Annotated in this window: 44 protein-coding genes and 1 pseudogene (1 of these 45 running past the window's edge); 26 read left to right on the top strand and 19 right to left on the bottom strand. The window is 66.2% G+C overall.

Annotated features, from left to right (window positions below; genetic code table 11):
- Positions 1–111: pseudogene (locus D7T59_RS12705) on the top strand (IS110 family transposase); the annotation flags it as partial.
- Positions 112–345: 234 nt separating this feature from the next.
- Here the strand turns inward: D7T59_RS12705 and D7T59_RS12710 are convergent.
- Together D7T59_RS12710 and D7T59_RS12715 are read right to left on the bottom strand one after the other, a co-directional pair.
- A complete protein-coding gene (locus D7T59_RS12710) occupies positions 346–894 on the bottom strand; it encodes a WG repeat-containing protein (RefSeq protein ID WP_180852576.1) in 549 nt (182 codons plus the stop codon).
- Positions 891–2,615 (bottom strand): alkaline phosphatase, encoded by a 1,725-nt coding sequence (locus D7T59_RS12715; protein ID WP_180852577.1) that lies wholly within the window; start codon positions 2,613–2,615, stop codon positions 891–893. Before D7T59_RS12715 ends, D7T59_RS12710 begins: the two co-directional genes overlap by 4 nt.
- Positions 2,616–2,768: 153 nt before the next feature.
- Here D7T59_RS12715 and D7T59_RS12720 point away from each other — a divergent pair, with 153 nt between their 5' ends.
- Positions 2,769–4,103, top strand: a complete 1,335-nt coding sequence (locus tag D7T59_RS12720; protein ID WP_142806487.1) for a dicarboxylate/amino acid:cation symporter — start codon at positions 2,769–2,771, stop codon at positions 4,101–4,103.
- Positions 4,104–4,328: 225 nt separating this feature from the next.
- On the opposite strand, the gene D7T59_RS12725 is transcribed toward D7T59_RS12720, so the two are convergent.
- Both D7T59_RS12725 and D7T59_RS12730 read right to left on the bottom strand, forming a co-directional pair.
- Positions 4,329–5,102 (bottom strand): C40 family peptidase, encoded by a 774-nt coding sequence (locus D7T59_RS12725; RefSeq protein WP_180852578.1) that lies wholly within the window; start codon positions 5,100–5,102, stop codon positions 4,329–4,331.
- Between the two features lie 131 nt (positions 5,103–5,233).
- A complete protein-coding gene (locus tag D7T59_RS12730; protein ID WP_180852579.1) occupies positions 5,234–5,773 on the bottom strand; it encodes a C40 family peptidase in 540 nt (179 codons plus the stop codon).
- A gap of 111 nt (positions 5,774–5,884) precedes the next feature.
- Between D7T59_RS12730 and D7T59_RS12735 the strand changes: the two genes are divergently transcribed.
- The 7 genes from D7T59_RS12735 to D7T59_RS12765 all read left to right on the top strand — a co-directional run bounded on the left by D7T59_RS12735 (position 5,885) and on the right by D7T59_RS12765 (position 12,502).
- Entirely contained in the window at positions 5,885–6,367 is a 483-nt protein-coding gene (locus D7T59_RS12735) for an FKBP-type peptidyl-prolyl cis-trans isomerase (protein WP_099554997.1), read from the top strand.
- A gap of 99 nt (positions 6,368–6,466) precedes the next feature.
- A complete protein-coding gene (locus D7T59_RS12740) occupies positions 6,467–7,711 on the top strand; it encodes a DUF418 domain-containing protein (protein ID WP_180852580.1) in 1,245 nt (414 codons plus the stop codon).
- 3 nt (positions 7,712–7,714) lie between these two features.
- Complete coding sequence (locus D7T59_RS12745) at positions 7,715–8,965, top strand: NAD(P)/FAD-dependent oxidoreductase (protein ID WP_164137221.1); 1,251 nt, start codon at positions 7,715–7,717, stop codon at positions 8,963–8,965.
- Entirely contained in the window at positions 8,962–10,320 is a 1,359-nt protein-coding gene (gorA, locus tag D7T59_RS12750) for a glutathione-disulfide reductase (RefSeq protein WP_180852581.1), read from the top strand. Before D7T59_RS12745 ends, gorA begins: the two co-directional genes overlap by 4 nt.
- A 158-nt stretch (positions 10,321–10,478) precedes the next feature.
- Entirely contained in the window at positions 10,479–11,399 is a 921-nt protein-coding gene (locus D7T59_RS12755) for a DMT family transporter (RefSeq protein WP_180852582.1), read from the top strand.
- Positions 11,306–11,734, top strand: coding sequence for an MGMT family protein (locus tag D7T59_RS12760; RefSeq protein ID WP_407070871.1), 429 nt, complete (start codon positions 11,306–11,308; stop codon positions 11,732–11,734). Before D7T59_RS12755 ends, D7T59_RS12760 begins: the two co-directional genes overlap by 94 nt.
- Positions 11,735–11,827: 93 nt before the next feature.
- A complete protein-coding gene (locus D7T59_RS12765; RefSeq protein ID WP_032128229.1) occupies positions 11,828–12,502 on the top strand; it encodes a rhomboid family intramembrane serine protease in 675 nt (224 codons plus the stop codon).
- Positions 12,503–12,672: 170 nt separating this feature from the next.
- Here D7T59_RS12765 and D7T59_RS12770 read toward each other — a convergent pair whose 3' ends face one another.
- From D7T59_RS12770 to D7T59_RS12800, 7 genes are all read right to left on the bottom strand, one after another.
- Positions 12,673–14,256: a phytoene desaturase family protein gene (locus D7T59_RS12770; RefSeq protein ID WP_180852583.1), complete on the bottom strand. Its 1,584-nt coding sequence runs from the start codon at positions 14,254–14,256 to the stop codon at positions 12,673–12,675.
- Between the two features lie 77 nt (positions 14,257–14,333).
- Positions 14,334–14,828 carry a VOC family protein gene (locus D7T59_RS12775; RefSeq protein ID WP_180852584.1) on the bottom strand — a complete coding sequence of 165 codons (495 nt, stop codon included), beginning with the start codon at positions 14,826–14,828 and terminating at the stop codon, positions 14,334–14,336.
- 126 nt (positions 14,829–14,954) lie between these two features.
- Positions 14,955–16,964: a M13 family metallopeptidase gene (locus tag D7T59_RS12780; RefSeq protein WP_164137225.1), complete on the bottom strand. Its 2,010-nt coding sequence runs from the start codon at positions 16,962–16,964 to the stop codon at positions 14,955–14,957.
- Between the two features lie 425 nt (positions 16,965–17,389).
- Positions 17,390–19,492, bottom strand: a complete 2,103-nt coding sequence (locus D7T59_RS12785; protein ID WP_164137226.1) for a M13 family metallopeptidase — start codon at positions 19,490–19,492, stop codon at positions 17,390–17,392.
- Positions 19,493–19,657: 165 nt separating this feature from the next.
- A complete protein-coding gene (locus D7T59_RS12790) occupies positions 19,658–21,691 on the bottom strand; it encodes an alpha/beta hydrolase family protein (protein ID WP_180852585.1) in 2,034 nt (677 codons plus the stop codon).
- Between the two features lie 97 nt (positions 21,692–21,788).
- Positions 21,789–24,737, bottom strand: a complete 2,949-nt coding sequence (locus D7T59_RS12795; RefSeq protein ID WP_180852586.1) for a TonB-dependent receptor plug domain-containing protein — start codon at positions 24,735–24,737, stop codon at positions 21,789–21,791.
- A gap of 382 nt (positions 24,738–25,119) precedes the next feature.
- Complete coding sequence (locus D7T59_RS12800; RefSeq protein WP_164137228.1) at positions 25,120–27,927, bottom strand: TonB-dependent receptor domain-containing protein; 2,808 nt, start codon at positions 27,925–27,927, stop codon at positions 25,120–25,122.
- A gap of 214 nt (positions 27,928–28,141) precedes the next feature.
- Between D7T59_RS12800 and apbC the strand changes: the two genes are divergently transcribed.
- Positions 28,142–28,996 carry an iron-sulfur cluster carrier protein ApbC gene (gene apbC / locus D7T59_RS12805; protein WP_005414099.1) on the top strand — a complete coding sequence of 285 codons (855 nt, stop codon included), beginning with the start codon at positions 28,142–28,144 and terminating at the stop codon, positions 28,994–28,996.
- Positions 28,997–29,068: 72 nt separating this feature from the next.
- Here apbC and D7T59_RS12810 read toward each other — a convergent pair whose 3' ends face one another.
- Complete coding sequence (locus D7T59_RS12810; protein ID WP_180852587.1) at positions 29,069–32,134, bottom strand: TonB-dependent receptor; 3,066 nt, start codon at positions 32,132–32,134, stop codon at positions 29,069–29,071.
- A 421-nt stretch (positions 32,135–32,555) separates the two neighbouring features.
- Between D7T59_RS12810 and dcd the strand changes: the two genes are divergently transcribed.
- The gene (gene dcd, locus D7T59_RS12815; RefSeq protein ID WP_005410499.1) at positions 32,556–33,128 is read left to right on the top strand and encodes a dCTP deaminase; all 573 of its coding nucleotides are present in this window, start codon (positions 32,556–32,558) and stop codon (positions 33,126–33,128) included.
- A 95-nt stretch (positions 33,129–33,223) separates the two neighbouring features.
- Here the strand turns inward: dcd and D7T59_RS12820 are convergent, their stop codons facing one another.
- Genes D7T59_RS12820 through D7T59_RS12830 form a run of 3 tightly spaced genes read right to left on the bottom strand, consistent with a single transcriptional unit; the run spans position 33,224 to position 34,497 of the window.
- Positions 33,224–33,391 carry a LiaI-LiaF-like domain-containing protein gene (locus D7T59_RS12820; protein ID WP_005410498.1) on the bottom strand — a complete coding sequence of 56 codons (168 nt, stop codon included), beginning with the start codon at positions 33,389–33,391 and terminating at the stop codon, positions 33,224–33,226.
- 15 nt (positions 33,392–33,406) lie between these two features.
- Positions 33,407–33,829, bottom strand: a complete 423-nt coding sequence (locus D7T59_RS12825; protein ID WP_164137230.1) for an HIT domain-containing protein — start codon at positions 33,827–33,829, stop codon at positions 33,407–33,409.
- Positions 33,826–34,497 (bottom strand): dienelactone hydrolase family protein, encoded by a 672-nt coding sequence (locus D7T59_RS12830; protein WP_180852588.1) that lies wholly within the window; start codon positions 34,495–34,497, stop codon positions 33,826–33,828. Before D7T59_RS12830 ends, D7T59_RS12825 begins: the two co-directional genes overlap by 4 nt.
- A 204-nt stretch (positions 34,498–34,701) precedes the next feature.
- Between D7T59_RS12830 and rimO the strand changes: the two genes are divergently transcribed.
- Together rimO and D7T59_RS12840 are read left to right on the top strand one after the other, a co-directional pair.
- Positions 34,702–36,063: a 30S ribosomal protein S12 methylthiotransferase RimO gene (rimO, locus tag D7T59_RS12835; protein ID WP_164137232.1), complete on the top strand. Its 1,362-nt coding sequence runs from the start codon at positions 34,702–34,704 to the stop codon at positions 36,061–36,063.
- A complete protein-coding gene (locus tag D7T59_RS12840) occupies positions 36,063–36,902 on the top strand; it encodes a DUF3025 domain-containing protein (protein ID WP_164137260.1) in 840 nt (279 codons plus the stop codon). Before rimO ends, D7T59_RS12840 begins: the two co-directional genes overlap by 1 nt.
- A gap of 102 nt (positions 36,903–37,004) precedes the next feature.
- Here the strand turns inward: D7T59_RS12840 and greB are convergent, their stop codons facing one another.
- Together greB and D7T59_RS12850 are read right to left on the bottom strand one after the other, a co-directional pair.
- A complete protein-coding gene (gene greB / locus D7T59_RS12845) occupies positions 37,005–37,511 on the bottom strand; it encodes a transcription elongation factor GreB (RefSeq protein ID WP_164137233.1) in 507 nt (168 codons plus the stop codon).
- An 89-nt stretch (positions 37,512–37,600) separates the two neighbouring features.
- Positions 37,601–39,106: a helicase HerA-like domain-containing protein gene (locus D7T59_RS12850; protein ID WP_099554939.1), complete on the bottom strand. Its 1,506-nt coding sequence runs from the start codon at positions 39,104–39,106 to the stop codon at positions 37,601–37,603.
- Positions 39,107–39,228: 122 nt separating this feature from the next.
- On the opposite strand from D7T59_RS12850, the gene D7T59_RS12855 reads away from it, so the two are divergent.
- Positions 39,229–40,833, top strand: a complete 1,605-nt coding sequence (locus D7T59_RS12855) for a transglycosylase SLT domain-containing protein (RefSeq protein WP_106548845.1) — start codon at positions 39,229–39,231, stop codon at positions 40,831–40,833.
- Positions 40,834–40,857: 24 nt separating this feature from the next.
- The gene (locus tag D7T59_RS12860) at positions 40,858–41,205 is read left to right on the top strand and encodes a ribonuclease E inhibitor RraB (RefSeq protein ID WP_180852589.1); all 348 of its coding nucleotides are present in this window, start codon (positions 40,858–40,860) and stop codon (positions 41,203–41,205) included.
- A 112-nt stretch (positions 41,206–41,317) separates the two neighbouring features.
- On the opposite strand, the gene asd is transcribed toward D7T59_RS12860, so the two are convergent.
- Together asd and D7T59_RS12870 are read right to left on the bottom strand one after the other, a co-directional pair.
- On the bottom strand, positions 41,318–42,160 hold the full coding sequence (gene asd, locus D7T59_RS12865; protein ID WP_180852590.1) for an archaetidylserine decarboxylase: 843 nt from the start codon (positions 42,158–42,160) through the stop codon (positions 41,318–41,320).
- Positions 42,157–42,807, bottom strand: a complete 651-nt coding sequence (locus D7T59_RS12870) for an SCO family protein (protein WP_180852591.1) — start codon at positions 42,805–42,807, stop codon at positions 42,157–42,159. Before D7T59_RS12870 ends, asd begins: the two co-directional genes overlap by 4 nt.
- A 122-nt stretch (positions 42,808–42,929) precedes the next feature.
- Between D7T59_RS12870 and prmB the strand changes: the two genes are divergently transcribed.
- The 11 genes from prmB to D7T59_RS12925 form a co-directional block, all read left to right on the top strand.
- Complete coding sequence (prmB, locus tag D7T59_RS12875) at positions 42,930–43,859, top strand: 50S ribosomal protein L3 N(5)-glutamine methyltransferase (protein ID WP_164137239.1); 930 nt, start codon at positions 42,930–42,932, stop codon at positions 43,857–43,859.
- On the top strand, positions 43,856–44,959 hold the full coding sequence (gene aroC, locus D7T59_RS12880; RefSeq protein WP_164137240.1) for a chorismate synthase: 1,104 nt from the start codon (positions 43,856–43,858) through the stop codon (positions 44,957–44,959). The genes prmB and aroC overlap by 4 nt, the downstream gene beginning before the upstream one ends.
- Positions 44,952–45,989, top strand: a complete 1,038-nt coding sequence (locus tag D7T59_RS12885) for a 2-hydroxyacid dehydrogenase (RefSeq protein ID WP_180852592.1) — start codon at positions 44,952–44,954, stop codon at positions 45,987–45,989. Before aroC ends, D7T59_RS12885 begins: the two co-directional genes overlap by 8 nt.
- 93 nt (positions 45,990–46,082) lie before the next feature.
- Entirely contained in the window at positions 46,083–47,111 is a 1,029-nt protein-coding gene (locus D7T59_RS12890) for an aspartate-semialdehyde dehydrogenase (RefSeq protein ID WP_180852593.1), read from the top strand.
- Positions 47,112–47,240: 129 nt separating this feature from the next.
- Positions 47,241–49,283: a motility hub landmark protein FimV gene (locus D7T59_RS12895; protein WP_180852594.1), complete on the top strand. Its 2,043-nt coding sequence runs from the start codon at positions 47,241–47,243 to the stop codon at positions 49,281–49,283.
- Between the two features lie 26 nt (positions 49,284–49,309).
- Positions 49,310–49,672 (top strand): VOC family protein, encoded by a 363-nt coding sequence (locus tag D7T59_RS12900; protein WP_180852595.1) that lies wholly within the window; start codon positions 49,310–49,312, stop codon positions 49,670–49,672.
- Between the two features lie 32 nt (positions 49,673–49,704).
- Positions 49,705–50,475 carry a tRNA pseudouridine(38-40) synthase TruA gene (gene truA, locus D7T59_RS12905; RefSeq protein ID WP_180852596.1) on the top strand — a complete coding sequence of 257 codons (771 nt, stop codon included), beginning with the start codon at positions 49,705–49,707 and terminating at the stop codon, positions 50,473–50,475.
- On the top strand, positions 50,472–51,128 hold the full coding sequence (locus D7T59_RS12910) for a phosphoribosylanthranilate isomerase (protein WP_049451991.1): 657 nt from the start codon (positions 50,472–50,474) through the stop codon (positions 51,126–51,128). Before truA ends, D7T59_RS12910 begins: the two co-directional genes overlap by 4 nt.
- Positions 51,129–51,296: 168 nt before the next feature.
- Positions 51,297–51,968 (top strand): DUF1449 family protein, encoded by a 672-nt coding sequence (locus D7T59_RS12915; protein ID WP_180852597.1) that lies wholly within the window; start codon positions 51,297–51,299, stop codon positions 51,966–51,968.
- A complete protein-coding gene (locus D7T59_RS12920) occupies positions 51,968–53,986 on the top strand; it encodes a hypothetical protein (protein ID WP_180852598.1) in 2,019 nt (672 codons plus the stop codon). Before D7T59_RS12915 ends, D7T59_RS12920 begins: the two co-directional genes overlap by 1 nt.
- 84 nt (positions 53,987–54,070) lie before the next feature.
- On the top strand, positions 54,071–57,671 hold the 5' portion of the coding sequence (locus tag D7T59_RS12925) for a DNA repair ATPase (RefSeq protein WP_180852599.1). Its footprint extends 1,799 nt past the window's final position; only the first 3,601 of its 5,400 coding nucleotides appear in the window; the start codon lies at positions 54,071–54,073; its stop codon lies beyond the right edge, outside the window.

Genomic DNA, 57,671 nt, shown 5'->3' on the forward strand with positions numbered 1-57,671 from the left:
AAGGCCAAGGGTAAAGCGAGCAAGGTGGCACTGGTGGCGGTCATGCGGAAAATGCTGGTGATCCTCAATGCCCGCAAGCGGGACGCCGAGGTGGCCCTCGGCAGCCCCTGACAAGACAGTTGCTACTGGCCACCAGCCAACTGTCGAAGGCGGGGCACTGTGGGTTTGCGGGGTGTGAGCCGCATGGATGCGGCGACCAAGCCCCCATGGATGGGTTTACGGCGTCCCCGCAAACCGACAGTGCCCCGCCATCCCACGGAATGCACGCTGTTGCTGTTGCTTCGGCCGTTGCCGTTGCCGTTGCCGTTGCGTCTGCAGGTGCAGGGCGCAGCCCTGCCGAAAACCCTACTTCACCCGACGGCCCGAGCGGTCGATGCGGAACCGCTCTCCACCTTCCATCGGCGTGTGGCCATCGGCATCCGGCGTGCCGCGACGGCAGCCGTTGCAGACCTCGGCCACGCCGTCGCGGAACGGCCAGGCGAAATCGAAGGTGCCCGGCACCACCTGGCGGAACTTCAGGTCGAAGTAGGCCACGCGGTTGCCTACGCGGGCGCGCAGCAGGCCTTCTTCCGGTGTCTCCGGGCCGTTGTCCCAGGTCAGCACCGGCAGGCTGCGGCCCTTGCGGTCGACGTAGTGGAAGCCCTGCTCGGCATACACCACGGCCAGGCCGTGGTCATCAAAGTTCAGGTCTTTCAGCGTGTCCGGCTGGATCTTCGGCCGGTGGTCGACCACTTCGCAGTTGGGCAGCGGCCATAACCCGTGTTCGTCGGTCAGCAGCTTGCACGCCGGTGCCTGCGCCAGCGCGCTGGAACTGGCCAGCACGCCGAGCAGGGCCAGCGACCGCGCGAAGCGGCCGCTGGCAGGGGCAGGGCGGCGGGCCTGCCTCATGATCACTTGGCCTCGGCCTCGGCCTCGGCCTCGGCCTTGCGCTCGAACGCGGTAGGCGCCGGCAGCTGCACCGGCACGCCCTTGTCGTCGCAGGTGCCGGCCTGGCACAGGCGCTCGCGCAGGGCCGGGGTAGCCTGCACGATCATGTGGTAGATCGCGTTCTGTTCCAGCGTGCCGCGGATCGCCTTGCTGCCTGGGCCGCGTGCCCAGATGCCGACGTCTTCGCCGCCGTGCGACTCGGACTTCATCGGCACCAGCGCCTCCTGCATGTAGTCGGGGTGCTCGGTGTCGACCTCGCGCAGGTTCGGGCGGCCGTTGGCCGGTTCGAAGCTGCTGGGGTTGTGCGGGTAGCGCTTCGGGCCGGCCGGCTGCTGGTTGCTGCTGCCGGTGTGGCCCGGGCCGTTGGCGTAGGTCAGGGTGGTGTAGGGCTGGCCGCTGCCGTCCAGCGCATAGTCGAGCTTGCCGGCGCCGTCTTCGCCGCCCTTGTCCTTCACCTTGCCCAGGATCGGGTTGCCACGCGCCGGGTAGCCGACGAAGTTCAGCGTGTGCGAGTGGTCGGCGGTGACGATGATCAGCGTGTCATCGGCCGAGGTCAGCTCGTTGGCCACGCGTACCGCGTCGGACAGCGCCACGGTCTCGGTCAGTGCACGGTAGGCGTTGCCACTGTGATTGGCATGGTCGATGCGCGCGCCTTCGATCATCAGCACGTAGCCTTCCTGGTGCTTCGACAGATTCTTGATCGCTGCAGCGGTCAGCTCGGCCAGGCTCGGCTCGCCGCCCGGATCCTGCGGACGCTCGTACTCGTAGCGCATGTGGTCCGGCTCGAACAGGCCAAGGATGGCAGGCGCGTTGGCGGCGGCCGCCAGCTGCTTGCTGTTCCACACGTAGGCACCCTGCGGGTGCGCCTGCTGCCATTCCTGTACCAGGCTGCGGCCATCGAGGCGCTGGCCGACCTTGTCGTCGTATTCCGGATCGCGCTCTTCCACCGTGGTGAACTCACCACGGCCGCCGCCAAGGGCAACCAGCGGGCCACGCCCATAGCGCGAGGTCGACAGCAGCTGCTGGGCGATGTCCTTGCAGCCTGCGGCCTTGGCCGCGTCGGTCAGGTCGGTGTCGTTTTCCCAGTTGCGCTCGGGCGAGTGCGCGTAGGTGGCGGCCGGGGTGGCATGGGTCAGGCGCGCGGTGGATACCACGCCGGTAGCCAGGCCGGCGCTGTCGGCCAGCTGCAGCCAGGTCAGCAGGCCCTTGGACAGGCTGTCGGCGCAGTCGGTGCGGCTGCCGGCACTGACGCCGATCGCACCCATGTGGGTCTTCACGCCAGTGGTGATGGCGGTCATGGTGCCGGCCGAATCCGGGGTCTGCGAATCGGTGTTGTAGGTCTTGCTGAACGCCGTGGCCGGGAAGCGCTCCCAGGACAGCAGGTTCTCTTCGCCCGAGCCGCCCTTCTGCTGGCCTTCGTAGATGCGCGAGGCGGCCACGGTGGTCAGGCTCATGCCGTCGCCGAGGAACAGGATGACGTTCTTGGCTTTGCCTGACATCGCGCCGTTGGCCGCGGCCTGGGCGGCGCCGCTGCGGTACCACCACTGCGGGGTCTCGCCGGCCGGGTGGGCGACGGGATCGACGGCGACCTTCAGGCCAGCCGGGGCGGACGCGGGGGCGGTGCTGGCGCAGGCGCCCAGCAGCAGGGTGGTGGCGCAGGCGGCCAACAGGGAGACGGAACGGCGCATGGACGCTGGGATCTCACAAACTGTAACGGGACGTTCATTATGCCCGCCCCTGCAAGGCACGCCGATGACACACTGATTTGCCGGCCGGGCGGTCGTTCCCCAGCCGTTGTTGGGCTATCGTGCCAGCATCCCTTCCTTCCCTCTGGATTGCCTATGAAGCTGGTCTCTGCCTGGCTGCGGATTCCATTCTGGCAGCGCGTGGTCGGTGGCTTCGTGCTCGGCGCGCTGGCCGGCTGGGCGCTCGGCCCGGCCGCCGAAACGTGGTTCGGCCCGCTTGGCGAGCTGTACGTCACCCTGATCAAGATGATCGCGGTGCCGCTGGTGTTCTTCGCGGTCATCAACGCGATCTCGTCGCTGCACGGCCAGAAGTCGGTCGCCGCGCTCAGTGGCCGCACCTTCCTGTGGTTCGTGATCACCGCCGCGCTGGCGGTGTGTGTCGGCCTGGCCGTGGGTACGGTGCTGCAGCCCGGCGCCGGTGGCCTGCAGTTGTCGATGGCCAGCAACTACGTGCCGCGCGAAGTGCCCAGCGTGGTGCAGGTGCTGCTGGACGTGGTGCCGGCCAATGTCTTCTACGCGCTGTCCGGCATCGGCACCAAGGTCAATGCCGCCGGTGAAACCGTGCTGGCCGCCGGTCGCGGCTCGATCCTGCCGGTGATCTTCTTCGCCGGCCTGGTGGGCTTTGCCATCGTCAAGCTGGGCGAGAAGGTGACCGAGGCGCGCAAACTGGTCGGCCAGATGAGCGACATCATGATCCAGGTGACCCGCTTCGTGCTGGAAGTCACCCCGATCGGTACCTTTGGCCTGATCGCTGGCCTGGTCGGCAGCTACGGGTTCGAGAAGCTGCTGCCGCTTGGGCATTTCGTGCTGGCCCTGTACGTGGCCTGCGCCCTGCACATCGTGGTGGTCTACAGTGCGCTGCTGCTGGCGCACGGCCTGAACCCGCTGAAGTTCTTCCGCGGCGCGGCGCCGGGCATGCAGGTGGCCTTCGTCAGCTCGTCCAGCTTCGCCGCGATGCCGGTGGCGCTGCGTTCGATCACCCACAACCTGGGCGTGAACAAGGACTACGGTTCGTTCGCGGTGCCGCTGGGTGCCAGCATCAAGATGGACGGCTGCGGCGCGATCTACCCGGCGCTGTGCGCGGTGTTCATCGCGCAGTACAGCGGTGTGCCGCTGACCCCGGAACAGTACGTGGTGGTGCTGATCGCCTCGGTGCTGGGCAGCTTCGGTACGGCCGGTGTTCCGGGTACCGCGGTGATCATGGCCACCGTGGTGCTGAGCGCAGCCAACCTGCCGCTGGAGACGATCGGCTACCTGTATGCCATCGACCGCATCCTGGACATGATGCGCACGATGACGAACGTGACGGGCCAGATGCTGGTGCCGGTGATCGTGGCCAAGGAAACCGGGCTGCTCGACCAGGCGGTATATGACAACCCGTCCAGCAACGTGGGCGTGGATGATCCCGATCCGACACCGCCACGCGCCTGAGGTTGCGTGGAGATGAAAGGCCCGCCCTGACCCGGCGGGCCTTTTGTTCTGCAGGTGGCTGATGCGGTGCCGAGCAGAGAGTGGCCCTGGTAGATCCACGCCATGCGTGGATGAAGGCGGTGCCGACCAAGGTCGGCAGCTACCCATCCATTGCTCGGGCCCAACAAAAAAGCCGCTGCAGGGCAGCGGCTTTCTCGTATCAGGCAGCGCGGTGGCGCCAGCGGGTCAGAGGTCGACCCGGCGGGCCTGCATGAACTTGTTGCCCCAGTAGCCGCTGAGCAGGGTGTCCACGCGCACGTCCTTGCCCGAGCTCGGTGCGTGCAGGAAGCGGCCATCACCCACGTAGATGCCGACGTGGTCGACGCGGCCCTTGCGGCCGAAGAACACCAGGTCACCGGCGGCCAGCGCGGTGCGGTCGTTGATCAGTTCGGCGTTGTCATCGTGCGCCATTTCGCGGGAGACGCGCGGCAGCTCGATACCCAGGGCCGAGCGGAACACGTAACCGACCAGGCCACTGCAGTCGAAACCGCTGTCCGGGTTGCTGCCGCCCCAACGGTACGGGGTGCCCAGCAGGGTCATCGCACGGCGCAGCAGGGACTGCACCTTGCCGTTGTCGGCCGCGGTGCCGACAACGCTGCCATTGGCAGCGCTGCTGGTGTCGTAGTTGGCGAGGAGGCGGCTGAGGTCACCGGCCACCACGGCCGAGCGGTCCATCAGCGGAATGGTGTCGTTGGCGGCCAGGTGCGGCAGCAGGGCGGCCAGGGTAGCGCTGGCGGCGGCGTCGACGCGGCTGCGCTGCGGAGCGGCAGCCTCGGCCTTGACGGCCGGTCGGGCGGCGCTCTCGGCCACCGGGGCCGGTATCACATCGGAACGGTTCGGAGCAGTCTGCGACCAGGCCGGGAGGCTGGTCAGACACAGTGCCAGGCCAAGCAACAACGGGCGGGCACTGCGTGAAGATACGGAAGTCTGGCCTTCGCTTTTCAGGTCGTCAGTCGTCACGCGTCGGTCACAGGAAAAAAACGATGGGGCATCATGCCCTGTAAAAGCGCGGATAAGTTAAAAATTCCGTTAGTAATTCGTTAGTTTCAAGGTGACGATCGTCACAGTTTTGAACATATCGCCTGTTCATCTTAGCGAAGGACACGTTTCGCGCCGGTGTAGTGGTCCTTCCAGTAGGGACCGCTGAGCGAGTCCAGCCGCACGGTGCCACCGGTGCTTGGCGCGTGCACGAAACGCCCTTCACCTACATAAATGCCGACGTGGGTGACGTTGCCGCGGCTGCCGAAGAACACCAGATCGCCGGTGGCCAGGCGTTGCGGATCGATCTTCGGGCCCTGTACCGCCGCCAGATCACGCGAAGTACGTGGCAGCTTCAGGTCCAGCATCTCGCGGTAGACATAGGCGACCAGGCCGCTGCAGTCGAAGCCCGAATCAGGGGTGTTGCCGCCATAGCGGTAGGGGGTGCCGACCAGGCTGATGGCGCGCATCAGCACCGAGTTGGCCGCCTCCGGGTTGTCCGGCACGGTCTTCGGCCAGTTCGCCGTTGGCGGGGGCGGCGCAGGGCGGGTGGCCTTGCCACCGCCGCAGGCGGTCATCAGCAGGGGCAGGGCCAGCATCAGGGCCGGGGCGAGAAGCCGGCGCAGGCCGGACGAAACTGGCGTGATGTGCATGATCTCCGGATAATGCGCCACCTTGGATTGGCCGTCATGATGGCGGCGTCCCCGCCGGGCGACAACCCGCCCCAACCCGCCTGCCTCCGGCAGATCCAGACAGAGTTGCGCATGAAGATCGAAAAAGACCGCGTTGTCCGCTTCCACTACACCGTTTCCGAAGTCGGCCAGGAGCCGATCGAATCGTCCAAGGACCGCGGCGAGCCGCTGGCGATCCTGATCGGCCACGGCAACATCATCCCGGGCCTGGAAAACGCCATGATGGACAAGGAAGCCGGCGCGACCTTCAGCGTCGATGTCAATGCTGCCGACGCCTACGGCGAGCGCCGTGAGGGCCTGTCCCAGCGCGTGCCGAAGAAGCACTTCGGCAACACCAAGCTGGCTCCAGGCCAGCAGGTCGTGCTGCAGACCAACTTCGGCCCGCGTGCGGTGACCGTGCAGAAGGTCGGCATGAGCGTCGTCGACGTTGACCTGAACCACCCGATGGCTGGCAAGGACCTGCACTTCGACGTGGAAATCGTCGATGTGCGCGAAGCCGGCCAGGAAGAGATCGACCACGGCCACGTCCACGGCGACGGTGGTCACCACCACTGATCGCAGCGCGATCGTGATGGCAGCAACGGCCCGCTTCGGCGGGCCGTTGCGTTTCTGGAACACGGCGCGGCCATCCATGGCGCGCAGGGCGGCGGCATAATGGCGGACCTGCCCGACGGATGCCCCGTGAACGCCGCTTCTCCTTCCCTGCAGCCGATGGCCTCCGGCGAACGCATCGCCGTGCTGGACGTGCTGCGCGGTGCCGCGCTGCTGGGCATCCTGCTGATGAACATCGAGGCCTTCAGCGGGCCGCTGGACCTGGCGTTCACTGCCATCGACGTGCATTGGCATGGCATTGACTACTGGGCCGATGCCTTTGTCTATGTGTTCGTACAGGGCAAGTTCTTCACCCTGTTCTCGCTGTTGTTCGGCGCCGGCTTTGCGGTGATGGCGCAACGCGCCGAGCTGGCTGGGCGTGATTTCACCCCGTTCTACCTGCGTCGCAGTGCCGGTCTGCTGCTGATCGGCCTGTGCCATGCAGTGCTGGTCTGGTCCGGCGACATCCTGGTGATGTATGCACTGATATCGCTGCCGCTGCTGGCCTGCCGGGAGGCGCCGCGCAGCTGGCTGCCGTGGATGGGCGCGACGGTCTACCTCGGCGGCGTGGCGATGATGCTGCTGGTCGGCGCGATGGTGTCGATGGCCTCGGCGGACGAGGTGCGGGGGATGCTCACCGAGGCGCAGCAGAGCATCGATCTGCAGCGCCAGGTGTACGGGCACGGCAGCTGGATGCAGGCCACCGTGCAGCGACTGAATGAGTTTGGCACGTCGATGGGGGCGCTGCTGATCACCGGTCCGGAGGTGCTCGGCATGTTCCTGATCGGCAGCTGGTTTGCCGGCAGCGGCGCGCTGGCCACGCCGGAGCGCTTCCCGCGGCTGTACGCGGTGCTGCGCTGGGTGGCACTGCCCCTCGGCCTGCTGGTCACGCTGCTGGGTGTTGTGTGGAAGCCATATCTGGCGCCGGGTGCCTACGATCTGCCGGTGACGGCGGCGATGGCGCTGCTGACGATCGGCGGACTGCCGATGTGCCTGGGCTACCTGGCCTGGATCGTGCACTGGCGCGCGCGGCTGGGCTGGCTGGCGCCGGTCGGGCGCATGGCGTTGACCCATTACCTGGGCCAATCCCTGCTGTGCACCTGGCTGTTCTACCACTACGGCCTGGGCGCGTTCGAAATGATGCCACGCAGCGTGCAGCTGTTGTTTGCGCTGCTGCTGTTCGCCGTGCAGGTGGGCATCTCGCACGTCTGGCTGCGCTACTTCCGCTTTGGGCCGATGGAATGGCTGTGGCGTGCGATGACCTATCGGCAGTGGCCGCCGATGCGGCGCGGAGCCGGGCAGGGCTGATCGATGCTGGGCGCGCGCGAGGATGTGATCGTGGTGGGCGCCGGTGCCATCGGTCTGGCCACCGCGCTCGCACTGCGCGCGCAGGGCCGGCAGGTGCGCGTGATCGATCGTGGCCGCATTGGTGCGGCAACCTCGCACGGCAACTGCGGCACCGTCACCCCCAGCCATGCACCTCCACTGGCTGCGCCTGGCGTGCCACTGCGCGCATTGCGCTGGATGCTCGATCCGCGTGCGCCGCTGTATGTGCGCACCCGCCTGGATCCGGCGCTGTGGCGCTGGCTGCTTCAGTTCGGTGCGCGCTGCAACGCGCGTGACTGGCTGCAATCCACGCGGGCACGCGGCGCATTGCTGAACGACTCGCGGCTGCGCCTGGCCGATTGGGTGCAGGCGCATGCACTGGAATGCGAGTTCGATACGCGCGGGCTGGACTATGTGTTCGGCGATGCGCGCAACTTCGATCACTACGCGGCCGAGTGTGAAGCACTGAACAGGCAGGGTATTGCCACGGCCTGCATCGACGGGGCCGGCTACGCACGCGCCAATCCGGCCTTCCACGACCGTCTGGCCGGCGCGATCCACTTTCCCGGCGATGCGCAGCTGCGGCCGGACCGCTACACCGCGGAGCTGGCACGTGTGCTGCGCGCGCAGGGCGTGGTGATCGACGAGCAGAAGGACGTGCAGCGCTTCAGCGACGATGCACAGGGGGTACGCGTGCAGGTCGGCGGGCAGACCCTGCGGGCACGTGAGCTGGTGCTGGCCACCGGGCCGTGGTCGTGCGACTGGGCACGGCAACTGGATCTGCGCGTGCCGATCCAGCCCGGCAAAGGCTACTCGCTGACCTGGTCACGACCGGCGCAGGTGCCACAGCGTCCGGTGGTGCTGAAAGACCATTCCGTGTTCGTGATCGCCTGGCGCGACGCGCTGCGCCTGGGCGGCACCATGGAATTCGCCGGTGCCGATCCTCAGCTGCGCACGGCCCGCCTGCAGGCTTTGCAGCAGGCCGCCGACCACTACCTGCGCGCGCCACGCGGTGCGCAGCTGCAGGAGCAATGGTGCGGGTGGCGCCCCATGAGCGTGGACGACGTGCCGTTGATCGGCCGCGCACCCGCGCATCCTCACGTCTGGCTTGCAGCGGGGCATGGCATGCTCGGCATCAGCATGAGCGCCGGCACCGGCCAGCTGATCGCCGATCTCGTCTGCGGCCGCACCCCAGCGATCGATCCTGCCCCTTACCGACCCGAGCGATTCCGATGAGCACTGCACCCTATGATTACGACCTGATCGTCCTTGGCGGTGGCTCCGCCGGCCTGGCCGGCGCGATCCGCGCGGCGCAGCATGGCAAGCGCGTGGCGATGCTGGAGCCCGGCGAACTGGGCGGCACCTGTGTCAACGTTGGCTGCGTGCCGAAGAAGGCGATGTGGCTGGCCGCCGACCTGCACGAGCGCATCGGCCTGGCCAGTGCGATGGGTTTCGATGTCGAGGCACGCCCGGCGCTGTCGTGGAAGGAACTGGTGATCCATCGCCAGGCCTATATCAGCAACATCCACGTCAGCTACCACAAGCGCCTGGATGAAACCGGCGTGGTGCGCATTCCGGCGCGTGGCCATCTGCTCGATGCGCATACGGTGGCCTGCAGCGATGGCGTGCGTTACAGCGCCGAACACATCCTGATCGCCACCGGCGCGCACCCGCTGCGCCCGGACATTCCCGGTGCCGAACTGGGCCTGGTTTCCGATGACTTCTTCGATCTGCGCGCGGCACCGGCCGAGGTCGCGATCATCGGCGGTGGCTACATTGCAGTGGAACTGGCCGGCCTGCTGCAGGCGCTGGGCAGCAGGGTGAACCTGCTGGTGCGCGGAAAGCGCTTGCTGGAACGCTTCGACTACGAGCTGACCGACCAGCTGGCCGAGAACCTGAAACAGCAGGGCGTGCGCATCCATTTCGACTACCGCCTGCGCGAACTGCAGCGCGATGGCGAACGCGTGCGTGCGTTCGGCCACGACGGCCCGCTCGACAGCGTGTTCGATGCAGTCTTCTTCGCTACCGGTCGTCGCGGCAACAGTCGTGACCTGGGCCTGGAAGCGCTGGGCATCGGGATCGGCGAGCATCAACAGGTGGAGGTGGACGAATGGCAGACCACCAGCGTGCCGAGCGTGCATGCGGTCGGTGACATCGCCGGCAAGGTCGGCCTGACGCCGGTGGCGGTGGCTGCATCGCGGCGCCTGATGGATCGCCTGTTCGGCGGCCGCCCGCACTCGAAGATGGACTACGGGAACGTAGCCAGCGTGGTGTTCTCGCATCCCCCGCTGGGCGCGGTGGGCATGAGCGAGGAAGAAGCGCGCGCACGTTTCGATCAGGTGAGCGTGTACCACAGCCGTTTCCGCCCGATGCTGCAGGCGCTGGCCAGCGGTACCCAGCGCAGCCTGTTCAAGATGGTCTGCGTGGGCCCGGAAGAGCGGGTGGTGGGCATCCATCTGCTGGGTGAAGCGGCCGACGAGATCCTGCAGGGTTTCGCGGTGGCAGTGAAGATGGGCGCGACCAAGGCCCAGTTCGACGATACCGTGGCGATCCACCCGACCTCGGCCGAGGAAGTGGTGCTGATGCGTTGAGCCGGGCTGTTGTAGAGCCGAGCCATGCTCGGCTGCTTTTCGCCAGACATGGTGCAGCCGAGCGCGGGCTCGGCTCTACAGGGGATCGGACGCCTCCATGCGACAATGGCCGCCCCCACGCTTTCCCCAGCCGCTCCGAGCGGCCCGCCGTCGTCCTGATGTCCAATCCCGCTTCCCGTATCGCCACCGCTTCCCCACGCATCGCGCTGGGGGGCATCGGCCTGGCCGCGATCGGCGCCATCGCCGCCTCCGGCAAGGCCATCATCGTCAAGCTGGGCCTGCGCCATGGCGTCGATGCCACCACGCTGCTGGCGCTGCGCATGCTGATGGCACTGCCGCTGTTCGCGTTGATGGCACTGTGGGCCGCACGCCGGGCCGGGCCGCTGTCCTGGGCCGACCGCGCCCGCGTGCTGTGGCTGGGCTTCACCGGCTACTACCTGTCGAGCCTGCTGGACTTCCAGGGCCTGCAGTACATCAGCGTCACGCTGGAGCGGTTGATCCTGTACTTGAACCCGACCCTGGTGCTGCTGATCAACGTGTTGCTGGCGCGGCAGCGCCCCGGCCGCTGGCAGATCGGCGCGCTGGTGCTGAGCTATCTGGGCGTGCTGCTGGCCTTCGGCCATGACCTGCAGCGCGAGGGTGGGCAGATCATCGTCGGCAGCCTGCTGGTACTGGGCAGTGCGCTCAGCTACGCGCTGTACCTGTTCGGCAGCGGCCAGGTGGTGGCGCGCATCGGTGCGGTGCGGCTGACCGCCTACGCCAGCTGCGTGGCCAGCGTACTGGTGCTGCTGCATTTCGCGGTGACCCATCCGCTGCCGTTGCTGTGGCAGGCACCGGCGCCGGTGCAATGGCTGTCGCTGGTCAATGCCACCGTGTGCACGGTGTTGCCGGTGCTGGCGATCATGCTGGCGGTGCAGCGCGTGGGTTCGTCGCTGGCCGCGCAGGTCGGTATGCTGGGCCCTGTTTCCACCATCGTGATGAGCCTATGGCTGCTCGACGAACCGATGGGGCCGGCGCAGATCGCCGGCACCGTGCTGGTGCTGATCGGCGTTCTGCTGGTAACCCGCCTGCGGCGCTGACGCCTGAGCAGGCGCGCGCGCGCATCCTGGCGGTGATCCGCGCGATCCCGGCGGGGCAGGTGATGGGCTATGGCCAGGTGGCGATGCGCGCCGGCCTGCCCGGGCGTGCGCGCCTGACCGCGCGCATCCTGGGCCAGAACGACGACCCGGACCTGCCCTGGCATCGCGTGCTGCGCTCGGATGGGCGCATTGCCATGGAGGAAGGTTCGGCTGGTTGGCGCGAGCAGTCACAGCGGTTGCGCGCGGAGGGCGTGGTGGTGGAGAACGGCCGGGTGCGGATGACGGCGGCTGATCCGGCGGCAGCACTGGATGCCGCTGTGTGGGGTCCGGGCTGAGCACCGCTGGCGACTGAACAGGCCGCGCCTGCGGGTCGCCAACAAGACACGATGCTGCGGCTATGATGGAGGCCGTTCCATGCCGGTGCTCCCATGTTCCCGCGACTGCCTACCGTCACCAAGGCCCTGCTGATCGCCAACGCGATCCTGTTCCTGCTGCAGCAGCCGTTCCTGCTCGGCATGCAGACCTTCGAGCCGTTCATGCTGCAACCGTTGCAGCAGGGCTTCGATGCGTTCTCGCCGGGCGGTAACTTCCAGCCATGGCAGCTGCTGACCTATGGCTTCCTGCACGGCAGTTTCGGCCACCTGTTCTTCAACATGCTGGCCGTCTTCATGTTCGGCGCGCCGCTGGAGCAGACCTGGGGCGAGAAGCGCTTCCTGCTCTATTACCTGGTGTGCGTGGCCGGTGCCGGTGTCTGCCAGCTGCTGGTGGGTACGCTGCTGGAAAACCCGGCCACGGTGCTGGGCGCCTCAGGCGGCGTGTTCGGCCTGCTGCTGGCCTACGGCATGCTGTTCCCGAACCAGCGGGTGATGCTGCTGTTCCCGCCGATCCCGATGAAGGCACGCACCTTCGTGATCCTGTTCGGCGTGGGCGAGCTGGTGCTGGGCATGACCGGCTGGCAGCCGGGCGTGGCCCACTTCGCACACCTGGGGGGCATGCTGTTCGGCTGGCTGCTGATCCGCTACTGGCGCGGGCAATCGCCGTTCAACAAGCGTCGCCCGCCCGGCCCGCCGAAGCGCCCGAACCACCTGCGCAGCGTCAAATGATCCGAAGGATCATTTGACGCGGTAGGTGCCGACCGCTGGTCGGCACACCTTGTCCCACGCGGGTAGGTGCCAACCTTGGTTGGCACACTTTGAATCGGATCATCTGACCCGGTAGATGCCAACCTTGGTTGGCGCCCGCTCTGCCACTGTGTGCCAACCAGGGTTGGCACCTACCCATCCTGCAACACCACCTGCGCGGCATTGTGCCCGGGCGCACCGGTGACGCCACCACCGGGATGGGTGCCCGACCCACACAGGTACAACCCGGGCAGGGCACCGCGATAGCCGGCCTGGCCAACCATCGGCCGTGCCGAGAACAATTGGTTGGCGCTCAGTGCGCCGTGGAAGATGTCGCCGCCGACCAGGCCGAAGGTGCGCTCCAGATCAAGCGGCGACAGCACCTGCCGACCGAGGACGCTGTCAGCGAAGCCGGGCGCATAGCGTTCGACCGTGGCGATCATCAGGTCAGCCACGGTGTCCCGATGATCATCCCAATGGCGGCCCTCAGGCAGAACCGGCGCCACGTGCTGGCAGAACAGGCTGGCCACATGCTGGCCAGGCGGCGCCAGCGAATCGTCCAGCGTGCTGGGAATCAGCATCTCCACGATCGGTTCGCGTGACCAGCCATCGCGGCGGGCATCCAGCCAGGCGCGATCCATGTAGTCCAGGCTGGGGGCCATGATGATGCCGGCGCTGAGGTGCTCGCCGGGGCCGGGCAGGGCGCGGAACTCCGGCAGCCGTGACAGCGCCACGTTCATCCGGAAGGTGCCGGAACCGCAGCGCCAGTTCGTCATGCGCTCGCGCGTGGCCGCCGGTACCTGCCCCGGCTCCAGCAACTGTTCGTACAGCAGCTTCGGATTGACGTTGGCGACTACGGCGCGTGCGCGCAGGGTTTCGCCGTTGGCCAGTTCCACGCCCACCGCGCGGCCCTGTTCGGTCAGTACCCGTTGCACGCCGGCATCCACGCGCAGTTCGGCCCCGCCCTCGCGCGCCGCGCTGGCGATGGCCTGGCTTATCGCGCCCATGCCACCAATCGCATGGCCCCACGCACCTTTCACACCATTGCACTGGCCGAACACGTGGTGCAGCAGTACGTATGCGCTGCCCGGAGTGTATGGACTGGCGTAGTTGCCGACGATGCCGTCGAAGCCGAACAGCGCCTTGATGGGGTCGCTCTCGAACCAGCGGTCCAGGTACTCCGCGGCCGACAGCGTGAACAGGTCCAGCAGCTCCTGCCGCAGTGGCGCATCCAGCGCCGCCAGTTCGCGGCCGAGCTTCCCCATCTGCCACAGTGCGGGCAGCGCACGCCAACCACCCGCCACGCCCAGGTCCGGTGGCGCACGCAGGGCCCACGCGCGCAGCACGTCGGCGAAGATCTCCAGGCGTGCTTCGTACGCCGGCAGCGCCTGCGCATCGCGCTCGGAGAATTTCGCGACATCGGCCTGGGTGCGGCCGGGTGCCGACAACAGGTAGCGGTCGTCGGGCAATGGCAGGAAGTTGTTGGCCGGGCGCGCCACGATGCGCAACCCGTGCGCGTGCAGCTGCAGGTCGTCGATCACCTTCGGTTGCAGCAGCGACACCGTGTACGACGCCACCGAGTTGCGGAAGCCGGGATGGAACTCCTCGGTGACCGCCGCTCCGCCGAGCACGCCGCGGCGTTCAAGGACCATCACCTTCTTTCCGGCCTTCGCCAGATAGGCCGCGCAGACCAGGCCGTTGTGGCCACCACCGATGATGATCGCATCCCAGGACATCAGCACCTCTGAAAAAAGGGGACGGAGGGGATTAAGTCGCAATTGGCGCGGGGCCAGCGGCGATGGGGAGAAGCGACTTAATCCCCTCCGTCCCCTTTTTGGATTGCGGCCTGGATGGTGGCGATGTCGATCTTCTTCATCGGCATCATCGCGTTGAATACGCGCTTGGCCAGTGCCTTGTCCTGGCTGGTCACCGCTTCGATGAGCATGCGCGGGCTGATCTGCCAGGAGATGCCCCAGCGGTCCTTGCACCAGCCGCATTGGCTCTCCTGGCCACCGTTGCCGACGATCGCATTCCACAGGCGGTCGGTCTCGGCCTGGTCCTCGGTCTGGATCTGGAAGGAAAACGCTTCGCTGTGCTTGAACGTGGTGCCGCCGTTGAGGCCGACGCAGGGGATGCCGCAGACCGTGAATTCAACGGTCAGTACGTTGCCTTCCTTGCCGTCCGGATAGTCACCGGGGGCGTGATGCACGGCGGTCACCGCGCTGTCGGGCAGGATACTGGCGTAGAAGGTGGCGGCCTCGAGCGCGCCGTTGTCATACCAGACACAGATCGTGTTCTTGTGTGCCATGTCGGGGCTCCACGTTGGACGAAGCCGCAGCGATAGCATGCGCGGTGTTAATCCGGGATCGTGCTGCACCTGCAAAAAAGGAGGGCGCCCGAAGGCGCCCTCTGCGTTACCCGTGTGGCAGCTGGATCAGCGCCAGACCTTGATCTGCTCGGCTTCGCTGCGCTGCATCGGCTGGCCGGCCTTGCAGCTGAAGGTGGCACCGAAGGCCGGCAGGTTCGCCAGCGTGCCGTTGCTGCGCCACAGGCCCGGCGCGCGGATGTCGGCGGTCAGGCGGCGCACCGCCTCGTTCGGCGACAGCTGCTGCGCCCACAGCGCCGACCAGGCGCGGAAGAAGCCCTGCTGCTGTGCCTGCTTGGCCTTCGGCTCCTGCGCGGTGTACGCGGCCCAGGCCAGTTCCAGGCCAGCGATGTCGGCCAGGTTTTCTTCCTGGGTGAGCGTGCCGTTGACCTTGGCGCCCTTCACACCCGGGAAGTCGTAGGCGCTGTATTGCGCGGCCACGCGGTTGCCGAGCAGGGTCCAGGCGGTCTTGTCGGCTGGAGTCCACCAGCTGCGCAGCTCGCCCTTGGCGTCGACCAGTGCACCCTTGGCATCGATCGCGCGGGTCAGCTCATGGCCGACCAGGCCACCGAAGCTGCCGAACTTGTCGGCGGCGTCGGCCTTGGCGTTGAACACCGGGCCCTGCAGGATCGCGGCGGTGACGATCAGGCGGTTCTGCGCCAGGTCGTAGGCCAGCGACGGCTGCTGCGGCAGCACGTCCCAGCGACGGTCGGCGTTGCCCTTGCCGATGCGTTTCATTTCCTCGCGATGGCGCCAGGTCGAAGCGATCAGCATGTTGCCGCCGAAGGAACCACGGCCCATCGGCTGCACGCTGTAGTCGAGGTCGCGCAGCGGGGTGCCGATCTCGATCTTCAGTGCGGCCAGCTTGGCCTGCGCTTCGGTCTTGGCCTCGGCGCTCATCCAGCTGCTGTTCTTGACCGCTTCGATCTGCACTTCGCGCACCTTGTCGACGATCCACGCCGCCTGGCGACGATCTTCGGCGGACAGGTAACGGGCGGCGTATTCGCGGCCGACCATCGGGCCGGCGGCCACGTTGATCGCGTCCAGCACGTCTTCCCAGCGCTGCGGCGGCAGGGTTTCGCCGCGCAGCACGCGGCCGCGGAATTCGAACTCGGCGTCGCGGTATGCCTTGGACAGGTACGGCGCCATCGAGTCGCCCACGCGCCAGCGCAGGTAGGCCTTCCACTGGTCCGGCTTGAGCTTGGTGACCATGCCGTCGAGCTGCTTGAACAGGCCCGGGTCGGCCAGCGAGACCAGGTCGTCGTCCACGCCCTGTGCCTTCAGGAAGGCATCCAGCTGCAGGTTGCGGTAGCGGCTGTTGAGCTCCTTGGTGGAGATCGGTGCGTAGTTGTTGAACGGGTTGTTGATGCCGGCCAGCGACTGCGCGTTGCGCGCCAGCTCGGTTTCCAGCGCGATCACCGATTGCGACTCGGCATCCAGCTTGGCGGCCGGGGTACCGGTCAGCGCCAGGATCTGCTTGACGTAGTTGCGGTAGCGGCCCATCAGGGCCACGGTATCGGCATCGGTGCGGGTATAGAACGCCGGGTCCGGCAGGCCCATGCCGCCCTGCATGAAGTAGCCGATGTGGCGGTCCAGCGCCTTCAGATCGACGTCGGGGCCGAAGTTGAAGGCGACCGGGATGCCCACCTGGTGCAACGCCGCGATCGAGGCCGGAACGTCCTTGGCCTTCTTGATCGCGTTGATGCGGGTCAGCAGCGGGGCGATCGGATTGGAACCGTCGGCTTCCACGGCGGCTTCGTCCAGGCCGCTGGCCCAGAAGTCGCCGAGCAGCTTCTGCACGTTGCCCTGCGGCGCCTTCATCGCTGCGTCGAGCAGCTCACGCTGCTGCTGGCGGCTGCGGTCGACCAGCTGGCCCAGCGCGGTGGTGGCGCCGGTCTGCGGCACCGGGTTGGCCTTCAGCCAGCCTGCGTTGGTGGCGTCATAGAAGTCGCTGCACTGGGCACTGACAGCCGGGGCGCGGGCGGCCTTCTTCTTGGCGGCGGCGAACGCATCGTGGGTCGGGACCAGGGTCGCCAGGCTGATGCCGAGGGCGATGGCAAGCGGACGGAAATTGGGCATGTGGAACGAATCCGTGATGGATTGAGGGCGCGCGCACTATAGCAAGCCGGGCATGGACGCGGGATGCACGCGTCGCGGTGCTTTCGCCGGGCATGGCCCGGCACTACCGGGGCGGGTGGCATGGACGTGGGATGCACGCGTCGCGCMGCTTTCGCCGGGCATGGCCCGGCGCTACCGGGGTGGGTGGCATGGATGCGGGATGCACGCGTCGCGGTGCTTTCGCCGGGCATGGCCCGGCGCTACCGGGGCGGGTGGCATGGACGTGGGATGCACGTGTCGCGGTGCTTTCGCCGACCAAGGTCGGCAGCTGCCGGGGAGCGCCGTGATCAGTAGTTCCACGCCATGCGTGGATGACATTCACCGCCAAAAACAAAGGCCCGGGAATTCCCGGGCCTTTGCAGGTCTGCAACAGCGTCAGCCGTGGCTTACCAGATCACCACCTGCTGGTCGCCGCTGCGGGCCATCGGCGAACCGGCCTTGCACTGGAACGCGGCCGCGAAGGTCGGCAGGTTCGACGGCGCACCCATGGCGCGGAACTGCGCCGGGGCATGCGGGTCGGTGGCCAGGCGGACCTTGGCGTTCTCCGGGGTGTACTTGGTACGCCACACGGTGGCCCAGTTGAAGAAGAAGCGCTGGTCGCGCGTGAAGCCGTCCACCTTCGCGTCTTCCTTGCCTGCGCTGGCCTTCTGCAGTGCGTCGTAGGCGGTCGCCAGACCACCCAGGTCGGCGATGTTCTCGCCCAGGGTCAGGTGGCCGTTCACCGCCTGGCCGTCGACCTTGTACTGGTCGAACTGCTTGACCAGCTTGCCGGTCAGGCCTTCGAAGTTCTTCTTGTCAGCGGCGGTCCACCAGTCTTCCATGTTGCCGGTCGGCCCGAAACGTGCGCCCTGGTCGTCGTAACCGTGGGTCATTTCGTGGCCGATCACCGCGCCGATGCCGCCGTAGTTCAGCGCGTCGTCGGCCTTCGGATCGAAGAACGGTGGCTGCAGGATGGCGGCCGGGAACACGATCTCGTTCTGCAGCGGGTTGTAGTAGGCGTTGACCGTCTGCGGGGTCATGCCCCATTCGGTCTTGTCCACCGGCTTGCCGATCTTGGACAGGTTGAACTTGTAGTTGAACTCGTTGGCCGCGCGCACGTTGCCCAGGTAGCTGTCGCGCTGGGTCTGCAGGCCCGACCAGTCACGCCACTTGTCCGGGTAGCCGATCTTCGGGGTGAAGGTTTCCCACTTGGCGATGGCCTTGGCCTTGGTCTCATCGCTCATCCAGCTCAGGCCCTGGATGCGTTCCTTCAGCGAGGCGGCCAGGTTCTTCACCAGCTCTTCCATCTTGGCCTTGGCTTCGGGCGAGAAGGCCACCTTCACGTACAGCTGGCCGAAGGCTTCACCGGCGTCGTTTTCAATGGTGCCCAGCACGCGCTTCCAGCGCGGCTTCTGTTCCTTCTGGCCGTTGAGGGTCTTGCCGTAGAACTCGTAGTTCTCCTGCACGAAGGCGTCGGCCAGGTACGGCGAGGCGCTGTCCACGGTGTGGAAGCGCAGGTAGGCACGCCACACCGACGGATCGGTGTCGCCCAGCGCCTTGCTCACTTCCTCATGGAAGGCCGGCATGGCCAGCGAGAACTTCTCCGGTGCGGCCACGCCCTGCGACTTGAAGAACTCGGTCCAGCTGAAGTTCGGGGTCAGCTTGTCGGCGTCGGCCAGGGTGACCGGGTTGTAGTACAGCTCGACGTTGCGCGACAGTTCGACGCGCGACTTGGAGGCCTTGGCCAGGCGGGTCTCGAACTTGACCACTTCCTCGGCCTGCTTGGCAGCGTCGGCAGTGGCGACGCCGGACAGCTCCAGCACCTTGGCGACGTGTGCCTGGTAGGCCTTCAGCTTGTCGGCGTTCTTGGCGTCGGTGTAGTAGGTGCTGTCCGGCAGGCCCAGGCCGCCCTGGCTGGCGTAGGCCAGGTTCACGGCCGAGTTCTTGAAGTCGGCTTCAGCGCCGAAGCCGAACAGGACATTGTCACCCTTGGCTGCGCTGGTGCGCAGGTAGTTGGCAATGGCCGCCTTGTCCTGCAGGCCATCGATCGCGGTCAGGTCGGCCTTCAGCGGCTCGATGCCCTGGGCGTTGATCTTGGCCTCGTCCATGCCGGTGGCCCACAGGTCGCCGACGATCTTTTCGATGTGGTTCGGGGTCTTCACCTGCGCCACCTGCTCGGCCAGCTGGTGCTGCACAGCCACCGAACGCTCGTCGAGGATGGTGAAGGCGCCCCAGCTGGTGCGGTCGCCCGGGATTTCATTGGCGGCCAGCCACTTGCTGTTGACGTAGTCGCCGAAGGCGCCACAGGCGTCCTTGCTGGTATCGAGGTCGCTGGGCTGGAAGGCGTTGTAGGCCGGCAGCTTGCTCTCGTCCAGGGTGTACTGGGTGGCTTCGGCGGCAGCCGGCGTGGAGGCGGTGGCGTCCTTGGCCGGGGTTTCAGTCTTGCCGCAGCCAACCAGCGCGGCCGAAACGGCCAGGGTCAGCAGCACGATCTTGGGAGTACGGGTCACTTTGATGGCCTCCAGGCCGAGTGAGTCAGGGAAGGGCCGCAGGGACGGCCGTGGGCCGAACGATACGCCGCCGGCCTGCCCTGCAAGGGTGTCGAAGGTCATGGCCGGGCGCAAGGGCCAGAACGAGCAAGGGCGCCCGCCGGGGCGCCCTTGCTCGGGCATGGATTACAGGCCGCCGCCGCCGCAGCCCTTGCCCAGATAGTCGTCGATCAACCTGAGCTGGTCGCCCATGATCGCGCGGGTCCAGGCCGGCCCGTGCGCATAGTCGGCGATGGCGTGGAACTCGACCGGCTGCCCCGAGCCCTTGGCCTTGTTCACGAACCACTCCGACTGCTCGATGGGAACCGTACGATCGCGGTCACCGTGGTAGACCATCAGCGGAATCTTCATCTCGCCCGCCTTGTCCAGCGGGTTCAGGCCGTCCACGGTCTTCGACTGCGCTTGGCGGAAGAACGGATTGGTATAGAAACGCGCCCAGATCTTCTTGATGTCCGAGACGCCGGCGCCGGCAATCGCGCACTTGTACAGGCCGTTCGGGCGGACCGAGGCCGCCAACGCTGAGTAGCCGCCATAGGAGAAGCCGAACATGGCGATGTGGCCGGGCTGGGCGATCTTCTGGTCGATCATCCACTTGGCGCCATCATCCTTGTCGTCCTGCATCTTCTGGCCCCATTCGGCGTCACCGGCCATCCAAAGCTTGCGGCTCCAGTCTGCCGAGCCGCGGAACTGCGGGCGCAGTACTGCCATGCAGCGCGATGCCATCAGCGGTACCCACATCGAACCATCGAAGTCCATGCCATCGCGGGCCCACGGACCGCCATGCGGGTGCACGACCGCCTTCCAGGGACCGGCACCGCACAGTTCGGTGTTGGGTGTGGTCAGGAACGCCGGAATATCCAGCCCATCGCGGGCTTTGTAATAGACCAGCCTGGTATCGCCCAGCGCAGCCGGATCGATCTTCGGATAGGACTTGGCCAGCAGGGTCAGCTTGCCGTTTCGCAGCAGGTGATATTCAGGCGGATTGGCCGGTCCAGAGACGGCCAGCACGAAGGTCTTCAGGTCCTTGCTGTAGTCGACGACGCGCACCGCACGGCCGGTATCGGCCTGGGTGGTCGCGCGCTGGCCCGTCGCGGGATCGACCAGGGTGACGTCGCTGGACTGGATGCCCAGGGCCTGGCGAACGCCTTGGTTGAGGCCCTTGAACACCGGATGGGTCCATTCAACTTCGTTCTCGCGAGGGCCACTGTAGGTCACGCCAAGCAGTGCGCCGAAGGGCACGCCCTCCACATCCTTGTAGCGGTTCACATGAACCGAACCCGCATTGAAGAATTTGTGTTCGAACAGCACTTCCCTCTGTTTGCGCGCAGTGATGTCGTACTCGTAGATGATGGTCTTGTCGCGGCCGACGTTGCTCTGGATGAAGGCGATGTTCGGGTCATCGGCGAAACCGACGACCTGGGTGATGTCGCGGTCCTTCACATGCGAGCGGAAATGTTCTTCCCACGCGTTGGTGGCCGGGTTGCGGAATTCGGTGGCGACGTAGGCACCGGTACCGTCCACGTCCTGGCGCAGGCGTGCACGCAGTTCGCTGTTCAGATCGGTGAGGTAACCGGCGACGCGTTCTTCAGTCTTCTGGATGCGCTGGGATGTGAAGCTGCGCAGGTTGACCTTGTAGACGTCTCCCGAGTTGCTGCCCGAACCGTTGACCACCAGGATGTGATCCGGGTCGTTGGGCAGCGTGTCCAGAACTGTGGCGTTGGAGAGTGCCTGCTCCAGTTCTTCATTGCGGCTGGTGGCACGCGGAACGCTGATTGGCTCCTTCCACTGCTTGCCCTCGGTATCGGTGATGAAGAACTTGCTGATGAATGTCTTGTTGACCCGGTCGGTGCGCAGGTCGAATGGCTGCCAGAGGGTGACTGCCAGCAGTCCGTCCTTGATGAAACTCACGCTCTGGAACTTCATGCGGCCTGCGCCGATCGTGGTAGGCGCTGCGCTGAGGTTGTCGGTCTTCCAGACCAGGATCACGCGATCTTCGCCGCGGGCTTGAAGCCCGGCGATCTGAGTACCGTCTGGAGACACGGAAAGACTTGATATGTCCGGGAAGGCGGCCAGCTGTTCGATCGTGGGGACCGTCGGCTTGGCATGGAGGTGCAGCGGCGCGGCGACGGCCAGCGCGGCCAGCAGCAGATAGTGCTTCATGCTACGTCTCACTGTATCCGAGCGATGGGAGAGTGGGCGTTGCACCCACCCCAAAATACAGCCGCCGCCCGGAAGGGCGGCGGCTGGTGGTGCAGGCTTAGAACTTCTTGCTGAGGTTCACGAAGAACGTACGGCCGAAGTAGTCGTAGCCACTGTACAGCGGGGCATTGCCGATCGTGTTGTAGATGCCGGCACCCGGGCTGATGGTCGGCGGTTCCTTGTCAGCGAAGTTGCGCACGCCGGCAGTGGCCTGCCACTTGTCGGCGGTGTACTGAACCGAGAAGTCCTGGGTGATGTAGTTCGGCACGGCCAGCTTGTACGCCGAGGTTGCGGGATCTTCCTCGTAGTAGGCATAGCTGGACATGTTGTCCACCCAGTTCAGGCCATAGCGCACACGCCATTCCTTGAACTTGTAGGTCAGGTCCAGCTGGCCGGTGAACTTCGGGTTGTTGATCCGGCCGTTGGCGTCAACCAGCGGATCGTCCTCGAACACCTTGCCGGACTGCTCCAGGAACCGCGAGACCTGCACGTTGGCGCGGAATTCGCCCGGACCGATGTCGCGAACGTAGCGGGTGGTGAAGTCCAGACCGCGCACCTTGTCGGTGGCCAGGTTGGCATAGCCGTTCTGGACGGTCAGGGTGTTGTTGGGCGAACGGCTGATCAGGCGGCACAGACCATTGTTGGCGGCGAAGTCGCCGGTGGTGCCGTTGTAGCAGGTGCTCAGGATGTAGGTGGCACCCATCTGGGCAACGCCGTTCTCCACTTCGATGTCGTAGTAATCGACGGCGAAGGACAGATCACCGAAGCCGCTGCCGAACTCCGGCTGCAACACCAGGCCGACGGTGAACGCGTCGGAGGTTTCGGCCTTCAGGTTGGCACCGACCAGGCCACCACCGATGGAGTCCACACGTACCGAGTTGGTCGCGGTGAAGCTGGTGGGCAGGCCCTGGGACGCGCAGTTGATGTAACGCGGGCTGGTCGGATTGCGCGACCCGTAGTTGTTGCAGGGATCGCTGGAAGCGTTCAGGAAGCCGCTGGTGGCGCCCAGGAACTGTTCGAACAGCGCCGGGGCACGGTACGAGGTGCCGTAGGAGGCACGCAGCGACAGCCACTTGACCGGCGTCCACAGGCCACCCAGCTTCCAGGTGGTGTCCGAACCATACGACTTGTAGTCGGTGTATCGGGCCGAGGCGTTGAAGGTCAGTTCCTCGGCAGCGGTGACGCCGGACAGCAGCGGCAGCTCGATTTCGCCGTAGGCTTCCCACACCGAATCGCTGCCGCGGGTCGGGTCGGAGCTGGTCAGGTTGTACAGGTTGCGGTTGATCGAGTGGATGCTCGGGGTATCGTCGATCTTGGCCTTGCGGTATTCGACACCGAAGGCGCCGGCGGCGGTACCGCCCGGCAGGTCGAACAACGGACCATTGACGTTCAGGTTCGCGGTCGATTCCTTGTAACTGGTGTTGCCGGTGACCGGGGTGTAGACGAAGTTCTTCCACTCGTACGGCAGTTTGCCGGCCAGCGTCTGCGCGTTGAGCATCGGTGCGGCAACGCAGCCGTTGGCCGGGTCCACGCACCTGAAGCCACCGGCGCCGTCGGACACCACGTTCAGGCTCTGTGCCAGGCGATCAGTCAGGAACGTGTTGAAGGTGTAGTCCGCATCGGAGTCGGCATGGCTGACCATGAAGTCATAGTTCCACTCCGAACCGAGCCGGCCGCGCACGCCGGCGGTGGCACGGAAGAAGTCCACCGACTGCTTGCTGCGGTCGTTGCCGAAGCCGATGAAGGTGCGGGCCGACACGTTCTTGCCATTGGACGTTTCCGTCGGCAGGGCGAAGGCCGGCAGGTTGGCCAGGTCACCGAGCAGCGGATTGCCGACCGAGTAGTCATAGGACAGCTGGCGGTAGCCGGTCTGGGTGGAGTCGCGCTTGTTGCCGAGGAACTCGTAGTAGAACTCGGCATCTCCCATCACGCCCAGATCCACGCCACCCTGGAAGAACAGAGTGTGGGTGGTGGCCGGGGACACCAGCGATTCCTTCAGCAGGCCTGGATCGAAGGTGTCGCGGTCGTAGTAGCCGACAGACTCATAGCCCGGCAGGCGGCCGGTGGTGACGGCGGGATTCGGACGCCAGCGGTTGAACCCACCAAAGGTGGCGGTGCCCAGGGTATTGATGGTCACGCCGCCGGAATCGAGCGTGAAGCACTTCGACTTGCCGGTGGTCGGATCGATGTAGTCGCCGCTACCGAAGTAGTTGCCCACGGTCATGTCGCGCAGGTTGTCGGTCGGACAGCTGGCCCAGCTGCGATCACCCACGGTCATTTCATTGCGGCGGTAGTGCTCGTATGAGCCGGAGAAGTGCGAGCGCTCGCCGGTGCTGCCGAACACGATCGAGTATCGGGTTTCGTCACCGCCACCGCTCTCGGTGGCGTTGTGCTGGAACTCGGCCTCAACACCGTCCACGTTCTTGCGGGTGATGATGTTGACAACGCCGGCCACAGCGTCCGAACCGTAGATGGACGAAGCACCGTCCTTCAGGATTTCCACGCGGTCGACCATCGCGCTGGGCAGCACGTTCAGGTCGGCCGAACCGACCGAGCCGCGCGAGCCTGCCGGTGCAACGCGGCGGCCGTTGAGCAGGATCAGAGTACGGGTGGCGCCCAGGCCACGCAGCGACAGGGTGTTGGCACCCGGGCCGCCATTGGTGACATAGCCACCGAAGGAGTTGTTGATCTGTGCGCTGCCGGCAGTGACGCTGTTGCTCTGCAGCGCGGCGGCGGTCGAGTTGAAGCCCGCCAGGGTGGTTTCCTCACGGGTTACGACCTGAACCGGCGAAACCGAGTTGAACACGTCGCGGCTGATGCGCGAACCCGTGACGGTCACCGTGTCCAGGTTGGTCGCCTTGGACTTCGGTGTTTCCTTCGGTGTGTCTTGTGCCGCCTGCGTCGAGTCCGCGTCCTGGGCGAACGCCGGAGCGGCTGCGATGAGCAGCACGGCAGAAGCGAGGGCAAAGCTCAGCGGATGCTTGCCGAGCGACTTGCGATTGATCATCTGAAATCCCCTTGAATCCAATGATTGCGTCGTACACCGGGGACATTGCCTTGCGGGCGTCTCCGTGTGCCCCTTGCCCGGTGTTGGCAGTGGTTCTGCCCCCGGTTGCACCGGCTTCACGGGCCGGTAACTCGAGATTAACATGACATTAACCGAGCATGTCAAACGTTCATTGCGCAGTCATCAAATTTTCGTAGAGATGCTGTCTCTTTCCTCGAAATCAGGTTGGATTTCTTGTATCTGTTTGATCTGCAATGATTTTTATGAGTTCTCCTGATGGTGTCTGGATGCTGAATGGATGGGTGTCCTGTGCCCGCCCCAAAAAAAAAGGCCCCGCCGAAGCGGGGCCTGGTCCAGACACGAAGTCCGGAAAACGACGGGATTACTTGCCGAAGTCGTACTTCATCTGGGCCTGGATGGAGCGGCCGTAGATGCTGTAGAAGGCGCTGTTGTACGGGGTGCCATCGGTACCCTCGTAGCTGTAGCGCTGGCCGGTCGGCATCTTGTTGAAGACGTTGTTGACCATCAGCGACAGGGTCAGGTCTTCCTGCGCGCGGTAGGCGAAGCTCAGGTTGTACGTGGTGTACGAGCCCCACTTGCCGGCCTTGGCGCCGTAGCGGTTGGTGTAGTCGTAGCTGCGACCCAGGTAGGCGACGTAGTTCGGCGTGCTGCCGACGTAGTTCGCGTACACCGTGGTGGTGAACTTGTCGATGTTCCAGGCCACCGACAGGTCGCCACGCACCTTGGCGTAGTTGTCGTAGTAGTACATGTTGTACGGATCGCTCAGCAGGTCGATCTTCTGTGCACCCGGCAGCGGCTGCAGCTCGCGCTTCAGCATGTTGGTGTAGTTGCCGGAGAAGTTCAGCGAGCCGAAGCGGCCGATGTCCTGCTGGTACTTCGCGCTGACGGCGACTGCTTCCAGGTTCTGGCTGGCGACGTTCAGCTTCGGGGTGTAGACGCGGGTGATCGCACCGGCGTTGTCACGGGTGATCCAGTTGGCAACATCCTGGCAGCTGGCCGAGGTGTTGTTCACGGCACCGGTGGCGCAGGCGTACTCGGCCATCAGCAGCTGGTCGCTGCTCAGGGTCTTGACCTCGTTCTTGATCTTCCAGTTGTAGTAGTCAACCGACAGCGAGAAGTTGCTGACCGGTGCCCACACAACGCCCGCGCTCCACACGTCGGCGGTGATCGGCTTCAGGTCCGGGTTGCCGGACTTTTCGCTGTAGACCGAGGTGTTCTTGTAGTACGGGCAGAGGTCGTCGTTCAGCGCGAAGCCCGCCTGGTTGCAGCGGTAGTAGTCGTTCTGGCTGGACGCGTACGAACCGCTCATGCCCTGGAAGGCGTCGGACAGGGTCGGTGCACGGAAGGCGGTGCCGTACTTGCCGCGGAACAGCAGGCTTTCCAGCGGACGGAACTCGACGCCGATGCTGTAGGTGGCCTTGTCGACGGTGCTGTCGGCGATCTTGAAGGCGTCGTAGCGGCCCGAAGCGCTGACCGTCACCATGTCGTGCAGCGGCATGCGCAGCTCGGAGGTCACTGCGTAGCTGCTGCGGTGGCCGGCGCCGGCCACGGCGGTGGTGCCCCAGACGTTGCCGTCGATGAACGACTGGTTCGGGGAGTAGTTCCAGCCTTCGCTGCCACCTTCCAGGACCACGGCGAGGCCGGCGTCACCGCCCGGCAGGCTGAACAGCGAACCGTTGGTCAGCTGCACGCGGCCCAGGTTCTGCCAGGTCTTGCTGTGGTGGGTGCCGTAGCCGGTGAAGCTGCCGAACTCTTCCGGGGTGATCGGCGAGTAGAACGCAGCATAGTTCGGGTTGTAGATGCCGAACTGGCCGCCGGTCTTCGGGTCGGTGTAGGTGCCCAGCTGCTGGCCGAGGACGCGATCGGCGAAGAAGCCGTTGATCTTGTCCTTCCAGCGCACGAAGCGGTCCTGGTCCAGGCGGTACTCGCCACGGGTAAAGCTGGCGCTGTAGTCCCAGTCACCGAACATGCCCTTCGCACCCAGGGTGACCTGGTAGGAACGGCTGCGGTCGGCATTGAGGATGTTGTTGTAGTCGCCGACGCCGATTTCTTCCGGCGCGAAGGCGCGCTGCAGGTTCACGACCTTGCCCAGGCCCTGGTCGTAGAAGCCGCCCATGCCCGACTGCGTGCCCCACCACAGGGCGCTGGAGCCGGAGGTGAACTCGGTCTTTTCCTTGCTGTACAGCACGTCGGCGAACAGCTGCAGGTTGTCGTTCACGTCGAAGGTCATGGTCGAGTAGAACTGACCGCTGTCCTTGGAGTTCTTCAGCGTCTTGTAGCCCGCGCTGTAGATCGAGCCGCAGGACTCGCCCTTGCCTTCACGGAAGCCGACGGTGGTGGTGCCGTCGTACAGGCCGGCAACATTGGCGCAACGGCTCGGGTCCATCATGTAGTACTTGCCGCCACCGGTGACCAGGAAGTCATTGGACGGCGCCTGCGGGGTGAAGCCGACCGGGTTGGTCTGGCGGGTGATGTCGCGCTGGTAACCCCAGATCGGGTTGCCCGTTTCGTACTGGACGTTGACCAGTGCGTTGAAGCGGCCGTCGACGGCGGTGAAGCCGTGCGCGCCGCTGATGCGCAGGTTGCTGCCACCACCTTCGGTGTAGGTGCCGCCGCGGACGGTCATCGTGCCGCCGTCCATGCGCTCCTTCAGGATGATGTTGACGACGCCGGCGATGGCGTCCGAACCGTACAGCGAGGACTGGCCACCCGGCAGCACTTCAATGCGCTCGACGATGTCGACCGGAATGCCGCTGAGGTTGTTGAACGACTCGCTGCCGTTGTACAGCGCCGGATACGAAAGCATCGGGCGGCCGTTGATCAGGTACTTGGTGTAACCCGGGTTCAGGCCGAACATGCCGGAGGCTTCGGCGCCCTGGGTGAAGGCACCCGAGGTCTGGCCACCCTGCAGGCCGCCGGTGGTCAGCGAGGACTGCTGCAGCACTTCGGCCACGCTGGTGAAGCCGCGTGCCTGGATGTCTTCGGAGGTGATGGACATCACCGGGGTCTGGGTTTCAACCTGGGTCTGCGGGATCAGCGAACCGGTGACGGTGATCTTGTCCAGGTTGGTCGCCTTGTCCTGGGCCATTGCCGGGGCGGCGGCCATCAGAGCGGAAATCAGGGCGACGGCGAGCGTGTTGCGACGTGCGGTGTTGCTTACGTATTTCATGTAGTTCCAATAAAGAGCAAAAAACAAAAATCGGCACTGCGCATGCGCCATCGTGCGCGCTGGAAACCAGCTCCGCAGCCCAAAACAGTGCTTCAGGAACGTAACATGAACTTAACAATCTGTGCACGAATCTGTAGCAATCCTGAATTTCAGTCAGGCTACGTCCAGCTTGTATGATGTTGGGTTATTCCCCCTGATACAGCTGGTGCCCGTTGTGAACAGTTCCCCCCGCCGCCCCCATGCCAGCCAGGTCCAGAAGGGACTGACGCCACATGCCCGCATCCGCAATGTCATCGCGGTCGGCTCCGGCAAGGGCGGCGTGGGCAAGTCGACCACTGCGGTCAATCTGGCCGTGGCGCTGCAGCAGCTGGGCGCACGTGTTGGCGTGCTGGACGCGGACATCTACGGCCCCAGCGTGCCCGCCATGCTGGGCTTGTCCGGCCGGCCGGAAAGTCCCGACAACAAGAGCATCGAGCCGCTGCGTGCGTTCGGCGTGGACACCATGTCGATCGGCTACCTGATCGAAGAGGACACGCCGATGATCTGGCGCGGTCCGATGGCCACCTCGGCAATGACCCAGCTGTTCAACGACACCCTGTGGGACGATCTGGATTTCCTGCTGATCGATCTGCCGCCAGGCACCGGTGACATCCAGTTGACCCTGACCCAGAAGATCCCGCTGGCCGGTGCGGTGATCGTCACCACGCCGCAGGACATCGCCACGCTGGATGCAAAGAAGGCGCTGAAGATGTTCGAGAAGGTCGAGGTGCCGGTGCTGGGCATCGTCGAGAACATGGCGGTGCATACCTGCAGCAACTGCGGGCATGTCGAGCACCTGTTCGGTGAAGGCGGCGGCGAGCGCATGGCGGCCCAGTACGGCGTGCCGCTGCTGGGTTCACTGCCGCTGCAGATCGGCATCCGCGAACAGGGCGATAGCGGTACCCCGATCACCGTGGCGCAGCCCGATTCGGTACCGGCCCAGGCGTACCGCCATGCCGCGCAGCGCCTGATCGAGGAAGTGGGCAAGCGCCCGCGGGCATCGATCCCGATCCTGTCATCGCTGCTCTGACCGCGGCCGCAAAGAAAAAGCCGCCGGCGCGAGGCCGGCGGCAATCAGAAGCGTTCCTGGAGAGGGAACGGCTTACCAGTCGTACTGGACCTGGAAGCGGACGTAGCGCGGATCGTTGAAGTACTTCGGCGTGTTGTAGTTGTAGTAGGTGCGGATGGTCTCGGCAGCGCTCGGGCGGCCGTACTTGGTCTCGTACACCTGCACGGGCTTGATGTTGTTGAAGGCGTTGAGCACGGACACCTGCACGCTCAGGCCTTCCATCCACTTCGGGGTATAGGTGATGTTCGGGCTGACAGTGAACTGCCAGGGCGTGCGGCCGGCGCTTCCCACCTTGGCGATGTCATCCGCACTGGTGAAGCCGTCGGCCTGCAGCTGGCAGCTGTGGAAGACGCCGGTGTAGCCATACTCGGTGCCGAAGCTGCCCCAGCCGCCGCCCAGGCAGCTCTTGGGGGCGCCGGACTGCGCCAGCACATTCACGCCGACGGACCATTCATCGTTGAACTTGAAGCCACCGAACAGCTTGATGCTGTGGCGATGGTCATTGAACAGGTAACCGTCCGAGCCGTACATGATTTCGGCAAAGTCGAAGTCCGACGTGGTGCCGGTGTCGTCCTGGCCGTTGGTGCTCTTGACCAGGCCCTCATAGTTGCCCTCCAGCTTGGACCAGGTGTACGAGAAGCTGGCATACCAGCGCTCGGTCTGCTTGTCCGCGCTGAGCGTGACGGCCTTGTAGGTACGCTTGGCCTTCGGGCCGAGGGTCGAGCCCGGCACGGTGATTTCCTCCGTGGTGCCATTGCCGTCCACGTCGAGCGTGACCTTCAGGTCGCTGCCCGGGTTGTAGATCCAGCAGCCCGGCAGGCCCTCCGGCACGGTCCATGGGTCGGACCAGTTGGACAGGTCGTAGCCGGCTGCGACGGCCGCGTTGTAAAGCGAGCGCGAGTCACAGGTGTCATCGATCGCCTTGTTGATGCGTCGATAGGTGGCCTTGATGCCCAGCGTCCAGTCGTTGAAGAAGTCGATCGGCGAACTGATCTGCTGCTGGTAGCCCAGGATCACCTCGTCCTGCGTGTAGGGCTTCAGTCCCTTGGACGCCACGGCGCGGGGATCTGGAGTGGTGCCGCCCTCGCCGTTGATAACCGAGTCGATGGCGCCGTCTTCATAGCGGCCGGTGATGTTCGGTGCGCCGTTGGCGCCGATTCCATCGTAGGTGTAGTACTGATCCAGATAGTACGAAGCACTGGCTGCGCGCAGCGCCACGTTTGCAGCGATGGGCAGTGAGTAGCGGCCTACCGAAGCGAACAGCTTGCTGCGGCCATCCCCCAGCAGATCCCACGAGAAGCCCAGACGCGGCTGCCAGATGTTGTCCTGCTTGACGAAGCTGATGCCGTCGGAATTCTTGTTGTTGAAGGAATCGTTACGGACGCCGGCATACAGCATGAAGTTGTCGGTGATCTGCCAGTTGTCCTGCAGGTACCACGACTTCTGCTTGATTTCGATCGAACCGCCATTGCGGAAGTTCACGAGGTTGGCGTACTCATCTTCCAGGTACCACAATGCGCCGCCGGAGTAGGACGTGCCCTGCACGGAGGTCCATTTCTCATCGCTGTAGCCGAAGCCGATCTTGTGATCGCCCAGCTGCCAGTCGAAGTCAAGGCGGGTACCCTTGCGCTCGTTGCGGCCGCCGAACATGCCGACGGTGCTTGCCACGGCGCAGCCGATACGACGACCGGTGCCGCCGGTTTCCGACCGGTAGTCCAGCACATATGGGCATGCGCCCTGCGGGCTGTTGATGTCGCCGTTGTAGGCGTCGAAGACACCGTCAGGGCTGATGGTGTGCTCCGAAGCCCGGTTACGCATCTGCCCATACTGCAGCGATCCGGTCAGGTTCTCGGTCAGGTAGCTGGTCCACTTGAACACGTCGGTCTGGCCGCCGCTCTTGCCGACCAGTTCGCCGAGATAGCTGGTCTTGGCCGGCTCGCCGCCTGCATCAGGACGGTCGTAGAGCGCGTTGTAGTAGTCATAGGAGTAGCGTCGGCTGTTGTCGAAGCCGGTGTACTCCAGGTGGTTGTTTTCGTTGAGGTACCAGTCAACCTTCAGCAGCCAGTAGGGCGTCTTGGACTCATAGTCGTAGGCCGTGGTGGACAGGGCCGCTGCCGACGGGGGGCGCCCGTTGGTGGTGTACTGGGAGCCACGATTGCTGAAGCTGGTGGTCTTCGAGTCGCTGAACTGGCCCATGGCGAACACGAACAGCTTGTCTTCGATCAGCGGACCGCCGGCCCATACACTGTAGACGTTCGAGCTGCTGCTGTTCTTGTCATAGGAACGGAAGATCGAGCCGTCGTCATAGTAGGTATCGGGCGTGCTCTCGCGGAGTGAATCGGGTGCGCCAGTCCAGCTGAAGCCGCCTTTCCACTCATTGGTGCCACGCTTGACGTTGACGCTGGTCACGCCGCCGGTGGAGAAGCCGTACTGAGCACCATAGCCACCGGTCTGCACGTCCAGCTGGTCGATGGCCTGATAGGGGATTTCCGAGAAGGACAGGCTGTCGTACAGGTTGGTGACATTGAATCCGTTGACGTAGTAGCTGTTCTCAGCAGCCGATGCGCCACCGAAGGAGGCCGGGCCGAAGTAGCCGCTGGCCGCCACGGTGCCCGGGGTGAGCAGGGAGACGCTTGTGACATCGCGGGCGACCGGCAACGAGTTGAGCTTGTCGGCGGTGAAGGTGGTCCGCGATTCAACGCTGCCCAGATCGATCGTGTTGGCCGCGCCCAGTGCGCGCACGTTGACGGTATCGAGCGAAGTGGCATTGCCGCTGCTCGCAGAGGCGAATGTTGCGAAGGACTGTTGGCCCGCCACCACAGTGACGCGGGTGGTCGCAACCGGGCTGCCACCACTGACCGTGGTGACCTCGTAGGTGCCGGTGGGCAGCTGGGAGATGCGGAAACGGCCATCCGCGCTGACGTTCACTTCGCGGGTAGCGCCGGAGGCCAGGCTTTTGACCTGCACTTTTTCAGCTGAAGCTGCGGTACCGACGATATCGCCAGAGGTGCTCTGGGCATAGCTGGTGCCGGCGAGGGCTCCCAGCACCATGGCCAGGGCGGTGCGCTTCAGGCTGCGTCCATTGAAGTTCAGATTCATCGTGTTCCTTTGCGGTTGCAGAGGGAAATCGGTTCAATTCAAGCTGACCTGAACGAATTGTTCAGGATGAATGAAACCGTAACGATGAAGTTTTTCTCGCGCAACGTTCATCTGGCGCTCATGAATCTACAGGCGCTGAAAATTTGTCTCAGGTTGTTGAATTTAAAGATATTTTATTTTTTGTTTCGGTTTGTTTCGTGTCTGACGAGATGATTGAAAGTGACACAAATGTGTGATAAGTGATTAATTCTGCAACGATAAGTCTCATTTGTTATTCACGATTGTGGGGCATCGATCGTAGGCGCGGTGGCGTGAAGTGGCTTCCAGGGCCGAGGGACAAGCATGGCCGCCGCAGGGAGGCCACCTGTAGAATCGCCGCCTCGGGCGCAGCCCCATTCCCCCTCGTTCAACAGGACAGAGCATGAGCATCAAGAGTGACCGTTGGATCCGCCGCATGTCCGAGCAGCACGGCATGATCGAGCCGTTCGAGGCAGGGCAGGTCAAGCAGGCCAACGGCGAGCGCATCGTCAGCTATGGCACGTCCAGCTACGGTTACGACGTGCGCTGCTCGCGTGAGTTCAAGGTGTTCACCAACATCAACTCGACCATCGTCGATCCCAAGCACTTCGACTCGGGCAGCTTCGTCGACATCACCGCCGACGAGTGCATCATTCCGCCCAACAGCTTCGCGCTGGCGCGCACCGTGGAGTACTTCCGCATCCCCCGCGACACCCTGGTGGTGTGCCTGGGCAAGAGCACCTATGCGCGCTGCGGCATCATCGTCAACGTGACCCCGCTGGAACCGGAATGGGAAGGCCACGTCACCCTGGAATTCAGCAACACCACGCCGCTGCCGGCGCGCATCTATGCCAATGAGGGCGTGGCGCAGATGCTGTTCTTCCAGGCCGCGGCCGATGACATCTGCGAGACGTCGTATCGCGATCGTGGCGGCAAGTACCAGGGCCAGACCGGTGTGACCCTGCCGCGTACCTGATCTCCGGCGTCATCGCATGACGAAAACGCCGGGCAATGCCCGGCGTTTTCACATGGGCCACGTGGTGCGTTGGCCAGGCTTGGCCCGGCGCTACCTTATTTGCCGCGACCGAACAGCATCGCGATGCCGACACCCACCAGCGCAACCGGCCACCAGGTCAGCAGCAGCTTGGACAGGTTCAGGTGCGTCCAGCCCAGGTTGCTGGCGAGCATGAACAGGCCGATCAGGATCAGCAGGATGGCGGCAACGAGGTTGAATCGCATCGGGTCGGTGAGGGCTCAGGTGTGGGCCGGATATCCTAGCCGTTCCTTCCAGTAGGCGACATGCTGGTCCAGTGCGGCCGCTTCGTAGCGGTGCGCGGGACCGCTGCCCCAGACCGGGCCCGGCCAGGCCGGATCACCGTCATGGCGGCCGATCACGTGGAAGTGCAGCTGGCGCACGATGTTGCCCAGTGCGCCGATGTTGATCTTCTCCACCCCATCGGAGCCCTTCAGGGCCTTGCAGGCGCGGTTGAGCTCGGTGCGCAGCTTGTCCTGCTGCTCGCCGTCCAGCTCGATCCACTCGGTGACCCCGGCCAGGCGCGGTACCAGTACCAGCCAGGGGAATCGTTCGTCGTTCATCAGCCGCACTTGCGACAACGGTCCTTCGGCCACCAGCACGCTATCGGTGGCCAGGCGTGAATCGAGTTCGAAATCGCTCATCCAAGATGCTCCGAGAAGAAGTCCAGGGTGCGTTGCAGCGCCAGGGCGGCGCTGTCTGGATCATACGCATGTCCGACCTCCCGGTTGAAGGCGTGATCGGCCGGATAGACGAAGGTGGCCATCTGCGGCAGCTTCTCGCGGTGGGCCTGGACGGCCTCCGGCGGGATGCTCCTGTCCTGGGCGCCGAAGTGGAAGATCACGGGTGCCTTCGGCGTCTCATCGAGGAACTGGACGTTGCGCGCACCGTAGTAGCTGGCAGAGGGCAGGCCCAGGCGCACGGCGGACAGCATCGCCACCGTACCGCCCCAGCAGTAGCCGACGGTGCCGACCTTGCCGTACGGCGCCAGGCGCGTCGCCGCCGCGCGCACCACCTCCAGCGCGCGTTCCATGCCCAGCGCGCCGACCCGTTCCAGCCCCTGCTTCACGCCGTCGGCGTCGTAGGGCAGGGCATCCGGGTCGGCCTCGGGTCCATCGACGAGGTCGAAGAACGAAGGCGCCAGCACCGCATAGCCTTCGGCGGCGAAGCGCTCGGCCACGCCGCGGATATGCGGGTTGGCGCCGAAGATTTCCTGCACCACCACCAGCCCACCGCGCGCGCTGCCCTCGGGGAGTGCCTGCCAGGCCCGGACCGGGCCATGGTGCGTATCCAGGGTGATCCACTCGGCCATCGTCATCTACCTCGTTGTGGGGAACAGGGCTGCATTGTCGGCGCTGCGGCGGTTAGCGCGGCGTCAGCGGCTGTGCGCGATCGGGCGGATGGCCATTCAGAGCGAGGCCGCCAACCCCGGTATACTGGCGCCCTTTCAGGCCCCGGCCCCCAGGAACCCCTGCCATGCCGGCAGGGGCCCAGGCCCCCAGAGTCCCGCGATTCCATGTCCCAGCTGAACCCCAAAGTCGGCTTCGTCAGCCTTGGCTGTCCGAAGGCCCTTGTCGATTCCGAGCGCATCCTCACCCAGCTCCGCTCGGAGGGCTACGACATCGTCCCGTCCTACGATTCGGCCGACGTGGTGGTGGTCAACACCTGCGGCTTCATCGATTCGGCGGTGACCGAGTCGCTGGACGCGATTGGCGAGGCGATGAACCAGAACGGCAAGGTCATCGTCACCGGCTGCCTGGGCAAGCGCCCGGAGCAGATCCGCGAGGCGTACCCGAACGTGCTGGCGGTGTCCGGCCCGCAGGACTACCAGAGTGTGATGGAGGCAGTGCACGAAGCGCTGCCGCCCAAGCACGATCCGTTCGTGGACCTGGTGCCCGATTACGGTATCAAGCTGACCCCGCGCCACTACGCCTATCTGAAGATCTCCGAAGGCTGCAATCACAAGTGCAGCTTCTGCATCATTCCGTCGATGCGCGGCAAGCTGGTCTCGCGCCCGGTCGATGAGGTGCTGCGTGAGGCCGAGCGCCTGGTGCGTGGCGGCGTGCGTGAGCTGCTGGTGGTGTCGCAGGACACCTCGGCGTACGGCGTGGACGTGAAGTACGCCGAGAAGATGTGGCGCAACAAGGCCTACCAGACCCGGCTGAAGGCACTGTGCGAAGGCCTGTCCGAGCTTGATGCGTGGGTGCGCATGCACTACGTCTACCCGTACCCGCACGTGGACGAGGTGGTGCCGCTGATGGCCGAGAACCGCATCCTGCCGTACCTGGACATTCCGTTCCAGCACGCCAGCCCACGCATCCTGCGCCTGATGAAGCGCCCCGGCGCGGTCGAGAAGACCTTGGAGCGCGTGCAGAACTGGCGCCGCATCGCGCCGGACATCACCGTGCGCTCGACCTTCATCGTTGGCTTCCCGGGCGAGACCGAGGCGGAGTTCGAAGAGCTGCTGTCATTCCTGGATGAGGCACAGCTGGATCGCGTCGGTGCGTTTGCCTACTCGCCGGTCGAAGGTGCCACCGCCAATGACCTGCCCGATGCTGTGCCGGAAGAAGTGAAGCAGGAACGCCTGGCCCGTTTCATGGAGAAGCAGGCGCAGATTTCCGCCGCGCGCCTGGAAGCCAGGATCGGCACCGTGCAGCAGTGCCTGGTCGATGCCATCGAAGGTGACATCGCGGTGGCTCGTTCCAAGGCCGATGCGCCGGAGATCGACGGTCTGGTGCACATCCAGAACGCCGATCAGGTGCCGCTGCGCGTGGGCGAATTCGTCGACGTGGAAATCACCGAGAGCGACGAGCACGACCTGTACGGCGATGCGCTGGCGGCTGCGGGCCGCCCGGCGTTCGACCTCAAGGTGCTGTGATCGCAACGGCCGCCGCCGGTGACAGCGGCGGTCCCCGGCGCTTCGTGCCGCCGCCACGTGCGACGGTCGATCCGCAGGTGTTCAGGCACCCGCTGTTTGCCGGGCTGCAGGACTTCCGTGATCTGCTGGACGATGCGGCATGGCCGTCCATCGCTGCGCTTGATGCGCGCCTGGCATTGCCGGGCAAGCGCCTGGTTGAACAGGATGCCGCGCTGCTGGCCGACGGCCTGCATTATGAAGCGCGCATCGCGCAGGGGTGTATCGCCACCCGTGCCGGCAACTGGCATGACCTGTTCAATGCCCTGGTGTGGGCGCGGCATCCGCAGTTGAAACGGGCGCTCAATGCGCAGCAGTGTCTGCATATCGATGCCATGCCGCCCGGCCAGCGCAACCGCGCCCAGGCTGCACTGACGCAGTTCGATGAAACCGGCGTGATCGTGCGCGTGCGCGATGAGACGGTGCTGGCGGCTTGGGATGCGCACGCGTGGCCGACGCTGTTTGAACCTGCGCGCTGGCAGAGTGGTGACATCGCTATCGCTGCGATGTTCGGGCACGCGCTGATGGAGCAGGCGCTGCTGCCGGGGCGCCTGCTGGTGGGCAAGTGCGTGGTGGTGCAGGGAGATGATGACGACGCCTGTATCGCCGAGGTCGCATCGGCCATCCGCGAGGGCCGGGCGCTGACCGATCCGCTGCAGCTGCGGCCACTGCCGCTGGCGGGCATCCCCGGCTGGCACGAAGAGCAGGATGACGCCTTCTACGCCAACGCCGATTACTTCCGCCCGTTGCGTGCCGGGCGCCGGTACCCGCCGCCGCTGCCCGGCGGTAGAGTCGACTGTTAGTCGACTGCTTTTCCTGCGGCACCGCGAAAATCCCGCGCTGCGCGCGATAGCCGACTGACAGTCGACTCTACCAACAGCGGCGCAGTCGACTGACAGTCGACTCTACAGCGGTTCGTACTCCACGCCGATCACCGCGAACGTGAACTGCCCACCGGGCAGCTCCACCGAGAACTCATCCTCCAGCCGCTTCTTCAGCAGTGCGCGTGCCAGTGGTGAATCGATGCTGATCCAGCCCAGCCCGGCGTCGGTCTCATCTGGCCCGACGATGCGGTAGCGGCTGGTGTCACCACTGTCCACGTTCTCCAGCTCCACCCACGCGCCGAAGAACACCGCCTGCGGATCGGTCGGCGTGGTGTCGACCACGCGCAGCGATTCCAGCCGCTTGGTCAGGTAGCGCACGCGACGGTCGATCTCCCCCAGCTGCTTCTTGCGATAGGTGTATTCGGCGTTCTCGGAGCGGTCGCCTTCCGCAGCGGCGGCGGCCAGTGCCTTCACCACCTCGGGGCGGCGTACACGCCACAGGTCATCCAGTTCGGCCTTCAACCGGGCGTGGCCGGAAGCGGTGATCAGGGCTGTACTTTTTTCTGCGGGGGGACGCCAACGGGACATGCAGTACGGCTTCTTTTCAGGGGTGCGAATAAAGGAGTGGGGTCGGAGCCCTTTCCAACGGAAAGGGCTCTGACCCCAGCAGGAACAGATCAGCGCTTGCCGCCGAAAATGCCACCCAGGATGCCGCGCACGATCTGGTTGCCCAGCTTGGTGCCGACGGTACGCGTGGTCTGCTTGGCCATGGTCTCGATCATGCCCTGGCGGCGCTTGGTGCCGAAGATCGCATCCTTGATCGACTGGCCGAAGCCTCCCTCCTGCGCCTCGTCCTGCTCGCGGCTGCGGGCGGCAGGTGCCTCGGCCTTCTCGACCGCCTTCTGCGCGCGCTGGGCCAGCAGCTCGGCGGCCGACTCACGGTTGATCGCCGTGTCGTAGCGGCTGCCGACCGGGCTGCCGGCACGCACCTGCGCGCGCTCGGCGTCGGTGATCGGTCCCATCCGGCAGCGCGGCGGCGCGATCATCGTCTGCTGTACCGGCATCGGCACGCCCTTGTCCTGCAGCGTGGACACCAGCGCCTCGCCGGTGCCGAGCTGGCTCAGCACCTTGGCCACGTCCAGTTTCGGGTTTGGTACGAAGGTCTCGGCAGCGGTCTTCACCGCCTTCTGGTCGCGCGGGGTGAAGGCACGCAGCGCGTGCTGCACGCGGTTGCCCAGCTGGCCGAGGATGTTGCCCGGCACGTCATCGGGGAACTGCGAGCAGAAGTACACGCCCACGCCCTTGGAGCGGATCAGGCGCACGACCTGCTCGATACGCTGCACCAGTGACGCGGGCGCATCGTCGAACAGCAGGTGCGCCTCGTCGAAGATGAAGACCAGCTTCGGCTTGTCCAGGTCGCCAACTTCCGGCAGCTGCTCGAACAGTTCCGACAGCAACCACAGCAGGAAGGTGGAATAGAGCTTGGGCTTAAGCACCAGCTGGTCGGCGGCAAGGATGCCGATCATGCCGCGGCCGTCGTGATTGACCCGCATGATGTCGGCCAGTTCCAGTGCCGGTTCGCCGAAGAAATTCTCGCCGCCGTCCTGCGCCAGGCGCAGTACCGAGCGCTGGATCGCGGCGATCGACTGCGCGCTGACCAGGCCGTACTCGGTGGAAATGTCCTTGCGTTCCTCGGCCACCAGGCCGAGCAGGGCACGCAGATCGTCCATGTCCAGCAGCAGCAGGCCACGGTCGTCGGCCAGCTTGAACACGATGTCGAGCACGCCGGCCTGGGTGTCGTTCAGTTCGAGGATGCGCGACAGCAGGGTCGGGCCCATCTCGCTGACCGTGGTGCGCACCGGATGGCCGAGCTTGCCGTACAGATCCCAGAAAATGGTCGGGCTGGCGGCCGGCGCATAGTCGGCCACGCCGATCTCGGCGGCGCGCTGCAGCAGGTTCTCGGCGCCGGTGCCAGGCACGGCCAGGCCGGACACATCGCCCTTCACATCGGCCAGGAACACCGGCACGCCCAGCCGCGAGAAGCCCTCGGCCAGGGTCATCAGGGTCACCGTCTTGCCGGTACCGGTGGCGCCGGCCACCAGGCCGTGGCGGTTGCCGAGTTTCGGCAGCAGGGTGACGGCAATATCGTCGGTAATGCCTTTGCCGAGCAGAATCGGATCCATGGTCCAGCCCTTGTGGTGAATAGCCCAATGTTAACCGCCGGCGGTGACGGGCCGAAGGTCGGCTTGCCCGGACCTTGGCGGCGCCGCTACTCTGCCTGCCTGTTTCGCACACAGTGCCATCAATGCCCGTTCCTGTCCTGATTTCCCGTGGTTGGCCGCTGCTGGCCCTGGCCGGCCTGGTTTCCCTGGCGCCCGACGCCCATGCGCAGCGGGTTTCGGCCCGGGACAAGGTGAAGGTGGATGCGCTGCAGCAGCGCATGACCGCCGCCGAGAAGCGCTACAGCGACGCCCTGCTGCTGGTCGCCAATTCCGACCCGAAGGGCAGCAACGAGGCCGATGCCGCGCTGGAGGACATGGAAGACGTCCTCAACGACTGCGTGAAGCAGAAGGGCTGCCAGATGGGCACCCTGCTGGCCAGCTACAAGCGCCTGCTCAAGCACGACGCCGATGCGGCGGGCAGCGATGAAGTGACCGACGAGAGCGGTGACCGCCTGGAAGCCGACCCCGACCATATCGGCCCGCTCACCGCCGACGTGCCCGAGGCCGCCCGCGCCGCCGCGCTGCTCAACGACAAGCGGCATGCCTTCGACACCATGGTCGAGTACAACCCGGCCGTGCAGGCCGGCATCCGCCGCTGGTTGACCGACATGCGCCCGGCGTTGCTGACCAGCTACGAGAACTACCAGAACCTGCGCGCGGTGATGTGGCCGGAGTGGGAAAAGCGCGGCCTGCCCGAAGCGCTGCTGTTCGGCATCATGGCCAAGGAATCCAACGGCCGCGTGCATGCCTCCTCGCGCGCCGGCGCGGCGGGCCTGATGCAGTTCATGCCGGCCACCGGCCGCCGCTTCGGCCTCGGCCCGGACGGCACCGGCTTCGATACGCGCTTCGATGCGCGCAGCGCCGCCGAGGCCAGCGCCAGCTACCTCAACGAACGCCTGCGCGAACTGAACAACAACGTGGAAATGTCGGTGGCTGCGTACAACGGTGGCGAAGGCCGTGCGGCGCGGGTGTTCAAGCAGAGCGGCGGGCAGAGCTTCTGGACCGACAGCGTCTACAACCAGTTCCCGGGCGAGACCAAGGACTACGTTCCGATGGTGATCGCCGCGGCGTGGATCTTCCTGCACCCGCAGCAGTACGGCGTGGAGTTCCCGAAGATCAGTGCGCAGCCGGCCACGCTGCGCCTGGCCAAGTCCACCACCATCTACGAACTGACCATCTGCCTGGGCAGCCACGGCACCCGCGATGGCTACATGCGCGCGCTGCGCAACCTCAATCCGCGTTATGAGGCCGACGGCTGGATTCCGGCCGGCACGCTGATCAACGCGACGACCCGCATCGCCGGCCTGTACCAGCGCAACTGTGTCAGCGGCCCGCGTGCCGACCTGGCCCGCACCCTGATCACCGCCGATCTGAACGCAGCCATCGTCCGCCCGACCGCCGCCAGCTACACCGGCAGCGTGGCCGTGGGCGGCGTGGTGCCGGTGGCGGATGCTGCTGCATCCACCAGCGTGCCGACCACGCCGGTTGCTCCGGTGGCCACGCCGCGCCCGGCGGCGCGGCCGAAGCCGGTGCGCAGCCACAAGGTGGGCAAGGGCGAGACCCTGGGTGCCATTGCGGCGAAGTTCCAGTGCGACGTGCCGACCCTGGCCCGCGCCAACGGCCTGAAAGCCCCGGCCTACAGCCTGCGCCACGGCCAGACGCTGAAGCTGCAGGGCTGCGACAAGTAATCCCCCACGACCCCTGGAATCCGCATGGACCTTGAAGACACCCGCAACCTGTTCGCCAACCTCCGCGAAAACACCGACTGGGACATCACCGGCCCGTTGCTGTGGGGGTATTTCTTCGTCCATTCCACCGCTGAGCCACTGCAGGTGCTGGCCGACCATCTGCAGGCGCAGGGCTACACCTTCGTGGAACTGTTCGAGCAGGAGCCGGAAGAAGGCGACGCGCCGTTCCACGTGCTGCATGTGGAGCGTGTGGAGGTTCACGACGAAGCCTCGCTGGACCGTCGCAACCAGGAGTTCGCGGCGCTGGCCGCGGAGAAGGGCGTGGAAGACTACGACGGCATGGACGTCGGCCCGGCCCCGTCCCTGCAGTAACGCGCGTACCGGTAGTGCCGGCCGCTGGCCGGCATTCCGTTGTGGAAAAAGGGGACGGAGGGGATTAAGTCGTTTATGCATAAACGACTTAATCCCCTCCGTCCCCTTTTTGTCAGCGCAGCCTGGCCAACGCCTGGCCCAGCTGCACCGGGCTTTCAGCGCCCAGCTGCGCGGCGAAGTCGGCCACGCCCGGCGGCAGCAGCACGATCACGGTGGAACCGTAGTTGAAGCGTGCCATCTCGGCGAAACGCTCAAGCTTGATGCCCTGGCCGCGGTAATCCTTGCGGGTGATGCGGTCACCGTAGGCCGGGATCTCCTCACCACTCCATACCGTCTCCACGCCGGACACCAGCAGTGCGCCGACCATCACGCTGACCATCGGGCCGAAGCTGGTGTCGAAGTGGCAGACCAGGCGCTCGTTGCGTGCGAACAGGCGCGGCACGCCGTTCACCGCGGCCGGGCCGACGCTGAACAGGCGGCCCGGCACGTGCACGGTCTCGCGCAGGGTGCCGGTCCACGGCATGTGCACGCGGTGGTAGTCGCGCGGCGACAGGTAGACGGTGGCGTACAGGCCGTCGTTGTACGGCTTGGCATCCTCGTCACTGCCCAGCAGTTCGGCGGCGGTGAACGACTGGCCCTTGGCCTGGAAGATGCGGCCGGCCTCGATCTTCCCCAGCTGGCTGATGCGGCCGTCGGCCGGCATCACCAGGCTGCGCGGATCGGCATCGGCCACGCGCGCGCCCGGCTTCAGCGCGCGGGTGAAGAACTGGTTGAAGGTGGCGTAGCTGCGCGGGTCCGGGTTGGCCGCTTCGTCCAGGTTGACGTTGAACTTGCGGGTGACTGTGTCGATCAGCCAGCGCGACACGCGCGGATCGTCCGAGTACGCCAGCGAACGCGCCATCGAGGACAGCAGGCGGTGGGGCAGGGCGTACGTCAGGGCGGTGGTGAGGCTCATGGGGCGGTTTTCTCGGTCAGCTTCTGCAGGTCGCGGGCAATGGCCGGCGCGTTGAACGGGGGGCGCACCAGGCCGGCAAGGCGGCCCTGCGGGTCGAGCACGGCCAGGCTGGCCGAGTGCTCGACGGTGTAATCCTCGGGGTTTTCGTCGAAGTGCTTGCCCGGCACCTTCTGGAACACAAAGCCCAGCGAGGTGGCAAAGCGCTCCAGCGAGGGCACATCGGCGGTGGCGGCCAGGGTGTCCTTGTGGAAGCCGTGCACGTACTCGCCCAGCCGCGTGGCGCTGTCGCGGTCGGGGTCGACCGAGACGAACAGCACGCGCGGGCGCAGGCCGTCGGGCAGGGCTTCCCACTGGTTCTGCGCGCCGGCCAGCTCGGCCAGCGTGGTCGGGCAGACGTCCGGGCAGAAGGTGAAACCCAGGAACACCAGGGTCCAGTGGCCCTTCAGTTCGCCCGGGATCAGGCGGGTGCCGTCGGACTGGGCCAGGTTGAAGTCGGGCAGTTCACGCGGCTGCGGGTACAGGGTGACCGCTTCGGTAGCCGGGGCGTTGGCCGGCGGCTTCGGCGCAAACACCTGCTGGGCGGCCAGCAGGCCCAGGCCCGCCGCCAGGGCGATCAGCAGGATGATGCCGGCGTTGCGATTGAACATGGGTGCCCCCGCGCGAAGTGGGCTCCATCATACCGGCTGCGGCCCGATCGTTTCCGCCGCAACGGATGCCGCCGCGGGCGCCAGCCCCTATAATCGGGGGCCACTTTGCCCGCAGTACCGCCATGACCGCTGAAACGGCCGCCGAACTCCACACGATCATCGATCTGATCCGCTACGGCACCAGCCGTTTCAACGAAGCCGGGCTGACCTTCGGCCACAGCTACGACAATGCGCTGGACGAGGCCACCCAGCTGGTGCTGCACAGCCTGCACCTGCCGCACGACCTCGGCCCGGCGTACGGCCAGGCGCGCCTGCTGCAGGCCGAGAAGCTGCGCGTGCTGGAGCTGTTCCAGCGCCGCATCGACGAACGCATCCCGGCCGCCTACCTGACCGGCGAGGCCTGGTTCGCCGGCCTGAGTTTCAAGAGCGACAAGCGCGCCCTGGTGCCGCGCTCGCCGATCGCCGAACTGATCGAATGCGGCTTCGAGCCGTGGCTGGCCGGCCGCGATGTCAGCCGTGCGCTGGACCTGTGCACCGGTTCGGGCTGCATTGCCATCGCCATGGGCCACTACTACCCGAACTGGGAAGTGGACGGCGTCGACCTGAGCGATGACGCGCTGTCGCTGGCCCAAGAGAACAAGGAACGCCTGCAGGCGCACAACGTCACCCTGCTCAAGTCGGACCTGTTCAACGGCCTGACCGGCCGCCATTACGACCTGATCGTCACCAATCCGCCGTACGTCACCAACGACGAGACCGATGCCCTGCCGCAGGAATACTCCTACGAGCCGGAAATGGGCCTGCGTGCCGGCGACGACGGCCTGGACCTGGTGCTGAAGATCCTGCGCGACGCCCCGCTGCACCTGAGCGAAGACGGCCTGCTGATCTGCGAAGTGGGCGAATCCGAGCAGCACCTGATCAAGCTGCTGCCGGAAGTCGACTTCGCCTGGATCGAGTTCAAGGTCGGCCAGATGGGCATCTTCGCGGTCGAGTGCCGCGAGCTGATCGCCCACAGCGCACGCATCACCGAACTGGCGGCGCAGCGCCCGTGAGCTCCAATTCGTTCGGCAAGCTGTTCACCGTCACCACGTTCGGCGAGTCGCACGGGCCGGCCATCGGCTGCGTGATCGATGGCTGCCCGCCGGGGCTGGCGCTGGATGCGGCCGAATTCGCCCACGACCTGCAGCGTCGCGCTACCGGCAAGAGCCGCCACACCTCGGCGCGGCGCGAGGCCGACGAGGTCGAAATCCTGTCCGGCGTGTACGAGGGCCTGACCACCGGCACGCCGATCGCGCTGCTGATCCGCAACACCGACCAGCGCAGCAAGGACTACGCCAACATCGGCCAGCAGTTCCGGCCGGGCCATGCCGATTACAGCTACTGGCACAAGTACGGCATCCGCGACCCGCGCGGTGGCGGCCGTTCCTCGGCACGCGAGACCACCATGCGCGTGGCCGCCGGCGTGGTCGCCAAGAAGTGGCTGGCCGAGCGCTTTGGCGTCACCGTGCGTGGCTACCTGTCGCAGCTGGGTGACATCACCCCGGCCGGTTTCGACTGGTCGGCGGTGGAAGACAATCCGTTCTTCTGGCCGCATGCCGCGCAGGTGCCCGAGCTGGAGGCGTACATGGATGCGCTGCGCAAGTCCGGTGATTCGGTCGGTGCGCGCGTGGATGTGGTCGCCGACAACGTGCCGCCGGGCTGGGGCGAGCCGATCTACGGCAAGCTCGACGGTGAACTGGCCGCTGCCCTGATGAGCATCAACGCGGTGAAGGGCGTGGAAATCGGCGATGGGTTTGCCAGCGCCGCGCAGAAAGGCACCGAACACCGTGACCTGCTGACGCCGCAGGGCTTCGCCAGCAACCATGCCGGCGGCATCCTCGGTGGCATCTCCACCGGTCAGCCGGTCGTTGCGTCCATTGCGCTGAAGCCCACCTCCAGCCTGCGCCTGCCGGGCCCGTCGCTGGATACCGCCGGCAACGTGGTCGAAGTGGTCACCACCGGCCGTCACGACCCCTGCGTCGGCATCCGCGCCACGCCGATCGCCGAGGCGATGATGGCGATGGTGCTGATGGACCAGGCGCTGCGCCACCGCGCGCAGTGCGGCGATGTCGGCACGATCACCCCGCGCATTCCCGGGCAGATCGATGGCTGACACGCGGCCGACGGTGTGGGTGAGCCAGCCGCTGATCGACGCGGCCATCGCGCCGTTGCGCGATCGCGTACAGCTGCGCAGCACCGACACCGTCACCGCCTGGACGCCCGCGCAGATCGCCGAACAGCTGACCAGCGCCGACGGCGCGATCATCACCCTCAACGAGCGCGTCGGTGCGGCCCAGGTCGCTGACGCCGCGCAGCTGCAGGTGATCGCCAACGTTGGTGTCGGCTACAACAATCTGGATGTCGACGCGCTCAGTGCGGCCGGCATCCTCGCCAGCAACACCCCGGACGTCCTGACCGAGACCACGGCCGACCTTGGTTTCGCCCTGCTGATGGCCACCGCGCGCCGCATCACCGAAGCCGAACGCTGGCTGCGTGAAGGGCAGTGGGGGCAGTGGTCGTTCCAGACCATGCTGGGCGCGGATGTCCATGGCAGCACGCTGGGCATCCTCGGCATGGGCCGCATCGGCCAAGGCATCGCCCGCCGCGGTGCACACGGGTTCGGCATGAAGGTGCTGTACCACAACCGTTCGCGGTTGCCGGCCGATACCGAGGCGGCGCTCGGCGCGACCTACGTGGACCTGGACACGCTGCTGGCGAAGTCCGACCACCTGGTCACCGTGCTGCCCTACACGCCGGCCTCGCATCACCTCATCGATGCGGCGGCACTGGCGAAGATGAAGCCGTCAGCCACCCTGGTGAACATCGCCCGCGGCGGCATCGTCGACGAACTGGCGCTGGCTGACGCGCTGGCCCACGGCCGGCTGGCCGCTGCCGGCCTGGATGTCTACGAGGGCGAGCCGACGGTGCGCCCGGAGCTGCTGGCGCTGCGCAACGTGGTGCTGACTCCGCACATCGGAAGTGCCTCGCTGGCCACACGCACGGCGATGGTACAGCTGGCCGTCGATAATCTGGTTGCCGGGCTCGGCCTGGATGGCGCACCCTCGTGCATGCCGAGCGCGATCAACGCTGACGCGGCCATGGCTGCGCGCGTGACCTTGGGCAAAAAAACCGGGAAACGATAGGGAACCTCCGCGCGCCCCGCCTGAGGAGGTTCCCCGAACCCAGCTGTCGTGCGTGTTTCTTCCCCATTCCCGTTTTCGTGAGAGTTTTCCCCCATGAGCAATGCACAGCGCAGTTTCCACGTTGCCGTCGTCGGTGCCACCGGTGCGGTCGGCGAGACCATGTTGTCGATCCTGGCCGAGCGTGATTTCCCGGTCGGCACCCTGAGCGTCCTCGCTTCGGAACGTTCGGCCGGCGGCGAGATCGAGTTCAATGGCCAGAAGGTCAAGGTGCAGGACTTGGCCACCTTTGATCCGACCGGTGTCGAGATCGCGCTGTTCTCGGCCGGTGGCAGCGTGTCCAAGGAATACGCACCGAAGTTCGCCGCTGCCGGTGCGGTGGTGATCGACAACTCCTCGGCCTTCCGTTACGACGATGACGTGCCGCTGGTGGTGTCCGAGGTCAATCCGGAACAGGTGGCCAACCGCCCGCGCGGCATCATCGCCAACCCGAACTGCTCGACCATGCAGATGATGGTGGCGCTGGCGCCGCTGCACCGCAGGTACGGCATCGAGCGCATCAACGTCTCCACCTACCAGTCGGTGTCCGGCGGTGGTCGTTCGGCCACCGAAGAGCTGGGCAAGCAGACCGGCCAGCTGCTCAGCTTCCAGGAAATCGATCCGCAGCGCTTCCCGGTGCAGATCGCCTTCAACCTGATCCCGCACATCGATGACTTCCAGGACAACGGTTTCACCAAGGAAGAGATGAAGCTGATCTGGGAGACCCGCAAGATCCTCGGCGACGACAGCATCCTGGTGAACCCGACCGCAGTGCGTGTGCCGGTGTTCTACGGCCACTCCGAGTCGGTGGCGATCGAGACCCGCGACAAGGTCACCGTGGCCGAAGCGCGCGCGCTGCTGGAGCAGTCGCCGGGCGTTGAAGTGGTGGACCGCCATGAAGCCGGTGGTTATCCGACTCCGGTCACCCATGCCTCGGGCACCGATGCGGTGTATGTCGGCCGTATCCGTGAAGACCTGTCGCACCCGCGCGGCCTGAACCTGTGGATCGTGTCGGACAACGTGCGCAAGGGCGCGGCGTTGAATGCCGTGCAGCTGGCCGAGCTGGTCGCCGCCGAGCAGCGCTGATGAGAGGCCGGGCAATGCCCGGCCTTTTCTGTAGAGCCGAGCCCACGCTCGGCTCAGGCCGTGCAGCCGAGCATGGGCTCGGCTCTACATGGGTGCGGACCCCGGTCCGCACGCTTTATAGTGTCGCCCATGAATAAACGGGCCAGGGGCGCAAAGCGCCCGCTCCTCTATCTTTCCACCGCGCTGCTGGCCCTGGCCAGCAGTTCGGCACTCGCATTGGGCCTGGGGGACATCCGTGTCCTGTCCAAGCCGGGGCAGCCGTTACTGGCCGAAATCCCGGTGGTGTCGGCTGACCCGTCCGAGCTGGAGAACCTGCGCGTCGCGCTGGCCTCGCCGGTTACCTTCGAACGCGTCGGCCTGCAGCGGCCGACCGGGCTGGTCAGCGAGCTGCAGTTCGAGCTGACCCGCAATGCGCAGGGCAGGGCGGTGGTGCGGGTGACCTCGCAGGCGCCGGTCGAGACCCCGTCGCTGAGCTTCCTGATCGAAGCCGACTGGGGCCAGGGCCGTCTGGTGCGCGAATACTCCGCGCTGGTCGATGCGCCGTCCAGCGCGCTGGCCGTCACCGAGCCCGAGATCGTGGCGCCGGCCGGCACCCTGTCCAACACCATCGCGCGCGAGCCGGCACCCGCGCCTGCTGCAACGGTGCCCGATGTGCCACCGCGCGCACCTGCCGCGGCACCTGCAGCCACGCCGGCTCGGCCGCGTGCGGAACCTGCACCGGTTGCGGCAGCGCCGGCCGACGGCAGCATCACCGTGCAGCGCGGTCAGACCCTGTCGCAGATCGCCAGCGCGGTGGCGCGTGGCAACCAGGTCAGCCGCGACCGCGCGATGATCGCCCTGCTGCGCGCCAATCCCGAAGCCTTCATCCGTGGCAACGTCAATCTGCTCAAGCAGGGTGCGGTGCTGCGCTTGCCGGGCAGCGATGCGCTTGCCGCTGTCGATGCCGCCGAGGCCGCCACGCTGGTGCGCGAGCACGCCACGCAATGGCGGCAGGCGCGTACCGTGCCGCAACCGGCGGGTGCGGTCGCGCCGGCCGCCAGGGCGGCAACCGCGAACGCTTCTTCCCCGGCTGCCGCCAACGGGGCACGACTTGAGATCGCTCCGGCGCTGGCGTCCGACGCCGCGCACGCGGGCACAACCACCGGCACCGCTGCCGGTAGCGAGGGTGACATGCTGGGCAACGAACAACTGCGCCAGGCGCGTGAGGACATCGCCACCCGCGATGCCGAGATCGGTGAACTGAAGCAGCGCGTGGCCGATCTGGAGAAGCTGAAGGAGCAGCAGCAGTCGCTGATCGCGATGAAGGACAACGACCTGGCTGCCGCGCAGCAGCGCCTGGCACAGGCGCCGGGTTCCCGTGATGCAGTGACGCCGTGGTACTGGCTGGGCCTGCCGGTGCTGCTGCTGGCAGCAGGCGCAGCCTGGTTGCTCCGCCGTCGCAAGCCCTCGCCGCTGCCCCCGCTGCGCGAAGAGGGTGATGCCGCCGGGCTGGCCGCTGTGGTTCCTGCGGGTGCGGCGCTGGACACGCTGGCCGAGCAGTCTTCGTGGTCGTCGGCGGTGGCCGATGGCGGCCGCCAGGAACCGGCGATGCCAGCCTGGGCGAGCGAGCCCGAGGGCCATGCCGAAGCGGCGGTCGATCCGATCGCTGACCACGCAGTGCAGGCCGACTGGAAGGCTGACATGCTGCGCGACGAAGACGTGGTCGTACTGCCCGAGGCGGTGACCGATCTGCCGCGCTGGGACGAGCCTGCGACCGCACGCGAAGACGTTGTTGAGGCGCCGGTACAGGACGAAGCGGCCGCACCTGGGATGGCATCTGAAGTGGCGGTGCCGGACTACGCGCTGCATGCCGAACAGCAGCCACAGTTCCGCGGCGTGTTCGATCTGCCGGACGACGCGCATCAGAGCGAGCTCCCGGTTGATGCCAGCCATCATGACGGAATCGACAGTATCGGCACGTCGCATCCCGAGGAGACTGCGGCGAGCGTGGCTGCGGACAACGGCGATGCTGGCTGGCTGCCGCGTGCCGGCCAGGAGCGCCTCGAGCTTGCCATCGCTTACCTGGACCTGGGCGACGCGCAGACCGCGCGTACCCTGCTGCTGGAGGTCGCCGAAGGCGGTGATCCGCACAGCCAGGCCCAGGCCCGCGAACTGCTGGCCCGCCTGCCGTGACCGAACCTGCCGACAAGGACCCTGCCATGAGCCGCGAGCGCCGCATCGACTACGTTGAATTCGCCTCCAGCGACCCGGCCGCCAGCCGTGTCTTCTTCGAGAAGGTGTTCGGCTGGTCGTTCGTCGACTATGGCAGCGACTACACCGCGTTCGACGATGGCCGCCTGCAAGGGGGCTTCTTCCGCGGCCAGCCGCAGCGGGCCAGTGACAGCGGCGCACCGCTGCTGGTGCTGTATGCCGACCAGCTGGTGCCGGTCGAAGCGGCGGTGCGCAACGCTGGCGGTGAGATCGTGCGGCCGGTGTTTTCCTTCCCCGGCGGCAGCCGCTTCCAGTTCGTCGAGCCCGGTGGCAACGAACTGGCGGTCTGGTCCGAACGCGATCCGGCCTGAGCGCCGCCCCACCCGCAACATCGAGGTAGCACATGCGTTACGCGCTTGGCGTCGAATACGACGGCAGCGATTTCAGGGGCTGGCAGAACCTGGGCGAGGGCGGTCCCAGCGTGCAGGCCAGCCTTGAGCAGGCCCTGTCGTCGGTGGCCGATGCGCCGCTGCAGGTGGTCTGCGCCGGCCGAACCGATGCCGGCGTGCATGGCCAGTGCCAGGTCGTCCATTTCGATACCGACGTGGTGCGCGATCCGCGCGCCTGGATGCTGGGCACCACCACCCGCCTGCCACGCTCGATCGCGGTGCGCTGGTGCGTGCCGGTGGCCGACGATTTCCACGCTCGCTTCTCGGCACGCGCGCGCCGCTACCGCTACCGCCTGCTCAACCGCGAGGTGCGGCCGGCGCTGCAGCGGCAGACCCTCAGCTGGGAGCGCCGGGCGCTGGACGAGACCCTGATGCATGCCGCCGGCCAGGCCCTGATCGGCGAGAACGACTTCAGCGCGTTCCGCTCCGTGCAGTGCCAGGCGCTGCATGCGCGGCGTGAGCTGCAGTCGCTGCAGGTCAGCCGCCAGGGCGAGGTGATTGAAGTGGCCGTGCAGGGCAATGCATTCCTTCATCACATGGTCCGCAATATCGTCGGTTCGTTGATCCTGGTGGGCAGCGGCGAAAAACCGGTGGACTGGATCGCCGAACTGCTGGCCGGGCGCGATCGCACCGTAGCCGGTCCCACCGCACCGCCGCAGGGCCTGGTGTTCCTTGGGCCCCTGTACCCCGACAACTGGCATCTGCCCGCCGAGGTCACGCTATGAGCCGCTCCTACTACCGCACGCGCATCAAGTTCTGTGGCATGACCCGTGCCGGCGATGTCCGCCTGGCCGGTGAGCTGGGCGTGGACGCAGTGGGTTTCATCTTTGCCCGCGAGAGCAGCCGCCGGGTTGCTCCTGCCGAAGCACGCGCGATGCGCCAGGCGATCGCGCCGATGGTCGATGTAGTGGCCCTGTTCCGCAACAACAGCAAGGAAGAGGTGCGCGAGGTGCTGCGCACGGTGCGGCCGACCCTGCTGCAGTTCCACGGCGAGGAAGACGAGAGCTTCTGCCGCAGCTTCAACATGCCCTACCTGAAGGCGATTGCCATGGGGGGCCGGGAAGAGGTCAATGCGCGCACGTTGCAGCTGCGTTACCCCAGCGCGGCGGGGTTCCTGTTCGACAGCCACGCCCCCGGCGGCGGTGGCGGTACCGGCTTGGCCTTCGACTGGGGCCGTATCCCGACCGGCCTGCACCGGCCGTTCCTGCTGGCCGGTGGCCTGAACCCGGAAAACGTCTACGATGCTGTGCTGGCCACGCTTCCCTGGGGCGTGGACGTGTCCAGCGGGATCGAGCTGGAGCCGGGCATCAAGGACGGTTACCGGATGCGCACCTTCGTCGAGGAAGTGCGCCGCGCGGACTGCACGGTCCTGGAGTGATCGGCGTCACCATTTGCCGTGATCTGGACCTGGATTTGAGCCTGCACGTATTCTTCACATAGGATGGACCCAAGCGCGCCAGCCATGAGGGCCGGCGCGGGGATCCACGGGGCGCGCTCTGCACGTTCCGAACGGGCGATCGCCGCCCACAGCCCAGGAAGGCAAGCGATGCAGGAATTCCTCAGCGTTGTGTTCGGTTTCCCGACCCTGCCGTACAGCATCGTGCTGGCGGTATCGCTGATCTATTGGGGGCTTGCCGCGTTTGGCCTGGTCGACGATGGCTTTGGCGATCTTGGCGCCGATGGCGCCCTGGACGGCGGCAACGATCTCAGCGGCCTGTCGGCCCTGCTGCAGCGCTTCGGCCTGGGCGGAGTGCCGGTCATGGTCGTGGTCACGCTGCTGGGCTTCTTCGGCTGGGCGCTGACCTATTTCATCCATCTTTTCGTGCTGTTGCCGTTGCCGGACCTGTTGCGCTGGACGATCGGCACCGTCGTGGCCGTGCTGGCTCCCCTGCCTGCGGTACCGGTCACCGCGCTTCTGCTGCACCCCATCCGTCGGTTCCTGCTGCGCCTGCGGCCGGTGGCCCAGGCCTCGTTGCTGGGGCGCATCGGTGTGGTCGCCTCGCCGATAGTGGATGCCCGCAGCGGCCACGCCACCTTCGATGACGGTGGCGCCGGGCTGGTGCTGCAGGTGCGCAGCGACATCGAACTGCAGCGTGGCGAGCGCATCGTGCTGGTCGAGCACGTGGCCGCACAACACCATTACCGGGTGGTCCGCGCTGATGCGGTCGCCCTCGACTTCCAGGACAACCTGCTTCCGGGCAACAAGGAGAATCACTGATGACGTTGGCAACCATGGCCCCCTTCCTGATCGGCGTGGCCGTCCTGCTGGTCGGTCTGCTCGGCCTGGCCGGCCTGTTCAAGGCCTTCTACCGCAAGGTCGACCAGGGCGTGGCCCTGATCGTCAACGACATGAGCTCCACGCCCAAGGTGCACTTCACCGGTGCGCTGATCATCCCGGTGCTGTACCGCGCAGAGCTGATGCGGATCAGCCTGATCACCCTGCAGATCGACCGCCGTGGCAAGGAAGGCCTGATCTGCCGCGACAACATGCGTGCCGATATCGCCGTGGCCTTCTACCTGCGCGTCAATGAAACCCAGGCCGACGTGCTGCGCGTGGCCAAGGCCATCGGCGCCGACCGTGCCTCGGACAAGCACGCCGTCGACGAGCTGTTCAACGCCAAGTTCTCCGAAGCATTGAAGACGGTCGGCAAGAAGTTCGACTTCACCGAACTGTTCGAGAAGCGCCAGGAGTTCCGCGACGAGATCATCGCGGTGATCGGCAACGACCTCAACGGCTATGTGCTGGAAGACGTGGCGATCGACTATCTGGAACAGACCCCGAAGTCGCTGCTGGACCAGTTCAACATCCTCGACGCGCAGGGCATCCGCAAGATCACCGAGCTGACCGCCGCGCAGAACGTGGTGACCAACGAGCTGGAGCAGAACGAGAAGCTCGCCATCACCAAGAAGAACGTGGAAGCGCGTGAGGCACTGCTGGCGCTGGAACGCCAGCAGGCCGAGGCCGAAGCCCGCCAGAAGCGCGAGATCGAGACCATCCGCGCACGCGAGGAAGCCGAGACCGCCAAGGTGCAGGAAGAGCAGCGCCAGCTGTCCGAGAACGCCCGCATCGAAGCGCAGCAGCTGATCGAGATCCGCGACCAGAACCGCCTGCGCGAAGTGGAAGTGGCCGAGCAGAACCGCCAGCGCGCGGTGGCCATCGAAGCCGAGCGCGTCGAGCGCGCACGCCAGCTGGAGCAGGTCACCACCGACCGCGAAGTGCAGCTGCAGGGCGTGGAGCGCGACAAGGTGGTCGAGCAGGGCAAGATGGACGTGGCCAACATCACCCGCGAACGCATCTCCATCGACAAGACCGTGGCCCAGGAAGAAGAGCGCATCAAGGAAGTGCGCGAGGTCTCCGAGGCCGACCGCCAGAAGCAGGTGCTGATCCTGGAAGCCGAGGCCAAGGCGCAGGAATCGCTGGTGCGCGAAGTGAAGGAAGCGCAGGCGCGCGAAACCGCATCCAAGCACCGTGCCGTTGAACTGACCACGCTGGCCCAGGCCGAGCATGAAGCGGCCGGCAAGCAGGCCGAAGCCAAGCGCCTGCTGGCCGACGCGCTGCGTGCCGAACAGGCCGCGCCGGGCCTGGCCGAAGCGCAGGTGCGCGAGGCCTCGGCACTGGCCATCGAGAAGGTCGGCATCGCCGAGGCCCGCGTGATCGAAGCCAAGGCCGAAGCCAGCCTGAAGCAGGGCAGCAACGAGGCCCGTGTGCTGGCCGAGACGCTGCAGGCGCAGGCCCAGGGCGAAGAAAAGATGGGCCTGGCGCGTGCTACTGCTACCGAGTCGCTGGGCAACGCCGAGGCTGGCGTGGTGCAGAAGAAGCTGCTGGCCGAGGCCGAGGGCCTGGTGCGCAAGTTCGAGGCGATCGCCTCGCTGAGTGATCAGGCACGTGGCCACGAAGAGTTCCGCATGATGCTGGACAACAGCCTGAAGCAGGCGCTGGCCTCGATCGAAGCGGGCAAGGAAGTCTCGCGCGAGAACGCCAACGTCATCGCCAGCGCGCTGCGCAACGCCGACATCGACCTGGTCGGTGGCGACGGTGGCATGTTCGAGAACCTGGTCAAGGCGGTGTCGCTGGGCAAGTCGATCGAAGGCTTTGCCGGCAAGAGCCCGATCGTGCAGGAGCTGATGCAGCGCTACCTGGGCGTGGCCGTGGCCGAGCCGGCACCGCGCCAGATCGCCGAGGACGCCGAAGCGGTGCCCACCGTGTCGGCCACCGTGGTCGACAGCGCCCGTTGATGCATCGGGCGATGGCCACGCTGCCATCGCCCGCCCGCGCCGGCCGCHGCTGCGGCCGTCCGCCCGTGAGCCGGAAGCCTGCTGATGTCTGAAACCCATCCGACCGCCGAACCCACCGCAGTGGAGGCTGGCGGCAACACTGTCGACCAGGCCGTTGCCCAGGGCGGTGCCTACGAAGTCCTGCGCCGCCGCCTGGCCGAGCAGGGCCAGCGCCTGCAGGGCCTGGCCGAAACGCTCAACCGCCAGCGCCTGGCCGAGTTCGGCGACAGTCGCCTGGAAGTGGTCGGGCGTTTCCGCATCCGCAGCGAGAACAACTGCGTCGGCCGCGACATCGTGCAGGTGGGCCCGGACCGCCTGTTGTTCGGCTACAACGTGTTCATCGGGCTGAAGACCCAGACCCGTATCGAGGACGTGTTCGGCCTGTACCGGCTGGTGCAGGGCAAGGATGGCTACGACGTGGCCGCGCTGGAGCTGAAGGGCAGCTTCCTCGACCAGCCCGGCTTCGTGCACGACTTCAACGAGCTGTACGCCTACTACAAGCATGCGCGCCTGCTGCAGCTGATCGTGGTTGGCGACAAGCTGCTGGCTTCCTTCCAGATCGGCGAGCGCAGCAGCGATGTGCGCGTGTTCCGCTGGGCGCTGTCGCGCGACGGCGAACTGACCTATCTGGACGCGCGCGGCGAACGCGACATCGCGCTGCCGCCGCCGTTCGACTTCGAGTGGACCAGGGCCACCCGCGACCTGGCGGTGAACGGCCGCCATTCGCACCTGAACATCCTCGACACCCTGTTCGTGGAAACCACCGGCGGTGACCTGACCATCAAGGTCGAGAACAACACCGAAACCGGGCAGGGCATCTACAGCGAACCGGTGGAAGACAGCACCCAGTCGCTGGACGACGCACAGTTCGAGTTCGCCCGCGTGGGCTCGCTGCTGCTGTTGAAGGTGCTGCCCTACCGCGAAACCGTGTGGCGCGGGCTGATCTACAACACGCTTACCGGCGACATCGTACGCAACGACGCCATCGTCCAGGCCTGCGTACAGCTGCCTGAAGACCACGGCGTGATCTTCCCCGGCGGTTACTACCTTCAGGGCGGCGAGCACAAGGCGTTCGATGCCTCGATGGCCGGCATGCAGTTCAAGCGCAGCATCCGCTCGCCCAACGGCGAGGACGTGCTTTACATCTTCTACGAACGCGAGGGCGGTCGCTCGGCGCTGTTCGTCTACAACACCATCCAGCGCGTGCTGCAGAACCCCGTGTTCGGCCACGGCTATGCCTTCCTGCAGGATGGGCGCATGGTGCTGTTCCACGCCGAGGGTGCCGAACCCACCCGCATCCACCCGATGCAGGTCTGGCAGACCCCCTTCAGCAGCGACGAGTTCGCTGCCAGCCGACCGCCGGGCAACACCTTCATGGGCCGCATCGGCAATGCCGAACTGGTGCGCGGCATCTCCAACCTGTTCAACCTGGCGCGCGAGATCGACGGCCAGGACGTGTCGGTGCAGCGCTACCAGCGCCTGGTGGCCGATACCCGCCGCCTGTTCGACACCCACCACTGGCTGGGCGACGAGGCCTGTGACGGTGCCGAGGCGCTGCTGCGGCAGATCAGCGCCACCGGCGAATCGGTGCTGGACGAATACGAGAAGGTGCAGTCGATCCGCCAGCAGTCGGCGCAGGCGATGGTCGACGCCGAGGCCACGCACAAAGCCCTTTTGGGCCGCCTGCAGCCGCAGAACTGGAACGAGGTACAGGCCTTCGTCGAAGCGCTGAACGAAATCACCGCGCTGCGCGGGCGGCTGCTGACCATCCGCGAACTGCGCTATATCGATACCTCGCGCATCGAGGCCATGGCTGCCGAACTGGTGCAGGCACAGGACCGTGTCGGTGCGTCCACCGGTGAATTCCTGGCCGGTGATGCCGCGCTGGCACCGCTGGGCAGCCGCCTGCAGGCGCTGGATGAAGCCGCCCAGCAGGCCAGCAGCGCCCGCCGGCTGGACGAGCAGCTGGACGGCATGCGCGGCATGGCTGCCGACCTGGACATGCTGTCCGAACTGATGGCCGGGCTGAAGGTGGACGATGCCACCGCGCGCACCCGCGTGGTCGAATCCATTTCCGCGCTGTACGGGCGGTTGAACCAGGCGCGCACCCGCGCCGAACAGCGCCGCCGCACCCTCGGTTCGGCCGAGGCGGTGGCGCAGTTCGCCGCCCAGTTCGCGTTGTTCTCGCAGTCCATCACCAGTGCGCTGGCGATGGCCAGCGATCCGGAAAGGGCCGACGAACAGCTGTCACGCCTGCTGGTGCAGCTGGAAGAACTGGAGAGCCAGTTCGGCGAGCATGAGCAGTTCCTCGGCGACATCCTCAGCAAGCGCGAGGAACTGGTCGAGGCCTTCGAAACACACAAGCAGGCGCTGCTGGATGACCGCCAGCGCAAGGCACGTTCGGTACTGGATGCGGCCAACCGCATTCTCGATGGCCTGGCCAAGCGCACCGAGCGTTTCGCCACCGCCGATGAACTCAATGCGTTCTTCGCCGGCGACCCGCTGATCCTCAAGCTGCGCGAGCTGGCCGAGCGGCTGCGCGCGCTGCGCGACAACGTCAAGGCCGATGACATCGAGGCGCGCCTGAAGGGCGTGCGCGACCAGGCCGTGCGCCAGCTGCGCGACCGCAGCGACCTGTACGAAGCCGGTGGCAACGTGGTCCGGCTTGGCCCGCGCCACCGTTTCAGCGTCAACACCCAGGCCCTGGACCTGACCCTGTTGCCGCGCGGCGATACGCTGGCCATCCACCTGACCGGCACCGACTTCCTGGAAACCCTGCACGACCCGGAACTGGAGGCACTCAGGCCGTTCTGGCCGGTGACGCTGGATTCGGAATCCGATGCGATCTACCGCGGCGAATATCTGGCCGGCTGCCTGCTGCTGGCCGCACAGCAGGGCCACGATGGGCTGGACCTGGCCCAGCTGCAGCACGATGTCGCCACACCCGAAGCACTGGACCAGCGCGTCCGTGCCTTCGCTGCGCCGCGCTATCGCGAAGGCTACGAGCGCGGTATCCATGACCATGACGCCGCGCTGATCCTGCGCGCGCTGCTGCCTTTGCAGCAGTCGGCTGGCGCGCTGCGGCATGCTCCTGGTGTACGCGCGCTGGCGCTGCTGTTCTGGGCGGCGCAGCAACGCGAAGAAGCGGTACTGCAGTGGCCCAGCCGCCAGGCTGGAGCGGAAACCATTGCCCGCCTGTTCGGCTCCGACGAAGGGCGCGTCGCCCTGCGCGCGGAAATGGCGGCAGCACTGAGCGCGTTCGCGCAGTCGCAGTCGTTGCCCTTCGACGACGAAGCCGCCGAGGCGGCGGCTGCCTATCTGGCCGAAGAACTGGTCAATGGCGAACCGGTGTTCAGCACCAGCAGGCATGCCCAGGCCCTGCTGGAGGCCCTGGCCCAGCAGCTGGACCAGGCCGGGCAGCGCGAAGTACTGGAGCGCGCCCTGCAGCGCACGCAGGACCCGCTGGCCGCGCGCTGGGCACTGGCCGGGCAATGGCTGCGCGCGCTGGCCGGGGTGCCGGCACAGGCCGCGCACGCCGGCTACGCCGACGAAGCGGCCGCGCTGCTGCTGGTGCAGCGCCAGCTGCGCACGCGGGCCAGCGACGCGCTGCTGCGCGTGGACGTGCCGGGCCTGCTTGGCGAACACC

The sequence above is a fragment of the Stenotrophomonas maltophilia genome (assembly GCF_013464915.1).
GTDB lineage: Bacteria > Pseudomonadota > Gammaproteobacteria > Xanthomonadales > Xanthomonadaceae > Stenotrophomonas > Stenotrophomonas maltophilia_AT.

What these genes read in the sequence shown, in the direction of transcription:
- D7T59_RS12910 (WP_049451991.1), top strand. Translation starts at nt 50,472, where the DNA reads ATGAGCCGCTCCTACTACCGCACGCGCATCAAGTTCTGTGGCATGACC.
- asd (WP_180852590.1), bottom strand. Translation starts at nt 42,160, where the DNA reads ATGAGCCTCACCACCGCCCTGACGTACGCCCTGCCCCACCGCCTGCTG.
- dcd (WP_005410499.1), top strand. Translation starts at nt 32,556, where the DNA reads ATGAGCATCAAGAGTGACCGTTGGATCCGCCGCATGTCCGAGCAGCAC.
- D7T59_RS12790 (WP_180852585.1), bottom strand. Translation starts at nt 21,691, where the DNA reads ATGAAGCACTATCTGCTGCTGGCCGCGCTGGCCGTCGCCGCGCCGCTG.
- D7T59_RS12890 (WP_180852593.1), top strand. Translation starts at nt 46,083, where the DNA reads ATGAGCAATGCACAGCGCAGTTTCCACGTTGCCGTCGTCGGTGCCACC.
- D7T59_RS12760 (WP_407070871.1), top strand. Translation starts at nt 11,306, where the DNA reads ATGGCTGCTCGACGAACCGATGGGGCCGGCGCAGATCGCCGGCACCGT.
- D7T59_RS12745 (WP_164137221.1), top strand. Translation starts at nt 7,715, where the DNA reads ATGCTGGGCGCGCGCGAGGATGTGATCGTGGTGGGCGCCGGTGCCATC.
- D7T59_RS12780 (WP_164137225.1), bottom strand. Translation starts at nt 16,964, where the DNA reads ATGCCCAATTTCCGTCCGCTTGCCATCGCCCTCGGCATCAGCCTGGCG.
- D7T59_RS12740 (WP_180852580.1), top strand. Translation starts at nt 6,467, where the DNA reads ATGGCGGACCTGCCCGACGGATGCCCCGTGAACGCCGCTTCTCCTTCC.
- gorA (WP_180852581.1), top strand. Translation starts at nt 8,962, where the DNA reads ATGAGCACTGCACCCTATGATTACGACCTGATCGTCCTTGGCGGTGGC.
- D7T59_RS12820 (WP_005410498.1), bottom strand. Translation starts at nt 33,391, where the DNA reads ATGCGATTCAACCTCGTTGCCGCCATCCTGCTGATCCTGATCGGCCTG.
- D7T59_RS12855 (WP_106548845.1), top strand. Translation starts at nt 39,229, where the DNA reads ATGCCCGTTCCTGTCCTGATTTCCCGTGGTTGGCCGCTGCTGGCCCTG.
- D7T59_RS12795 (WP_180852586.1), bottom strand. Translation starts at nt 24,737, where the DNA reads ATGATCAATCGCAAGTCGCTCGGCAAGCATCCGCTGAGCTTTGCCCTC.
- D7T59_RS12715 (WP_180852577.1), bottom strand. Translation starts at nt 2,615, where the DNA reads ATGCGCCGTTCCGTCTCCCTGTTGGCCGCCTGCGCCACCACCCTGCTG.
- D7T59_RS12755 (WP_180852582.1), top strand. Translation starts at nt 10,479, where the DNA reads ATGTCCAATCCCGCTTCCCGTATCGCCACCGCTTCCCCACGCATCGCG.
- D7T59_RS12770 (WP_180852583.1), bottom strand. Translation starts at nt 14,256, where the DNA reads ATGTCCTGGGATGCGATCATCATCGGTGGTGGCCACAACGGCCTGGTC.
- D7T59_RS12920 (WP_180852598.1), top strand. Translation starts at nt 51,968, where the DNA reads ATGACGTTGGCAACCATGGCCCCCTTCCTGATCGGCGTGGCCGTCCTG.
- D7T59_RS12730 (WP_180852579.1), bottom strand. Translation starts at nt 5,773, where the DNA reads ATGCACATCACGCCAGTTTCGTCCGGCCTGCGCCGGCTTCTCGCCCCG.
- D7T59_RS12895 (WP_180852594.1), top strand. Translation starts at nt 47,241, where the DNA reads ATGAATAAACGGGCCAGGGGCGCAAAGCGCCCGCTCCTCTATCTTTCC.
- D7T59_RS12735 (WP_099554997.1), top strand. Translation starts at nt 5,885, where the DNA reads ATGAAGATCGAAAAAGACCGCGTTGTCCGCTTCCACTACACCGTTTCC.
- D7T59_RS12765 (WP_032128229.1), top strand. Translation starts at nt 11,828, where the DNA reads ATGTTCCCGCGACTGCCTACCGTCACCAAGGCCCTGCTGATCGCCAAC.
- D7T59_RS12885 (WP_180852592.1), top strand. Translation starts at nt 44,952, where the DNA reads ATGGCTGACACGCGGCCGACGGTGTGGGTGAGCCAGCCGCTGATCGAC.
- rimO (WP_164137232.1), top strand. Translation starts at nt 34,702, where the DNA reads ATGTCCCAGCTGAACCCCAAAGTCGGCTTCGTCAGCCTTGGCTGTCCG.
- D7T59_RS12830 (WP_180852588.1), bottom strand. Translation starts at nt 34,497, where the DNA reads ATGGCCGAGTGGATCACCCTGGATACGCACCATGGCCCGGTCCGGGCC.
- D7T59_RS12800 (WP_164137228.1), bottom strand. Translation starts at nt 27,927, where the DNA reads ATGAAATACGTAAGCAACACCGCACGTCGCAACACGCTCGCCGTCGCC.
- truA (WP_180852596.1), top strand. Translation starts at nt 49,705, where the DNA reads ATGCGTTACGCGCTTGGCGTCGAATACGACGGCAGCGATTTCAGGGGC.
- prmB (WP_164137239.1), top strand. Translation starts at nt 42,930, where the DNA reads ATGACCGCTGAAACGGCCGCCGAACTCCACACGATCATCGATCTGATC.
- greB (WP_164137233.1), bottom strand. Translation starts at nt 37,511, where the DNA reads ATGTCCCGTTGGCGTCCCCCCGCAGAAAAAAGTACAGCCCTGATCACC.
- D7T59_RS12720 (WP_142806487.1), top strand. Translation starts at nt 2,769, where the DNA reads ATGAAGCTGGTCTCTGCCTGGCTGCGGATTCCATTCTGGCAGCGCGTG.
- D7T59_RS12775 (WP_180852584.1), bottom strand. Translation starts at nt 14,828, where the DNA reads ATGGCACACAAGAACACGATCTGTGTCTGGTATGACAACGGCGCGCTC.
- D7T59_RS12915 (WP_180852597.1), top strand. Translation starts at nt 51,297, where the DNA reads ATGCAGGAATTCCTCAGCGTTGTGTTCGGTTTCCCGACCCTGCCGTAC.
- D7T59_RS12870 (WP_180852591.1), bottom strand. Translation starts at nt 42,807, where the DNA reads ATGTTCAATCGCAACGCCGGCATCATCCTGCTGATCGCCCTGGCGGCG.
- D7T59_RS12810 (WP_180852587.1), bottom strand. Translation starts at nt 32,134, where the DNA reads ATGAATCTGAACTTCAATGGACGCAGCCTGAAGCGCACCGCCCTGGCC.
- D7T59_RS12900 (WP_180852595.1), top strand. Translation starts at nt 49,310, where the DNA reads ATGAGCCGCGAGCGCCGCATCGACTACGTTGAATTCGCCTCCAGCGAC.
- D7T59_RS12860 (WP_180852589.1), top strand. Translation starts at nt 40,858, where the DNA reads ATGGACCTTGAAGACACCCGCAACCTGTTCGCCAACCTCCGCGAAAAC.
- D7T59_RS12825 (WP_164137230.1), bottom strand. Translation starts at nt 33,829, where the DNA reads ATGAGCGATTTCGAACTCGATTCACGCCTGGCCACCGATAGCGTGCTG.
- D7T59_RS12850 (WP_099554939.1), bottom strand. Translation starts at nt 39,106, where the DNA reads ATGGATCCGATTCTGCTCGGCAAAGGCATTACCGACGATATTGCCGTC.